Annotated in this window: 56 protein-coding genes and 1 pseudogene (2 of these 57 only partly in view); 35 read left to right on the forward strand and 22 right to left on the reverse strand. The window is 66.4% G+C overall.

Features of this window, described 5'->3' with window-relative positions; genetic code table 11:
• Both JQX08_RS13250 and JQX08_RS13255 read left to right on the forward strand, forming a co-directional pair.
• A protein-coding gene (locus JQX08_RS13250) for an acyl carrier protein phosphodiesterase (RefSeq protein ID WP_205348841.1) crosses the window boundary here: on the forward strand, positions 1–105 show its 3' portion. Its footprint begins 477 nt before the window's first position; the window shows 105 of its 582 coding nt (coding positions 478–582); the start codon falls outside the window, past its left edge; the stop codon is at positions 103–105.
• Positions 106–176: 71 nt separating this feature from the next.
• Positions 177–542: a universal stress protein gene (locus JQX08_RS13255; RefSeq protein WP_205348842.1), complete on the forward strand. Its 366-nt coding sequence runs from the start codon at positions 177–179 to the stop codon at positions 540–542.
• Positions 543–550: 8 nt separating this feature from the next.
• Here JQX08_RS13255 and JQX08_RS13260 read toward each other — a convergent pair whose 3' ends face one another.
• A complete protein-coding gene (locus tag JQX08_RS13260) occupies positions 551–1,324 on the reverse strand; it encodes a lysophospholipid acyltransferase family protein (protein WP_205348843.1) in 774 nt (257 codons plus the stop codon).
• Positions 1,321–2,079: an L-ornithine N(alpha)-acyltransferase gene (gene olsB, locus JQX08_RS13265; protein WP_205348844.1), complete on the reverse strand. Its 759-nt coding sequence runs from the start codon at positions 2,077–2,079 to the stop codon at positions 1,321–1,323. Before olsB ends, JQX08_RS13260 begins: the two co-directional genes overlap by 4 nt.
• A 139-nt stretch (positions 2,080–2,218) precedes the next feature.
• Between olsB and JQX08_RS13270 the strand changes: the two genes are divergently transcribed.
• The 9 genes from JQX08_RS13270 (at position 2,219) to JQX08_RS13310 (ending at position 8,932) form a co-directional block, all read left to right on the forward strand.
• On the forward strand, positions 2,219–3,103 hold the full coding sequence (locus JQX08_RS13270; protein WP_205348845.1) for an acyl-CoA dehydrogenase middle domain-containing protein: 885 nt from the start codon (positions 2,219–2,221) through the stop codon (positions 3,101–3,103).
• 282 nt (positions 3,104–3,385) lie between these two features.
• Entirely contained in the window at positions 3,386–4,504 is a 1,119-nt protein-coding gene (locus JQX08_RS13275; RefSeq protein WP_205348846.1) for a serine hydrolase domain-containing protein, read from the forward strand.
• Positions 4,501–4,854, forward strand: coding sequence for an amidase (locus JQX08_RS13280; RefSeq protein ID WP_205348847.1), 354 nt, complete (start codon positions 4,501–4,503; stop codon positions 4,852–4,854). Before JQX08_RS13275 ends, JQX08_RS13280 begins: the two co-directional genes overlap by 4 nt.
• A gap of 176 nt (positions 4,855–5,030) precedes the next feature.
• On the forward strand, positions 5,031–5,606 hold the full coding sequence (locus JQX08_RS13285; protein ID WP_205348848.1) for a YceI family protein: 576 nt from the start codon (positions 5,031–5,033) through the stop codon (positions 5,604–5,606).
• Complete coding sequence (locus JQX08_RS13290; protein WP_205348943.1) at positions 5,603–6,760, forward strand: phospholipase D-like domain-containing protein; 1,158 nt, start codon at positions 5,603–5,605, stop codon at positions 6,758–6,760. The genes JQX08_RS13285 and JQX08_RS13290 overlap by 4 nt, the downstream gene beginning before the upstream one ends.
• A 74-nt stretch (positions 6,761–6,834) precedes the next feature.
• Positions 6,835–7,419: a DUF2846 domain-containing protein gene (locus tag JQX08_RS13295; protein WP_205348849.1), complete on the forward strand. Its 585-nt coding sequence runs from the start codon at positions 6,835–6,837 to the stop codon at positions 7,417–7,419.
• A gap of 137 nt (positions 7,420–7,556) precedes the next feature.
• Positions 7,557–8,138, forward strand: coding sequence for a DJ-1/PfpI family protein (locus JQX08_RS13300; RefSeq protein ID WP_205348850.1), 582 nt, complete (start codon positions 7,557–7,559; stop codon positions 8,136–8,138).
• 195 nt (positions 8,139–8,333) lie between these two features.
• On the forward strand, positions 8,334–8,645 hold the full coding sequence (locus tag JQX08_RS13305) for a ribbon-helix-helix domain-containing protein (RefSeq protein WP_205348851.1): 312 nt from the start codon (positions 8,334–8,336) through the stop codon (positions 8,643–8,645).
• Between the two features lie 50 nt (positions 8,646–8,695).
• Positions 8,696–8,932 (forward strand): DUF2789 domain-containing protein, encoded by a 237-nt coding sequence (locus tag JQX08_RS13310; protein ID WP_205348852.1) that lies wholly within the window; start codon positions 8,696–8,698, stop codon positions 8,930–8,932.
• Positions 8,933–9,003: 71 nt separating this feature from the next.
• Here the strand turns inward: JQX08_RS13310 and JQX08_RS13315 are convergent, their stop codons facing one another.
• Positions 9,004–10,527 carry a fumarate hydratase gene (locus JQX08_RS13315; RefSeq protein WP_205348853.1) on the reverse strand — a complete coding sequence of 508 codons (1,524 nt, stop codon included), beginning with the start codon at positions 10,525–10,527 and terminating at the stop codon, positions 9,004–9,006.
• Between the two features lie 250 nt (positions 10,528–10,777).
• Here JQX08_RS13315 and JQX08_RS13320 point away from each other — a divergent pair, with 250 nt between their 5' ends.
• The 4 genes from JQX08_RS13320 to JQX08_RS13335 are packed head-to-tail and all read left to right on the forward strand — an operon-like array spanning position 10,778 to position 13,963.
• Positions 10,778–11,905: a GGDEF domain-containing protein gene (locus tag JQX08_RS13320; RefSeq protein WP_205348854.1), complete on the forward strand. Its 1,128-nt coding sequence runs from the start codon at positions 10,778–10,780 to the stop codon at positions 11,903–11,905.
• Positions 11,898–12,836, forward strand: coding sequence for an iron-sulfur-binding ferredoxin reductase (locus JQX08_RS13325; RefSeq protein WP_205348855.1), 939 nt, complete (start codon positions 11,898–11,900; stop codon positions 12,834–12,836). Before JQX08_RS13320 ends, JQX08_RS13325 begins: the two co-directional genes overlap by 8 nt.
• A 30-nt stretch (positions 12,837–12,866) precedes the next feature.
• Positions 12,867–13,160: a DUF1330 domain-containing protein gene (locus JQX08_RS13330; protein ID WP_205348856.1), complete on the forward strand. Its 294-nt coding sequence runs from the start codon at positions 12,867–12,869 to the stop codon at positions 13,158–13,160.
• A 29-nt stretch (positions 13,161–13,189) separates the two neighbouring features.
• Entirely contained in the window at positions 13,190–13,963 is a 774-nt protein-coding gene (locus tag JQX08_RS13335) for an enoyl-CoA hydratase (protein ID WP_205348857.1), read from the forward strand.
• A 58-nt stretch (positions 13,964–14,021) separates the two neighbouring features.
• Here JQX08_RS13335 and pyk read toward each other — a convergent pair whose 3' ends face one another.
• Complete coding sequence (gene pyk, locus JQX08_RS13340; protein WP_205348858.1) at positions 14,022–15,473, reverse strand: pyruvate kinase; 1,452 nt, start codon at positions 15,471–15,473, stop codon at positions 14,022–14,024.
• Between the two features lie 100 nt (positions 15,474–15,573).
• Positions 15,574–16,374 (reverse strand): tetratricopeptide repeat protein, encoded by an 801-nt coding sequence (locus JQX08_RS13345; protein ID WP_205348859.1) that lies wholly within the window; start codon positions 16,372–16,374, stop codon positions 15,574–15,576.
• Positions 16,375–16,653: 279 nt separating this feature from the next.
• On the opposite strand from JQX08_RS13345, the gene JQX08_RS13350 reads away from it, so the two are divergent.
• On the forward strand, positions 16,654–17,610 hold the full coding sequence (locus tag JQX08_RS13350; protein ID WP_205348860.1) for an NAD(P)H-dependent flavin oxidoreductase: 957 nt from the start codon (positions 16,654–16,656) through the stop codon (positions 17,608–17,610).
• Between the two features lie 111 nt (positions 17,611–17,721).
• Here JQX08_RS13350 and JQX08_RS13355 read toward each other — a convergent pair whose 3' ends face one another.
• Positions 17,722–19,326, reverse strand: a complete 1,605-nt coding sequence (locus JQX08_RS13355) for a response regulator (RefSeq protein WP_205348861.1) — start codon at positions 19,324–19,326, stop codon at positions 17,722–17,724.
• A 169-nt stretch (positions 19,327–19,495) separates the two neighbouring features.
• On the opposite strand from JQX08_RS13355, the pseudogene JQX08_RS13360 reads away from it, so the two are divergent.
• The 4 genes and pseudogenes from JQX08_RS13360 to JQX08_RS13375 form a co-directional block, all read left to right on the forward strand.
• Positions 19,496–19,808: pseudogene (locus JQX08_RS13360) on the forward strand (NAD(P)-dependent alcohol dehydrogenase); the annotation flags it as partial.
• 190 nt (positions 19,809–19,998) lie between these two features.
• Positions 19,999–20,373, forward strand: a complete 375-nt coding sequence (locus JQX08_RS13365) for a tetratricopeptide repeat protein (RefSeq protein ID WP_205348862.1) — start codon at positions 19,999–20,001, stop codon at positions 20,371–20,373.
• Positions 20,374–20,457: 84 nt separating this feature from the next.
• A complete protein-coding gene (locus JQX08_RS13370; protein WP_205348863.1) occupies positions 20,458–20,889 on the forward strand; it encodes a DUF4124 domain-containing protein in 432 nt (143 codons plus the stop codon).
• A 73-nt stretch (positions 20,890–20,962) separates the two neighbouring features.
• On the forward strand, positions 20,963–21,328 hold the full coding sequence (locus JQX08_RS13375; RefSeq protein ID WP_205348864.1) for a PilZ domain-containing protein: 366 nt from the start codon (positions 20,963–20,965) through the stop codon (positions 21,326–21,328).
• 45 nt (positions 21,329–21,373) lie between these two features.
• On the opposite strand, the gene JQX08_RS13380 is transcribed toward JQX08_RS13375, so the two are convergent.
• The 7 genes from JQX08_RS13380 to JQX08_RS13410 form a co-directional block, all read right to left on the reverse strand.
• Positions 21,374–22,705, reverse strand: coding sequence for a DUF58 domain-containing protein (locus JQX08_RS13380; protein ID WP_205348865.1), 1,332 nt, complete (start codon positions 22,703–22,705; stop codon positions 21,374–21,376).
• Positions 22,702–23,742, reverse strand: coding sequence for an AAA family ATPase (locus tag JQX08_RS13385; RefSeq protein WP_430472531.1), 1,041 nt, complete (start codon positions 23,740–23,742; stop codon positions 22,702–22,704). The genes JQX08_RS13380 and JQX08_RS13385 overlap by 4 nt, the downstream gene beginning before the upstream one ends.
• Positions 23,739–24,977: a DUF4350 domain-containing protein gene (locus JQX08_RS13390; protein WP_205348866.1), complete on the reverse strand. Its 1,239-nt coding sequence runs from the start codon at positions 24,975–24,977 to the stop codon at positions 23,739–23,741. Before JQX08_RS13390 ends, JQX08_RS13385 begins: the two co-directional genes overlap by 4 nt.
• On the reverse strand, positions 24,974–26,557 hold the full coding sequence (locus JQX08_RS13395) for a DUF4129 domain-containing protein (protein ID WP_205348867.1): 1,584 nt from the start codon (positions 26,555–26,557) through the stop codon (positions 24,974–24,976). The genes JQX08_RS13390 and JQX08_RS13395 overlap by 4 nt, the downstream gene beginning before the upstream one ends.
• Complete coding sequence (locus JQX08_RS13400) at positions 26,544–27,524, reverse strand: stage II sporulation protein M (RefSeq protein ID WP_205348868.1); 981 nt, start codon at positions 27,522–27,524, stop codon at positions 26,544–26,546. Before JQX08_RS13400 ends, JQX08_RS13395 begins: the two co-directional genes overlap by 14 nt.
• Complete coding sequence (locus JQX08_RS13405) at positions 27,521–28,225, reverse strand: RDD family protein (protein WP_205348869.1); 705 nt, start codon at positions 28,223–28,225, stop codon at positions 27,521–27,523. The genes JQX08_RS13400 and JQX08_RS13405 overlap by 4 nt, the downstream gene beginning before the upstream one ends.
• Positions 28,226–28,472: 247 nt before the next feature.
• Complete coding sequence (locus JQX08_RS13410; RefSeq protein ID WP_205348870.1) at positions 28,473–28,808, reverse strand: GrlR family regulatory protein; 336 nt, start codon at positions 28,806–28,808, stop codon at positions 28,473–28,475.
• Positions 28,809–29,079: 271 nt separating this feature from the next.
• On the opposite strand from JQX08_RS13410, the gene sbcB reads away from it, so the two are divergent.
• Positions 29,080–30,507, forward strand: a complete 1,428-nt coding sequence (gene sbcB / locus JQX08_RS13415; protein WP_205348871.1) for an exodeoxyribonuclease I — start codon at positions 29,080–29,082, stop codon at positions 30,505–30,507.
• 90 nt (positions 30,508–30,597) lie between these two features.
• Here the strand turns inward: sbcB and mvaT are convergent, their stop codons facing one another.
• Positions 30,598–30,972, reverse strand: a complete 375-nt coding sequence (mvaT, locus tag JQX08_RS13420) for a histone-like nucleoid-structuring protein MvaT (RefSeq protein WP_205348872.1) — start codon at positions 30,970–30,972, stop codon at positions 30,598–30,600.
• Positions 30,973–31,314: 342 nt separating this feature from the next.
• On the opposite strand from mvaT, the gene purU reads away from it, so the two are divergent.
• Positions 31,315–32,166 carry a formyltetrahydrofolate deformylase gene (purU, locus tag JQX08_RS13425; RefSeq protein ID WP_205348873.1) on the forward strand — a complete coding sequence of 284 codons (852 nt, stop codon included), beginning with the start codon at positions 31,315–31,317 and terminating at the stop codon, positions 32,164–32,166.
• A gap of 56 nt (positions 32,167–32,222) precedes the next feature.
• Here purU and JQX08_RS13430 read toward each other — a convergent pair whose 3' ends face one another.
• A complete protein-coding gene (locus JQX08_RS13430; RefSeq protein ID WP_205348874.1) occupies positions 32,223–32,900 on the reverse strand; it encodes a pirin family protein in 678 nt (225 codons plus the stop codon).
• 152 nt (positions 32,901–33,052) lie between these two features.
• Between JQX08_RS13430 and JQX08_RS13435 the strand changes: the two genes are divergently transcribed.
• On the forward strand, positions 33,053–33,250 hold the full coding sequence (locus JQX08_RS13435) for a hypothetical protein (protein ID WP_205348875.1): 198 nt from the start codon (positions 33,053–33,055) through the stop codon (positions 33,248–33,250).
• Positions 33,251–33,313: 63 nt separating this feature from the next.
• On the opposite strand, the gene JQX08_RS13440 is transcribed toward JQX08_RS13435, so the two are convergent.
• A complete protein-coding gene (locus tag JQX08_RS13440; protein ID WP_205348876.1) occupies positions 33,314–35,191 on the reverse strand; it encodes a methyl-accepting chemotaxis protein in 1,878 nt (625 codons plus the stop codon).
• Positions 35,192–35,378: 187 nt separating this feature from the next.
• On the opposite strand from JQX08_RS13440, the gene JQX08_RS13445 reads away from it, so the two are divergent.
• Entirely contained in the window at positions 35,379–36,863 is a 1,485-nt protein-coding gene (locus JQX08_RS13445; protein ID WP_205348877.1) for a helicase HerA-like domain-containing protein, read from the forward strand.
• A gap of 79 nt (positions 36,864–36,942) precedes the next feature.
• Here JQX08_RS13445 and JQX08_RS13450 read toward each other — a convergent pair whose 3' ends face one another.
• The 3 genes from JQX08_RS13450 to JQX08_RS13460 all read right to left on the reverse strand — a co-directional run bounded on the left by JQX08_RS13450 (position 36,943) and on the right by JQX08_RS13460 (position 39,590).
• Positions 36,943–37,158 (reverse strand): hypothetical protein, encoded by a 216-nt coding sequence (locus JQX08_RS13450; RefSeq protein WP_205348878.1) that lies wholly within the window; start codon positions 37,156–37,158, stop codon positions 36,943–36,945.
• 272 nt (positions 37,159–37,430) lie between these two features.
• The gene (locus tag JQX08_RS13455; RefSeq protein WP_205348879.1) at positions 37,431–37,886 is read right to left on the reverse strand and encodes a PaaI family thioesterase; all 456 of its coding nucleotides are present in this window, start codon (positions 37,884–37,886) and stop codon (positions 37,431–37,433) included.
• A 63-nt stretch (positions 37,887–37,949) separates the two neighbouring features.
• Positions 37,950–39,590, reverse strand: coding sequence for an electron transfer flavoprotein-ubiquinone oxidoreductase (locus JQX08_RS13460; protein WP_205348880.1), 1,641 nt, complete (start codon positions 39,588–39,590; stop codon positions 37,950–37,952).
• Between the two features lie 75 nt (positions 39,591–39,665).
• On the opposite strand from JQX08_RS13460, the gene JQX08_RS13465 reads away from it, so the two are divergent.
• Together JQX08_RS13465 and JQX08_RS13470 are read left to right on the forward strand one after the other, a co-directional pair.
• Positions 39,666–39,887 (forward strand): hypothetical protein, encoded by a 222-nt coding sequence (locus JQX08_RS13465; protein ID WP_205348881.1) that lies wholly within the window; start codon positions 39,666–39,668, stop codon positions 39,885–39,887.
• Between the two features lie 12 nt (positions 39,888–39,899).
• The gene (locus JQX08_RS13470) at positions 39,900–40,760 is read left to right on the forward strand and encodes a cache domain-containing protein (RefSeq protein ID WP_205348882.1); all 861 of its coding nucleotides are present in this window, start codon (positions 39,900–39,902) and stop codon (positions 40,758–40,760) included.
• A 7-nt stretch (positions 40,761–40,767) separates the two neighbouring features.
• Here the strand turns inward: JQX08_RS13470 and JQX08_RS13475 are convergent, their stop codons facing one another.
• Together JQX08_RS13475 and JQX08_RS13480 are read right to left on the reverse strand one after the other, a co-directional pair.
• On the reverse strand, positions 40,768–41,433 hold the full coding sequence (locus JQX08_RS13475) for a response regulator (RefSeq protein WP_205348883.1): 666 nt from the start codon (positions 41,431–41,433) through the stop codon (positions 40,768–40,770).
• A complete protein-coding gene (locus JQX08_RS13480) occupies positions 41,430–44,822 on the reverse strand; it encodes an ATP-binding protein (RefSeq protein ID WP_205348884.1) in 3,393 nt (1,130 codons plus the stop codon). Before JQX08_RS13480 ends, JQX08_RS13475 begins: the two co-directional genes overlap by 4 nt.
• Before the next feature lie 419 nt (positions 44,823–45,241).
• Here JQX08_RS13480 and urtA point away from each other — a divergent pair, with 419 nt between their 5' ends.
• From urtA to JQX08_RS13525, 9 genes are all read left to right on the forward strand, one after another.
• Entirely contained in the window at positions 45,242–46,483 is a 1,242-nt protein-coding gene (gene urtA / locus JQX08_RS13485; protein WP_205348885.1) for an urea ABC transporter substrate-binding protein, read from the forward strand.
• 192 nt (positions 46,484–46,675) lie between these two features.
• Positions 46,676–47,593, forward strand: coding sequence for an urea ABC transporter permease subunit UrtB (urtB, locus tag JQX08_RS13490; RefSeq protein WP_205348886.1), 918 nt, complete (start codon positions 46,676–46,678; stop codon positions 47,591–47,593).
• A gap of 82 nt (positions 47,594–47,675) precedes the next feature.
• Positions 47,676–48,851 (forward strand): urea ABC transporter permease subunit UrtC, encoded by a 1,176-nt coding sequence (urtC, locus tag JQX08_RS13495; RefSeq protein ID WP_205348887.1) that lies wholly within the window; start codon positions 47,676–47,678, stop codon positions 48,849–48,851.
• Positions 48,848–49,606 carry an urea ABC transporter ATP-binding protein UrtD gene (gene urtD, locus JQX08_RS13500; RefSeq protein WP_205348888.1) on the forward strand — a complete coding sequence of 253 codons (759 nt, stop codon included), beginning with the start codon at positions 48,848–48,850 and terminating at the stop codon, positions 49,604–49,606. The genes urtC and urtD overlap by 4 nt, the downstream gene beginning before the upstream one ends.
• A gap of 102 nt (positions 49,607–49,708) precedes the next feature.
• Positions 49,709–50,398, forward strand: coding sequence for an urea ABC transporter ATP-binding subunit UrtE (urtE, locus tag JQX08_RS13505; RefSeq protein WP_205348889.1), 690 nt, complete (start codon positions 49,709–49,711; stop codon positions 50,396–50,398).
• Positions 50,399–50,691: 293 nt separating this feature from the next.
• Positions 50,692–51,921 (forward strand): formamidase, encoded by a 1,230-nt coding sequence (gene fmdA / locus JQX08_RS13510; protein ID WP_205348890.1) that lies wholly within the window; start codon positions 50,692–50,694, stop codon positions 51,919–51,921.
• A gap of 77 nt (positions 51,922–51,998) precedes the next feature.
• On the forward strand, positions 51,999–52,346 hold the full coding sequence (locus JQX08_RS13515) for an FmdB family zinc ribbon protein (RefSeq protein ID WP_205348891.1): 348 nt from the start codon (positions 51,999–52,001) through the stop codon (positions 52,344–52,346).
• A 107-nt stretch (positions 52,347–52,453) separates the two neighbouring features.
• Complete coding sequence (locus JQX08_RS13520; RefSeq protein ID WP_205348892.1) at positions 52,454–53,497, forward strand: aliphatic amidase; 1,044 nt, start codon at positions 52,454–52,456, stop codon at positions 53,495–53,497.
• Between the two features lie 62 nt (positions 53,498–53,559).
• On the forward strand, positions 53,560–54,594 hold the full coding sequence (locus tag JQX08_RS13525; RefSeq protein ID WP_205348893.1) for an AAA family ATPase: 1,035 nt from the start codon (positions 53,560–53,562) through the stop codon (positions 54,592–54,594).
• Positions 54,595–54,696: 102 nt separating this feature from the next.
• Here JQX08_RS13525 and JQX08_RS13530 read toward each other — a convergent pair whose 3' ends face one another.
• Positions 54,697–54,755: the final stretch of an acyl-CoA dehydrogenase family protein gene (locus tag JQX08_RS13530; RefSeq protein WP_205348894.1), read on the reverse strand. 1,063 nt of this gene lie beyond the right edge of the window; 59 of the gene's 1,122 nt are visible here — the last part of the coding sequence; its start codon lies beyond the right edge, outside the window; its stop codon occupies positions 54,697–54,699.

Here is a 54,755-nt window from a genome sequence, read left to right on the forward strand (position 1 = left end):
GCCTGGGACGAGCTCGCGCAGCTGTACGAGCCGCTCAGCGAGGATTTCCGCGCCTTCTACCCCGAACTGCAGCGTTTCGCCGGCAGCCAATTGCACACGGATTGACCTGTATCAAGCGGTCGATTGGCTAAAAAGTGTGCAATTGAGGCTGGTCATCCTGAGTACGGAGGTGCGCCTTGCAATCGTTGATGCTGGCGACCGATCTTTCCCCCGCCGCCGAGCCGGCCCTGCGCCGCGCCGCCGACCTGGCGCGGCGTTACGCCTGCCCGTGGTACATCCTGCATGTGCTCGAGGGCGACGCGGCGGACGCCGAGAAGCAGGCCGCCGCGCGCCTGGAACGGCGCATGGAGCTGCTCACCCGGCTGGCCGGGCGCGCCCCGGAAGTGTGGATCGAGCGCGGCGACGTGGTCGATCAGATCACCGCATCGACGCGCTGGGCCGAAGTCGACCTGCTGGTGCTCGGCGGCGGGCCGCTGAATCGCTACCTGCGCGATCTGCCCTGCGAACTGCTGATCGTGCCGCCGGCACTGGAGCGCGCATGAAACGCGGATCAGGCCGCCAGCGCCTGCTGCGCAACTGCGCCGAACAACGCCGCGTGCACCGCGAACTGGGCCTGGCGGGCGAGCTCGGCGCGCTCCAGCCCCTGGCTGCGCAGCGGAGCGAGCAACTCGATGCGCACTTGCAGATCGTCCTCGGCAAACAGTCGCAGCAGGTGTGACACCAGGTCATCGTCGCCAATGAACGGCGCGACGCGGTGATCGACCTCGCCATCCCGTGCATAACGAATCGCCACCGGCTGCACCGGCGTGCCGGTGTCGATCGCGCTGCCCAGCAGGCGGCCGTGGAAGGTGCGCAGCGCGCGGCCATCGGTGGTGGTGCCTTCCGGAAAGATCAGCACCGCGCGGCCATGGCGCAGGCACTCGCCCATGCGCCGCTGCAGCAGCGCGCTGTCGCCGGTGCCGCGGCGGATGAACAGGGTGCCGGCCTGCTGCGCCAGCCAGCCGGCCAGCGGCCAGTGACGCACCTCGGCCTTGGACAGGAAGGTCAGCGGGGCGAGCATGCCGAGCAGCGGAATATCGGTCCACGACACGTGGTTGCTGACCCACAGCATCGGCTGGCTGGGCAGCTCGCCGTGCACGCTGACGCGGAACGGCAACGCGCCATTGAGCCGCTGCAGGTAGGCGCGACTGAGGCGCTGGCGCAGCGCGGCCAGGTCACGCCGGCTCAGGCGTTGCAGCAGCGCCACGCCGCTGGCCAGCAGCAGGCCGGCACCGAGCACCGCGGCCAGGCGCAGCAAGCGCGCGTACAGGCGCAGGCGCTTCATACCGCGGCCTTGAAGTGGCGGGCGTAGCGGGGGCACAGCTCGTCGCGCTTGAGCAGGATGAACACGTCGGCGACCTGGAAGTCCGGGTCCCAGCACGGTTCGCCGCAGATCTTCGCGCCGAGGCGCATGTAGGCCTTGAGCAGCGGCGGCAGCTCGGCGATCACATTGCCCGGCAGGTCCAGCACCGGCAGCGGATTCTTCGGCTCGGCGCGCAGGTGCTCGGTGCACAGGTAGCGTTCGCGCAGGCGCTGCATGATCGCCTGGGCCTGGATGCCGCCGTCCTGCATGGGGATGCTCGCGCAGCCCATCAGGTAGCGGTAGCCGCCCTCGTTGAGCACTTCGGCCAGCTCGCCCCACAGCACGGCGATGGTCGCGCCGTTGCGGTAGGCTGGGTCGACGCAGGTACGGCCGATTTCCAGCACCGGGCCGTGCAGCCCGGCCAGGCCGTGCAGGCTGAATTCTTCTTCGCTGTAGAAGCGCCCCAGGCCGGCGGCGGCGCGGTGGTCGAGCAGTCGCGTGGTGGCGACCAGGCGGCCGCTGCCTTCGTCGCGCACGCCGATGTGCGCGCAGTGGGCGTCGTAGTCGTCCATGTCCAGGCCGTGCTCGGCGCCGTTGAGCTTGGCGTCGAATTCCGCGCTGAACACCTGGAAGCGCAGCGCCTGGGCTTCGCGCAGGGCGGCCGGGCCGTGCAGGCGCTCGGCGACCAGACGGCGAGGTTGATTGGTGCGATCGTGGCTAGCGGGGCTCGCGGTCATCTCGTTTCTCCGTTCGCCAGCCTGTGCGGGTTGCGGCCGGTCGACTTTGTTGTGCAAGCTCAACTTAGGTAGCCCGGGTGTCACCCCCATGACGCTTTGGTGATAGCTCGATGACAGTCCCCACCGATGGAGAACGACCATGCCCTGGCAGCGCCTGCTGGACACTCACGACCGCCTGCCCGCCGACGCCAGCCTGGATGACTGGTACGCCGCGCTGCGCGAGCGCCTCGGTGGCGCGCCCGGGCCGTTCGAGCTGGCGCTGCTCGGCGGGCGCCTGGCCGCCAGCCCGGGGCTGGCGTTCCTCGCCGGGTACCAGGCGGCCCTGCGCGCGCTGTGGCCGTCGGCGCCGGCGAGCCTCGGCGCGCTGTGCGTGACCGAGAACAAGAGCGTCCGCCCCGCCGACCTGCAGACCCGCCTGGACGGCCTGACCCTGCATGGCCGCAAGGACTTCGTCACCGCCGCCGAGGCCGCCGACTGGCTGCTGGTGGCGGCCCGCGACGAACCCGCCGGCGCACCGCCGCGGGTCGCCTTGTGCGTGGTCTACAACGGCGCCGCCGGGGTGCGCATCGAGACCCTGCCGGCGCTGCCGCTGATGCCGGACATCAGCCACGGCCGCCTGCACCTCGACGGCGCGCATTGCGAACGCCTCGCCGGCGACGGCTGGGACGACTACACCAAGCCATTCCGCAGCCTCGAGGACCTGCATGTGATGACCGCGGTGACCGCCTGGCAATTCGGCGTGGCGGTCGAGCAGCCGTGGCCGCAGGCGCTGCGCCTGCAACTGCTCGGCCTGCTCAGCGGCTGCGCCGAGGTGGCGCGGCAGCCGGCGTCGGCGGCGGTCAGCCACGTACTGCTCGGCGGCCTGTTCGCTCAGCAGGCGGCGCTGCGCCCGCAGATCGACGCGGCCTTCGCCAGCGGCGCGCCGGAGCTGGCGGCGATCTGGCAACGCGACCAGCGCCTGCTCGACGTGGCCAGCGCGGCACGCGGCAAACGCCTGGAGAAGGCGCTGGCGAGTTTTGCCTAGATCGTTGGGTGCGACCTTCGGTTCCGTCCCTCTCCCTAGCCCTCTCCCGGAGGGAGAAGGGATTGTCCGGCGTTGTGGCATGGTCGCGTAGTGCCGAGGTCGGACCACGCTACACCCTCTCCCTCTGGGAGAGGGCAGGGGTGAGGGGTGGGCGGCTGGATAGCAACGGGTTACCGCTTTGCGCTGGCACGGAATGTCGGCAAAAGCGGCGCGTTGCGCGCTATTGGGCGACGTTGGCGGCGTGCTAGGGTGCGCGCTTCGTCGACAACAAGAGGCCTTTCGATGCCCATTCCCGCCTTGCGCCGCCTGAGCCTGACGCTCGCGCTGAGCGCCGCCATTCCCCTGGTTCACGCTGAAACCTGGCCCGCCGCCGATTGGGCCAGCGCGCCGGCGCCGCGCAGCGTCGCGGTCGACGCCCTGGAGGCCTACGCCTTCCCGGCGCGTGATGACGTCGGCCGCAAAGGTGTGCGCACCGACGCGCTGCTGGTGATCCGCGACGGCGAGATCGTCTACGAGCGCTATGCCGGGCCGACCAAGGCCAGCACTCCGCACCTGACCTGGTCGGTGAGCAAGAGCCTGCTCGCCGCCACTCTCGGCACCGCCTACCGCGACGGGCGCTTCAAGCTCGACGACGCGGCCGCCAAGTTCTACCCACCACTCGCCGCGCACCCCAGCCTGAAGGTCGGCCACCTGCTCAACTGGGCATCCGGCCTGGCCTGGCAAGAAGGCTACGAATACGCGCCGCTGACCTCCTCGGTGGTGGCCATGCTGTACACCCGCGGGCGCAGCGACATGGCCGGCTTCACCGCCGGCTTCAGCGAGGAAGTCGCCCCCGGTACGCGCTTCCGCTATTCCAGCGGCGACACCAACCTGCTGTCCGCGGTGCTGCGCGGCGTGGTCGGCGCGGACGCCTACCAGGACTACCCGTGGCACGCGCTGTTCGAGCCGCTGGGGATCACCAGCGCGGTGTGGGAGAGCGATGCGCAGGGCACCTACGTGGCCTCGTCCTACACCTACCTGACCGCCCGCGACCTGGCCCGCGTCGGCCTGCTGATGCAGCGCGACGGGCGCTGGGGCGAGCAGCAGCTGCTGCCGCCGGCGTGGATCGCCTTCAACCGCACGCCGTTCGCCAACTACCAGGCCAATCCGGAGAAACCGGGCGAAGCGGTGCCGGGTGGCCAGTGGTGGCTCAACGTGCCGGTCAACGGCGCGGCCAAACCCTGGCCGGACGTGCCCAACGACCTGATCGCCGCGCTCGGCCACTGGGGCCAGGGGCTCTACGTGATTCCCAGCGAACGCCTGGTGGTAGTGCGCTACGGCGACGACCGCGACGGCAGCTATTCGCACAATGAACTGCTCAAGCGGGTGCAGACCGCCTTCGCCGTGGAGAACGCGCAATGACCTACCGTCCCTTCGTCCTGCGCCGCCCGTTCACCAGCCTGCTGCTGGCCCTGCTGGTGATCGTCGCCGGCCTGGCTTGGCAGTACCGCAGCCACCTGGCCGCGTTCCCGGCGATCATCGGCGCCTACTCGGCCAAGGAGTACTGCTCCTGCCGTTACGTGATGGACAACCCGGCGGACTACTGCGTCGGCTACGTCAAACAGTACGTGCCGACCAGCGCCTTCCTCGACGACGCGGCGACCAAGCGGGTGACCGCCAAGGGCCTCGGCAGCACGCAGAGCGCCGCCTGGCTCGGCGTGCGCGAAGGCTGCCGCCTGCTGCCGCAGGCGGCGGAGCTGCCGGGCTCCTGATCGCGCGCTGCGGATGGCGGCTGCGCCGCCCCTCTCCCAGCGGGAGAGGGGCGCAGCTTGCGGTCGCACCGGGGCTGGCCGCCAATACTGGCGGCTGGTCAGCGAACCGCCCACGGGTTTCCAAGGTCTATGCGGGCAGCTATCGTTCCGCCTGAACCGTCGAGCCCAGAGTGCCCATGCCCCGACTGCTGACCTTGCTTCTCACCGCCTGCCTGGCGCTGCCGACTCAGGCCGCCTGGTACCTGGACAACGAGTCCTCGCGGATTTCCTTCGTTTCCACCCACTCCGGCAACATCGCCGAGGTGAATCGTTTCCTCACCCTGCACGGCAAGATCTCCGGCAAGGGCCAGGCCGGCCTGCGCGTCGAGCTGGACTCGGTGAGCACCGGCATCCCGCTGCGTGACGAGCGCCTGCGCGGGCTGTTCTTCGACACCGCGCGCTTCGCCGAGGCCGAGGTGAGCGCGCAGCTCGATCTCGGCCCGATCACCGACCTCGCCCCCGGCGCGCAGCTGGAACTGCGCCTGCCGCTGACCGTCAAGCTGCATGGCAGCGAGCACCAGTACCACGCCGAGCTGCTGGCCACGCGCCTGGATGAGCAGCGCTTCCAGGTGGTCACCCTGGCGCCGCTGCTGCTCAGCGTCGACGACTTCGCCCTCGCCGGTGCGCTCGGCGCGTTGGGCAAGGCCGCCGGGGTCGCCGCCATCGGTCCGGCGGTGCCGGTCAGCGCCGTGCTGATTTTCACCAGTCGCTGATGGGGCCGATCTTTCCCTGGCGCTCCGGCAACCGCTTCGCGTTGCTCATCGACGGTCCCTGCTTCTTTCCGGCGATGCTCGAGGCGATTGCCGCCGCCGAGCGCGAAGTGGTGCTCGAGCTGTACCTGATCGAGGACGGCCGCTGCAGCGAGGTGCTGGTCGACGCGCTGGTCACCGCGGCCAGTCGCGGCGCCGAGGTGCGCTGCCTGTTCGATGGCTTCGGCGCGCTGGGGCTGGGCAGGGCGCTGCGCCAGCGCCTGGAGAGTGCCGGCGTGCAGCTGCGCTACTACAACCCGCTGAGCTGGCGGCGCGGCCTGCGCAACCTGTACCGCGACCACCGCAAGCTGCTGGTGGTCGACCGTCGCCTGGCGTTCGTCGGCGGCACCGGCTCGACCGACGATTTCTGGCAGCCCGACGAGGAGCCGAGCCGCTGGCACGAGGTGATGGTCAGCATCGCCGGGCCGCTGGTCGCGCACTGGCAGCTGCTGTTCGACTACCAGTGGCTGGCCTGCGTCAGCCGCCGGCCGTGGAAGCCGGAGGAGGCGCCGGGCCTCGCTCATCTGCCGCCGCTGCCGCCGAGCGGCGAGGGTATGGGTCGCCTGGCCTACGCCGATGCGCGCCAGCACAAGGACATCGTCCAGTCGCTGGTGCGCAGCATCCGCCGCGCCAAGCACCGCGTGTGGCTGGCCACGCCGTATTTTCTGCCCAGCTGGAAAGTGCGTCGCGCGCTGCTGCACGCCGCGCGGCGCGGGGTCGACGTGCAGTTGCTGCTGACCAGCCGTAACACCGATCACAAGCCGGTGCGCTACGCCGGGCAACGCTACTACCCGCGGCTGCTGCGCGCCGGGGTGCGTATTCACGAACACGGGCCGCGCTTCCTGCACCTGAAGATGGTGCTGGTCGATGACTGGGTGAGCGTCGGCTCGTGCAACTTCGATCACTGGAACCTGCGCTTCAACCTGGAAGCCAACCTCGAGACGCTGGACGCCGAGTTCACCGCCGCGGCGGCCGCGTGCCTGCAGGCCGGCATGACCAGTGCGCAGGAGATCAGCCTCGAGGCCTGGCGCGCGCGGCCGCTGCGCAAACGCATCCGCCAGCGGCTGTGGGGCTGGCTGGACCGCATGGTGGTCAACCTGCTCGACCGGCGCCGCTGATCCCAACCTTTGACGGGCGCCGGCGGTGCCGCGCCTGGCTATGCTCGGCGGATAAGCATAAGAAAGGACCCGCCATGCGCCGTCACCTGCTGCTCGCCGTGCTGTTGTCGACCCTGCTCGGCTGCTCGACCCCCGGGGCCTTCTTCGGCGCCACCGAGGGCCCGTCGTTCCAGCCGCATCAGCTCAGCGACGGCGATCACGCGCTGGTCTACCTGTACCGGCCGCAGAGCGACTGGGCCGATCAGGAACTCGAGGCGCCGGCGCTGTTCATCAACCACGAGCTGATCGGCAGCCTGCCGAGCAACGGCTACCTGGTGCTGGAGTTCGACATCGCCAGCTACCAGTTGGAGATGCGCCGCCCGCTGCTGGGGAGCTACTGGACGCTGTTCGCCGACGGTCTGTTCGACTTCACCAAGATCACCAGCTTCGCCCTGGATGCCGGCGCGGGCGGGGTCTACTACCTGCGCTACGACGAACTCAACCCGCCGCCGCTGGCCGGCGGCGAGGCCAGCGTCAACGACGGGCCGCTGCAGCTGGTGTCGGCGCAGCTCGGCGCGCGCGAGATCGCCGCCACCCACCTGGTGCAGCCCTACGCACGGATCGACGCCAGCGGCACGCGCGAGAGCGAGCCGGGCTTCTGGCAGAGGCTGATGCCGTAGCCGGCAGGGTGCTGCGCCCGCCGCGGCATTCGCGACTAGGCTCGGAGAAGCGCGCCCCGGTAGTAATCAGCTATTACCCGCCGTGGCCGACGCGGCCGGATAATGCGGCCATCCCCCACTGAGCCAGGAGACTCCCGATGGCCGCGAAGAAAATTCTCATGCTTGTCGGCGACTACGTCGAAGACTACGAGGTCATGGTGCCGTTTCAGGCCCTGCAGATGGTTGGTCACATCGTGCATGCGGTGTGCCCGGACAAGAGCGCCGGGCAGACCGTGCGCACCGCGATCCACGATTTCGAGGGCGACCAGACCTACAGCGAGAAGCCCGGCCACAACTTCGCCCTGAACTACGACTTCGCCAAGGTCCAGGCCGAGTCCTACGACGCCCTGGTGGTGCCCGGTGGCCGTTCGCCGGAGTACCTGCGCCTGAACGCCAAGGTGCTGGAGCTGGTGCAGGCCTTCGATCGCGCCAACAAGCCGATCGCCGCGGTCTGCCACGGCGCCCAGCTGCTCGCCGCCGCCGGCGTGCTCAAGGGCCGCGAGTGCAGCGCCTATCCGGCCTGCGGCCCGGAAGTGGTGCTGGCCGGCGGCGAGTATGTCGCGCTCGATGTGACCAGCGCCCACGTCGAAGGCAACCTGGTCACCGCGCCGGCCTGGCCGGCCCACCCGACCTGGCTGGCCGCCTTCCTTGCCGTGCTCGGCACCAAGATCAACTTGTAAGAACCTGTTTACGATCTGCTGCGCGTCGGTCATACGGCGTTGAAATTGGGCTCAGAATGCTCATTTACAACACGTAAACTGCGCTTCTTCGCCCGATTTCGCCTTGTCTGACCCTAGCTCGCGAGATCGTAAACAGTTCTAAGCGCTGTACTGCTCGCCAGCCGGCGAGCGGCCGCCCGTCGCGAGGACCGTCGCATGTGCGAGCTCTACGTCAAGGCCGATCCGATTCTCTACGAGTCGCGCTCGCGCTCGCTGCGCATCAACGGCGTGGTCACCACGCTGCGCCTGGAAAACCAGTTCTGGGACATCCTGCGCGAGATCGCCGAGGTCGACGGCATGACCACCAACCAGCTGATCAGCAAGCTGTACCAGGAGGTCATGGATTACCGCGGTGAAGTAGTCAATTTCGCCTCGTTCCTGCGCGTCAGCTGCACGCGCTACCTGGCCCAGCGCCGCGAGCGGCCGGCCGAGGTCACCCGTTTGACGGTGCGAACCAGCGGCGGCTGAGGGTGGTCTAGGCTGTGGAGAGTCATCGCACGCCACTTCCGGAGGGCCCCATGGACACATCGATTCCGCACAGCCTGGCCAATCTGTTCGAACAGCTCGGCCTGCGCGCCGATCCGGCGAGCATTGACGCCTTTATCGGCAGCCATCGCCTGAAACCCGGGCAGGCCATCGCCGAGGGCGAGTTTTGGTCGCCCGCCCAGGCCACCTTCCTGCGCGAGTCGCTGCAGGACGATTCGGACTGGGCCGAGGAAGTCGACGAACTGGCGGTGCGCCTCGGCGCGAGCTGAACCGCGCGGCATCAAGCAGGCATGAAAAAGCCCGGCACTTGGCCGGGCTTTTCGTTACCGCGAGCAGCGATTTACTTCACTTCCACCGCCAGGCTTTCGGCGATCTTCTTGTTCCAGATCGCCGGGCCGGTGATGTGCACCGATTCGCCCTTGGTGTCGACGGCCACGGTGACCGGCATGTCCTTCACTTCGAACTCGTAGATCGCTTCCATGCCCAGTTCGGCGAAGGCCAGCACCTTGGACTTCTTGATCGCCTGGGCGACCAGGTAGGCGGCGCCGCCGACGGCCATCAGGTACACGGCCTTGTTGTCCTTGATCGCGTCGATGGCGATCGGGCCGCGCTCGGACTTGCCGATCATGCCGAGCAGACCGGTCTGCTCGAGGATCTGTCGGGTGAACTTGTCCATCCGCGTCGCGGTGGTCGGGCCGGCCGGGCCGACCACTTCGTCACCGACCGGATCGACCGGGCCGACGTAGTAGATGAAGCGGCCTTTCAGGTCGACCGGCAGTTCTTCGCCCTTGTTGAGCATGTCGACCATGCGCTTGTGCGCGGCGTCGCGGCCGGTGAGCATCTTGCCGTTGAGCAGCACGGTCTCGCCCGGCTTCCAGCTCTGCACGTCTTCCGGGGTCAGGGTGTCGAGGTCGACGCGACGCGCGCTCGGGCCGGCTTCCCAGACGATTTCCGGGTAGGCGTCCAGCGACGGCGCTTCCAGCTCGGCCGGGCCGCTGCCGTCGAGCACGAAGTGCGCGTGGCGGGTGGCGGCGCAGTTGGGGATCATGCACACCGGCAGCGAGGCGGCGTGGGTCGGGTAGTCCATGATCTTCACGTCGAGCACGGTGGTCAGGCCGCCCAGGCCCTGGGCGCCGATGCCCAGCTGGTTGACCTTGTCGAACAGCTCGAGGCGCATTTCCTCGATCTTGTTCTGCGGGCCACGGGCCTTCAGTTCGTGGATGTCGATGTGCTCCATGAGCACTTCCTTGGCCATCACCGCGGCCTTCTCGGCGGTACCGCCGATGCCGATGCCGAGCATGCCCGGCGGGCACCAGCCGGCGCCCATGGTCGGCACGGTCTTCAGCACCCAGTCGACGATCGAGTCGGACGGGTTGAGCATGGCCATCTTCGACTTGTTCTCCGAACCGCCTCCCTTCGCCGCGACGTCCACTTCGACCTTGTCGCCGGGGACGATCGAGTAGTGGATCACCGCCGGGGTGTTGTCCTTGGTGTTCTTCCGCGCTCCGGCCGGGTCGGCGAGGATCGAGGCACGCAGGACGTTTTCCGGCAGGTTGTAGGCGCGGCGCACGCCCTCGTTGATCATGTCGTCGACGCTCATGGTTGCACCATCCCAGCGCACATCCATGCCGACCTTGACGAACACGGTGACGATACCGGTGTCCTGGCAGATCGGCCGGTGGCCGGTGGCGCACATGCGCGAGTTGATCAGGATCTGCGCCATCGAGTCGCGCGCGGCTGGCGACTCCTCACGCAGGTATGCCTCGTGCATGGCCTGGATGAAGTCGACGGGGTGGTAATAGGAAATGAACTGCAGGGCGTCGGCGACGCTCTGAATCAGGTCATCCTGCTTGATCACGGTCATGGGGCGCGCTCCTCTCTGTAAAGCGGGAATTTCGACGCCGGAACATCTGCAGATGCTGTCGCAGCCGGAGCGCGGCGTTCTAATCGCGGGAAAAAAGGCGCGGCAGTATACCGCGCTTGGCGGAGCAGGGCACAGCGGGCGACGACCGACCTTGGTCGATGATCGACCATAACCGACCACCGGGCGAGCTAGGCATTTCGTGATCACAAAGGTACATTGGCATCAACGTGCCAGTACGGGATGGAACCCCATGAGTCCAGGCAGTCCACAGGTAAAACGGCAGGCCTTGCAGGGCTTGCTGATGAAGCGCTTCGGCATGGCGGTGGCGACCTATGGACTGGCGTTGCTGCTGTTCTGGCTGGCGGTATTCAGCGACCTCAATCGCCTCGGCCTGCAGGCCGCGCTGGTGATCACCGCGCTGGTGGTGGCCAGCCAGGCGCTGTTCTTCTTCCTCTTCGTCAGCGGGCGCAACCAGCGTTTCGCCGACTCCAGCCTGACCGAGCCGCAGGTGCTCACCGCGCTGGTCTGGCACACCTACCTGCTCGCCCAACTGGATGCCGGCCGCGGCACCATGCTGGTGATGTACGTGGTGATCCTGCTGTTCGGCGTGTTCCAGTTGCAGCCGCGGGTGTTCGTGCGCTGTGCGGCGTTGGCGTTCATCGGCTTCAGCGGGGTCAACCTGTGGGAGTGGTGGCAGGGTGAGCTGGGCAGCCCGGCGCTGGCGCTGGTGCAGGAGGCGGTGCTGTTTCTGGTGCTGACCTGGCTGAGCCTGTTCGCTTCCTATGTGCAGAGCATGCGCCAGCGCATGCGCCAGCGCCGCTTCGCCCTGCAGGCCCACCAGGACACGCTGCGCGGCATGATGCGTCAGCTCGAGGACCTGGTGGCCACCGACGAGCTGACCGGGCTGTTCAACCGCCGGCACTTCCTGCGCCTCGCCGAACGCGAGCAGAGCAGCCTGCTGCCCGGCCGGCAGCACGGCCTGGCGCTGATCGACCTCGACCACTTCAAGCGCATCAACGATCAGCACGGGCACGCCGCCGGCGACCGGGTGCTGCAGACCTTCGCCGCGGTGGCCAGCGCCTGCCTGCGCGATGGCGACATCCTCGCCCGCTACGGCGGCGAAGAGTTCGTCCTGCTGCTGCCGGACACCGACGCCGACCAGTTCACCGCCTGCTGCGAGCGTCTGCGCGAGGCCTTTGCCGGCGCCGAGCCGGTGGGCGTGGCGGTGGAGCAGCTCAGCCTGTCGGTGGGCATGACCCTGCTGGGGCTCGGCGACGACCTCGACGAGGCCCTGCAACGCGCCGACCAGGCGCTCTACCGGGCCAAGCGCAGCGGGCGCAACCGCTGCGATGCGGCGTGGGAGAACAGCAGTGCCTGAGCTGCGTGCCGGCGGCCGCTCCTGGGCCGTGGCGAGCGGCAGCAACCTGCTCGACAGCCTCAATAGTGCCGGCTGCGCGGTGCCCTACAGCTGCCGCGCCGGCAGTTGCCACGCCTGCCTGGTGCGCTGCAGCGCCGGTGCGCCGCTGGACGCCAAGCCCGAGGCGCTGGATGCCGCACGCCGCGCGGACGGCTGGCGCCTGGCCTGTCAGTGCCAGGTGGTCGACGACCTCACCGTGGAACTCTTCGATCCGCTGCGCGACGGCCTGCCGGCGCGCGTCGAGGCCTGCGACTGGCTGAGCCCCACCGTACTGCGCCTGCGTCTGCACGCCGATCGGCCGCTGCGCTACCGCGCTGGCCAGCACCTGGTGCTGTGGAGCGCCAGCGGCGTAGCGCGGCCCTATTCGCTGGCCAGCCTGCCCGGCGAAGACCCCTGGCTGGAGTTTCACCTCGACTGCCGCCTGCCGGGCACGTTCTGCGACGCGGCCCGCCAGCTGCAGGTCGGCGATGCGCTGCGTCTCGGCGAACTGCGCGGCGGGGCGCTGCACTACGACCCCGACTGGCAGCAGCGGCCGCTCTGGCTGCTCGCCGCCGGCACCGGCCTGGCGCCGCTCTGGGGCCTGCTGCGCGAGGCGCTGCGCCAGGAGCATCAGGGCCCGATCCGCCTGCTGCACCTGGCCCGCGAGCCGGCCGAGCACTACCTTGCCGAGCCGCTGCAGACGCTCGCCGCCCGCCATCCGAACCTGCACGTCGAGTTGCTGCACGGGGCCGAGCTGCCGGCGGCAATGGCCGATCTGCGACTTGTCTCGCGGCAAACGATCGCCTTACTCTGCGGTCATCCCGGTAGTGTGGAAAGCTTCGCGCGCCGGCTCTACCTGGCCGGCTTGCCGCGCAATCAGCAGCTCGCCGACGTGTTCCTGCCCCACGCCTAGGCCGGCGCCTGCCGCCGGCAGGAGAACCGCATGACCGCCTACGTTCTGGCACAACTGCGCTTCACCGATCGCGCGGCCTACAACCGCTACCAGACCGGTTTCATGGAGGTGTTCCGCCGCTTCGAGGGGCGCCTGCTGGCGGCCGACGAGCGGCCGGCGGTGCTGGAAGGGGAATGGCAGCGCGACAAGGTGGTGCTGATGGCGTTTCCCGACGAGGCAGCGGCGCGCCGTTTTGCCGAGTCACCGGAATACCAGGCAATCTCCGTGGACCGTCGGGCCGGCGCTGACACGCTGTCCCTGCTGGTGCACGGGCTCGATATCTAGAACAAGAACGCAATCGCTTTGGAGTTGGAATGAACGAACACGTACTGGTCGACCGCGCCGAGGGCATCCTGACCCTGCGCATGAACCGCCTGGACAAGAAGAACGCGCTGACCCGCGACATGTACAACCGCATGGCCGAAGTGCTGGAGCAGGCGCAGGACGATCGCGCGGTGCGCGTGGTGCTGATCCAGGGCGATGCGCAGTGCTTCTCCAGCGGCAACGACCTCGGCGATTTCATGCAGGCCGCCAGCGGCAACCTGGACAACTCGGTGCTGCGCTTCATGCATGCGCTGTTCGACTTCGAGAAGCCGGTGGTCGCTGCGGTGGCCGGTCCGGCCGTGGGCATCGGCACCACCATGCTGCTGCACTGCGACCTGGTCTACGTGGCCCGCGACGCGCGGCTGAAGATGCCCTTCGTCAACCTCGGCCTGTGCCCGGAGTACGGCTCCAGCCTGATCCTGCCGCGTCTGGTCGGTCAGGCGCGCGCCACCCAACTGCTGATGCTCGGCGAGGAGTTCAACGGCGAGCAGGCCGCCGCCTGGGGCATCGCCAACGAGGCGCTGGCGGACGGCGCGGCGACCCTGGCCAAGGCCAACGAGATGGCGCGGCGCTTCCTCGCCCTGGCGCCGTCGGCGGTCGAGCTGAGCAAGCGGCTGATGCGCGCCCCGGGGCGTGACGAGCTGCGCCGGGTGATCGCCGAAGAGGGCGAACTGTTCGGTCAGCGCCTGCGCTCGCCGGAGGCCGCCGAGGCGATGACCGCGTTCATGCAGCGCCGCGCGCCGGACTTCGCCAAGTTCGCCTGAACCCGTCGCGCATAAAAAAGGCCGCTCGAATGAGCGGCCTTTTGCATGGCACCGAGGCTTACACCAGCGGATCGCCGACGTGGAGGATCTTCATGGTGTTGGTGCCACCGGTGGTGTGGTAGCTGTCGCCCTTGGTCAGGATCACCCAGTCACCCGGCTGCACCACGCCGCGCTTGAGCAGTTCGTCGACCGCGGCCTGGCTGACCTTGTCCGCCGGTAGTGCGGCCGGATCGAACGGTACGGTCTGCACGCCACGGAACATCGCCACGCGGGCTTGGGTTTCGCGGTGCGGCGAGAAGGCGAAGATCGGCACCGACGAGCGGATGCGCGACATCACCAGCGGGCTGTAACCGCTCTCGGTGAGGCTGATGATCGCCTTGACGCCGGGGAAGTGGTTGGCGGTGTACATGGTCGCCAGCGCCACGCTCTGGTCGCAGCGCTCGAAAGCCTGACCGAGGCGGTGGCTGGATTTCTGGCTGGTCGGGTGCTTTTCCGCACCGAGGCAGATGCGCGCCATGGCCTGCACCGCTTCCACCGGGTACTCGCCGGCGGCGCTCTCGGCGGAGAGCATCACCGCGTCGGTGTAGTCGAGCACCGCGTTGGCCACGTCGGAGACTTCCGCGCGAGTCGGCATCGGGCTGTGGATCATCGATTCCATCATCTGCGTGGCGGTGATCACCGCCTTGTTGTAGCGCCGTGCGTGGAGAATGATCTTCTTCTGGATGCCGACCAGCTCGGCGTCGCCGATTTCCACACCGAGGTCGCCGCGCGCCACCATCACCGCGTCGCTGGCACGGATCAGGCCGTCGAGCGCCTCGTCATCGGCCACCGCTTCGGCGCGTTCGATCTTCGCCACCAGCCAGGCGGTGCCGCCGGCCTCGTCGCGCAGACGGCGCGCCAGTTCCATATCCGCCGCGTCACGCGGGAAGGACACCGCGAGGTAGTCCAGTTCCATCTCGGCGGCGAGCTTGATGTCGGCCTTGTCCTTGGCGGTCAGCGCCGGTGCGGTGAGCCCGCCGCCGCGGCGGTTGATGCCCTTGTGGTCGGACAGCGGGCCGCCGATCAGCACCACGCAGTGCAGTTCGTCGGCGGTGACGCGTTCGACGCGCATCACCACGCGACCGTCGTCGAGCAGCAGCTCGTCATCGACCTTGCAGTCCTTGACCAGGTCCGGGTAGTCGATGCCGACCACTTCCTGGTTGCCGGCGTCGCGCGGGTGGGTGACCGAGAAGCGGAAGCGGTCGCCGACATTCAGTTCGATGCGCTTGCCGGCGAACTTGGCGATGCGGATCTTCGGCCCCTGCAGGTCGCCGAGCAGGGCGACGTGGCGGCCGTGCTTGGCGGCCAGTTCGCGGACCAGCCGTGCGCGGGCTTTGTGCTCTTCGGGCGAGCCGTGCGAGAAGTTCAGGCGGGCGACGTCGAGGCCGGCGAGGATCAGCTGTTCGAGGACTTCGGGCGAGTTGCTGGATGGGCCGAGGGTGGCGACGATCTTGGTACGGCGGAAGGTCATGCGGGGAACTCCAGGTTAGAGCAGACCCCGAGGCTACACCCGGTTTCCCCTGTAGTCATGCGTGCGGCGAACTACCTTTGCGCGCACCCGCTCAAGGCGCTCAACGGTTCTGGTTGAGCGCCTGGTCGAGGTGCCGCGCGGCCTTGTCGGCCAGCTCGCCGTCGGGGTACTCGGCGAGCAGGCGGCGCAGGTAACCGATGGCCTTGTCGCGGTCGGCCTGCGGGTTGTTCGCCGCCAGGTACATCAGCGCCAGCTGGTACAGCGCCTTCTGCTTGATGTCGGGCTGCACACCGCGGTCGTTGACCGCCAGCAGGTAGAGTTCCTCGGCTTCTGGCACCCGGCTCTTGAGCACCGCGCGGCGCGACAGCAGGGTCATGTCCGGATCGAAGCTGGCCTGGGTCAGGTCGAGGTTCTGGTTCGGCTGCCAGTTGGCGAGCAGCTCGCGGGCGGTCTTCTGCACCGGCTCCTGGGCGCGCTGGCGGATCAGCTCGATGCGCACGGCGCTGCGCTCGGCGGCGCGGCTCTGCGGGAACTCGTTGCGCACCTGGTAGAAGTAGTTGAGCGCGCGGGTGTCGTCGCGCTGGTCGTTGTAGCGGCTCATGTAGATCAGGCCGATCTGGTACAGCGAGATGGCGCGTACCTCTTCGCTCAGCTGGCGGTCGCGGTAGCCGGTCAGGTACAGCTCCTCGGCCGGGGCGCTCTTGGCGTCGCGGATGGCCTGCGCGCTGTAGGTGAACAGGTCGCCTTCCTCCTCGATCGCCGCAGTCATGCGGTTGGTCTTCAGCACCTTGTTCTCCACCGCTTCCTGGGCGGAGATCTGCGCGACGAACAGCGGGGTGGTGGGGGAGCAGGCGGCCAGCAGCAGGCATCCGGTCAGTAACAGCGGGCGGGCGAGCGGCATGAGGTCTCCAGGCGGATGGGCTGCCGTGCCAGTCTAGTCAGGCGCTCCCGGCGCGGCCAAGGCGGCCGGCGCAGTTCCAATCGGAGGTTATGGGTGACTGGTGCGTCGAGCGTGCAGTGGTGGGCGCATACCGGTCGGGGCAGTTGCACCTGGCCTGCGCTCAGGGCTGGTGAGCTGGCCTTCCGGCGCGGTATATATGCCGTCCCTCGACCACCGGCTCGCGCCTCGGACTGGGTCCGGACCGGCCGTGCTTTCCGTGCAGAAATTATGGAGTTGTACATGTCTAGACTGCCCGCCCCGCTGGATCGCCTGCCCTTTCCGGTGATCGGTTCGCCGCTGTTCATCATCAGCAACCCGAAACTGGTCATCGAGCAATGCAAGGCCGGGGTGGTCGGCTCGATGCCGGCGCTCAACGCCCGTCCCGCCTCGCTGCTGGAAGACTGGCTGGCCGAGATCACCGAGACCCTCGACGCCTACAACCGCGCCAACCCCGACCAGCCGGCCGCGCCGTTCGCGATCAACCAGATCGTGCACAAGAGCAACGACCGCCTGGAGCACGACATGGAGCTCTGCGCGAAGTACCGGGTGCCGATCATCATCACCTCGCTGGGCGCCCGCGAAGACATCTACGCGGCGGCGCATGCCTACGGCGGCGTGGTGCTGCATGACGTGATCAACAACGCGTTCGCCCGCAAGGCCATCGAGAAAGGTGCCGATGGCCTGATCGCCGTGGCCAGCGGGGCCGGCGGGCATGCCGGGGTGAAGAGCCCGTTCGCGCTGATCCAGGAATTGCGCCAGTGGTTCGATGGCCCGCTGGCCCTGTCCGGCTCCATCGCCACCGGCGGCGCGGTGCTCGCCGCCCAGGCCATGGGCGCCGACTTCGCCTACATCGGCTCGGCGTTCATCGCCAGCGAAGAAGCCAATGCCCAGGAGGGCTACAAGCAGAGCATCGTCGACTGCACCTCCGACGACATCGTCTACAGCAACCTGTTCACCGGCGTGCACGGCAACTACCTGAAACCGTCGATCAAGGCTGCCGGCCTGGACCCGGACAACCTCGCCGAGAGCGACCCGAGCGCGATGAACTTCGGCGGCGACGCCAAGAAGGCCTGGAAGGACATCTGGGGCTGCGGCCAGGGCATCGGCTCGATCACCAAGGTGCAGAAAGCCGCCGAGTACGTGGCCCAGCTCAAGCGTGAGTACGCCGACGCCAAGGCGCGCTTGATTGCGGTCTGAGCGGACTGCGGCTGGGCAAGGGATTGCCGCACTTGCGTTTTGGTTTGAGGACGGGCTGAGTCACCTGTGCGCATGCGCCACACGGGATACAGATCAGGCAATGCCGCGCCGCTAGAGCGCCTGCAGCAGGCGCAGTCGCAAGCGCGCGGTGTTACCGTCCCAGCTCAGCTCGCCGCCCATCAGCGCGGCGAGCTGAGTGGCCAGCGCTAAGGACACCGAATGTCCGACCGGCGCGGGGCAGGGTTGCAGCTGCAGGTGCCAGTCAGCCTCACCGTGGGTGAGATGAGTTAGCTGACCTTGCAGCACTGGGACCCGCTCTCCCGTGCAGTGCTCCAGCAGCGCCGTGAGCAGCTGGCGATAACGCCGCACATCGATGCGCACCGCCGCGACGCCAGGTAACTCGTAGTGAGCAGCGCTGATGCCAGTGGCTATCTCCTCGGTGAGGCGGCTCAGATCGGCGCGCTGCGGCTCCAGTACCACATCGCCACGCTCCAGGCGCACCAGATCGAGCAAGGCCTCGAGCAGACGCTCCAATCGCCCCACCAGCTCCTGCGCAGCTGGCTCGCCCGTGCTCGGCAGCAGCTGCTGCAGTTGGCGCAGCTGGGTCAGCAGTTCCTGCCCGGCGGCCTGCAGAAATTGCTCGCGCAGGCGTCTGCGCTGCTCGCCGCGCACCTTGGCCTGGGCAAGCTCGGCGATCTCACGTTGCTGTTCGGTGATATCCACCACCGTGCAGAGCATGCCGGCCAGCGCGCCACCCTCGTTCTGCCAGGGCACCCCCGAGTGACGCAGGCACTGCTGCATGCCACCGCGCTGAATGATCACCTCGCAGCTATAGGGGCCGCCGCTCGCCACCGCCTGCCGGTAGAGCTCGCTGTAACGCTTGACGTCCTCGGGTGCCAGATTGACCAGCTCGGCTACCCGTCGGCCCAGCAGGGCCTCACGCTCGACCCCGTGCAGCGCGAGAAACTGCTGGTTGCAGGCCAGCAGTCGACCCTCCAGGTCACGCAGGCACGCCGGAATCGGCAGGGTGTCGAACAGCGTGTAGAAGCGTTCGCGCCCCTCCGCTTCCCCGGCGGTTTCCGGTAGGCGGCCGAGCAGGCCATTGCGCCAGGCCAGCTCCAGCAGCTCGGCCAGCGAGGCAACATTGAGCTTGTGCAGCAGACGCGTCTTGTAGGTGCTTACGGTGCGGTCGTTGAGCGCGAGTTCCTTGGCAATCTTCGCGTTGCTCACGCCATTGGCCAGGTAGCGCAGTACCGTCAGTTCGCGTGGCGACAGGCTGCGCAGCTGGCTGGCTTCGTCGCGCATCAGCTCGCCGGGCGCGACTGTTCCCAGTGCCTGCGCGGGGAAGTAGCTGGCGCCCTGCAGCACGCTGCGTACCGCGGCGCGCAAGGTGGCCGGGTCTTGCTGCTTGCCGACAAAACCAGTGGCGCCGGCCTGCAAACTGAGCGCGGCGTGGTGCTGGCTGACCTGGCTGCTGAACACCAGAACCGGCAGCGAATTGCCTCGCTGACGCAGGCGCTGGATCACCTCCAGGCCACCCAGGCGGGGCAGCACCAGGTCGAGTACCAGCAACTCCACGGGCAGGCGTTGGACCAGCTGCAAGGCTTCGACACCGTCGGCGCACTCGCCGACCACGCGATGGCCGTCCTCCTCGAGCAGGACCCGCAGGGCATGGCGAGTCAGCGGTTGCTCGTCGACCAGCAGCACGTGCGCCATGTGCCTGGCTCCTAAACTTCAACCAGCAACAGCTTAGCAATCGCCGCCACCCGCGCTCAGACGTTCCGGGCAGCGCGCCTTGTGGCCTTGTGCCAATCAACCGTGATTGGGCCGCACGCCCCGCGACCACTGCATCGTAGCGCCGGGAAACATTCGCCGAGCAAGGCCGATGACGCTCGCGGCTAACCGCTTCGACGTGATCCTCGACACCATCCCCAGCAAGCACAACGTCAACCGCTACCTGATGCTGCTGGGCCCGTAATGGCAAGCTGGTGCTGGTCGGTGCGCTGGAACCGCTGGAGCCGATCCACGGCGGCCTGGCGCAGACCCAGGAACTGCTGGAGTTCTGCGCCGAGCACCAGGTGCTGCCGAACTGCGAGATGATCCGCATGCAGGACATCAACGCCGCCTTCGAGCGCATGGAAAAGAACGACGTGAAGTACCGTTTCGTCATCGACATGGCGTCGTTGGCAGCGTCCTGAGCGGCGCAGGCGCGACGACCGCCTTAAAGGATTGAGGCGTCGTGCCGACATGGGGAGAGTGGCTGCCCGTGCGCCCATTGTCGCTGGTAACGCTGCAATGGCGCAGCTGGCGGCAGTTTCACTACCCTAAAGTCGTTGATCAAACATGAACCTAAACTCCAGGCTAACGGTTGGCAGAGGGCCGAAACACATGCGTAACCTGCTGATCATCGCCCTGGCCCTGAGTGCCGTGGGTTGCACCCGCTGGTCGATGGACCATCACCTGGACCAGGCCTATCGCGAATACAGTCGTGGCAACTGCGAGCGGGTGATGCTCGAGCTGTCCCAGGTTGAGCGCAAGAGCCGCTCGCGGCGCTACGTGCAGCCGGAAGTGTCGCTGCTGCGCGGGCAGTGCCTGGAACGCCAGAGTCTGTTCGTCGACGCGGCGCAGACCTACCAGTTCATCATTGCCCAGTACCCGAGCAGCGAGTACGCCTACCGGGCCAAGGCGCGCCTGGACACCTTGCGGCAGCTCGGCAAGCTGAGCAGCGCCACGCCGGCCAAGCCGCTGCCCGCGCCGCTCTGACGGCAATCTCGACCGCCGGTCGTGGCCCTGTTGAGTGGCCGGCGGCCGACGCTAAGCTGGTGCCAGACTTCAGGGAGGAGCGTCATGCATCGAGTGTGTTGCGCCGTATGGCTGTGCGTCGCGTTGTCCGGCGCACAGGCGGCGGAGATCTACCGTTGGACGGATGCCAGCGGCCAAGTGCATTTCAGTGCGAAACCGCAGGCCGGGGCCAAGCAGGTCGAGGTCAAGCCGCAGGTGGTCGAGCGCGATGCGGCGACCCGCGAGCGTGAGGCCAAGGCAGATCGCTTCTACGAGGCGCGGCGGCAGGAGCAGCAGAGCGCCTCGGCGCAACAAGCCGAGCGCCAGGAGAAACGCTCGCAGGAGTGCGGCGTCTTGCGTGAGCGCTTGAGTCAGGTGTCGCGCGGCGGCCGCTACTACCACGTCGATGACCGTGGGCAGCAGGTGTATTACAGCGACGAGCAGATCGAAACCGCCCGTCGTCAGCTGATCGAGCGTATCGAGCAGCAGTGCAGTTAGGGCTGGCCGTGGGCGGGTCACGGCGGCATACTCTTCCGTGACATAGCGATTTGCCAGCACGTGGTCGACCATCATGCAGACGCAGCGCCGAATCCGCAGTATCGAACGCCACCAGTTGCCGTATTACCTGAAGGTGTTCAACCGCATTACCGACAAGCCCATGGGCTCGATCGGCAATGTTTCCCTTGATGGGCTGATGCTGATCAGCCAGCTACCGATGTTGGTCGGCGCCCGTTTCGACCTGCGTCTGAAGATTCCCGCCCAGGACGGCATGCGCTTCATCGACTTCTCCGCGACTTGCCAATGGTGTCGCGAGGACGTCACTCCCGGTGGCTATGACTCAGGCTTCAGCCTGGTGGCGCCGCCTGCCGAGTACGTCGAGATGGTCGAGGCGCTGCGCTACTACTTCAGCTTCCACAGCTTGGCCGCGTCGGCCTAAAGCCCGCTCGCGCGCGGCGCTGCCCGGCGCCACGCCGCATCGGGGTCAGAGTACCCCGGCCTTTTTCCAGGCCAGATAGCGGCCCACCAGTTCCGGCCCCAGTTCGCCCGGCCGCGCGTCGAGCACCGGCAAATCATGAGCGGCCAGCCGTTCGTGCAGGTCGCCGCGCGCATTGAGGTAATCCACCGTGCCGCAGTAGGCCAGGGCGTCCTCGTAGCTCTGCACCGGCGTCTGGCGCAGGCGGTCGAGCACCTCCTCGCGCAGGCTGGCGATCAACACGCGATGCCGGCGGCCGAGGCGCTTCATGGCACCGAGCAGCTCTTCATCGTCGTCGTCGCGCAGGTTGGTCAGCACCACCACCAGGGCGCGGCGCTGCTGGCGAGCGAGCACGTTATCGACGGCGGCGCCGAAGTCGGCCGGCCGCTGGGTAACGGCGAGGTCGTACACACCATTGAGCAGCACGCTGAGCTGGGCATGGCCCTTGTTCGGCGGCAGGAAGCGCGGCTGGTCGCCGGCGAAGGTCGCCAGGCCGACCGCATCGCCCTGGCGCAGTGCCACATAGCTGAGCAGCAGGCAGGCGTTCAGCGCGTGGTCGAAGTGGGCGAGATCGCCATCCTGGCTGCGCATGCGCCGGCCGCAATCAACTAGAAAGAGAATCTGCTGGTCGCGCTCGTCCTGGTACTCGCGGGCAATCGGCGTGCGCTTGCGCGCGGTGGCCTTCCAGTCGATCTGCCGCAGCGAGTCGCCTTCGCGAAACTCGCGCAGCTGATGGAACTCCTGACCGAGGCCGCGGCGCTGGCGCTGGCGCACGCCGAGCTGGCTGAGCCAGTGGTCGACCGCCATCAGCTGGGCGCCGTACAGCCGAGCGAAGTCGGGGTAGACGCGGGTTTCACCGGGCAGCTCCAGCAGGCGTCGGCCCTGCCACAGGCGCAGCGGGCTGGGCAGCTGCACCTCGCAGCGCGGCACCTGGAAGTGGCCACGGCGCAGCGGGCGCAGACGATAGCGGTACTGACTGACCTGGCCGAGCTGTAGCGCGACCCGCTGCGGCAGGTGCTCGAATTCCATACCCGCCGGCACGTGATCGAACAGCTCCAGCCAGGGCGTGCGGCTCAGCTGGTGGTGGACATCCAGTTGCACCTCGCTCCAGCGGCCCAGCGACAGGTTGCCCGGCAGCTGACGCTCAAGGCGTGGCGACGGCAGCTGGCGCAGGCCGAGCGCGTCGATTGCGGCGAGCAGCATCAGGCTGAGCAGGGCGATCCACCACAGGCGAGTCAGCAACGACGGCGGGGCATGGCCGAGCGCCGTCAGCGCCCCGAGCAGCACGGCGACGGCGAGCAGGCCGGCGAGCAGCGCCAGCAGCGTGCGGGATGGCTTCATAGACGCGGCGCGGCGACCTGGTCGAGCAGTTGCAGGAGCACTTGATCGACCGACAGGCCTTCAATCTCCAGTTCCGGAGACAGGCGCACGCGGTGGCGCAACACCGCCAGGGCGCAGTGCTTGATGTCGTCCGGCAGGACGAAGTCGCCGCCGCGCAGCAGCGCGCGGGCACGCCCGCCGCGCACCAGGGCGATGGAGGCACGCGGCCCGGCGCCGAGCAACAGCCCCGGCCAGTTGCGCGTGGCGCGCGCCAGGCGCACGGCATAGTCGAGCACCTGGTCGTCGATCGGCAGATCGCTGGCGATCTTCTGCAGGGCGAGCACGTCCTTGGCCTGCAGCAGCGGGCGCAGCGGGGTGACTTCGAGCATGTCGGCACGCGCCGAGCGGGTCACCTGGCGGACCATCTGTACTTCCTCGTCGGCCTGCGGGTAGTCCATGCGCAGCTTGAGCATGAAGCGGTCCAGCTCGGCCTCGGGCAGCGGGTAGGTGCCTTCCTGCTCGATCGGGTTCTGCGTTGCCAGCACCATGAACGGTTGCGGCACGGCCAGGGCGCGACCCTCCAGGGTCACCTGGCGCTCCTGCATGACTTCCAGCAGCGCCGCCTGGGTCTTCGCCGGGGCGCGGTTGATTTCGTCGGCGAGCAGCAGGTTGGTGAACACCGGACCCTTGCGCAGCTTGAACTGTTCGCTCTGCAGGTCGTACACGGCATGGCCGGTGACGTCGCTGGGCATCAGGTCGGGGGTGAACTGGATGCGCGCGAACTCGCCGCTGAAGCAGCGCGCCAGGGCGCGCACCAGCAGGGTCTTGCCGAGGCCGGGAACGCCCTCGACCAGCACGTGGCCGCCGGCGATCAGCGCGGTGAGCACGTCGTCAATCACCGCGCTCTGGCCGATCAGCGCCTTCTGCAGGTCGCTGCGCAACGCCTGGGCCAACTGGCTGGCGCGCTGGCGCTGGGCCGCGGGGTTGGCGGGGGCCGGCGCCGGACCGCCGGCGCTGTCCGGCATTTCAGCCGGGGATTCGGGGAATTGCTCGCTCATAGGGCGTTCCTGAGGGTTTGTAGGTGGGCGACCTGGCGGGTGAAGTCGGGTGCGGAAAGGCGCTGCGCCGGCAGTGGACGCATGGCCTGGCTCACGGCACTGCTGGGCAGACGGGTGAGGCGGCCGAGCACCTGCCACTGGCTGGCCACGTCGAGGCGCTCGAAGCCGGCATGCCGGCGCCGCGCACGGCGCTGGATGTCGCGTTGCAGGGCCTGGATCAGCGACTGCTGACCGCCGTGGCGCAGCTGGAAGTCGGCGCTGCCGCGCAGGTGCTCCTCCAGTTGCCGGCGCGCGCGGCTGAGCGGCGCCAGCAGCGGCCCGCGGCGTCGCCCGACATGCCACAGCAGTAGCGCGACGAGCAGGGCCAGCGCCGCCAGCGCTTCGGGGAAGTACTGGCGCAGCAGGCTGAGCAGGCTGTCGCGGTCGGCGCGATAGAGCAGGGTCACCGCGCTGTCCTGGGTCAGGTACCAGAGCAGCCAGGCGTTGTCGTATTTGGCGATGTGGGTGTTCTGCCAGATCCACGGGTCGCTGAGCACGCTGACCAGGCCATTGCCGTAGTACAGCTGCAGCAGGTGGGTGCTGTCGCCGCTGTTGGCCCAGGCGTGCGCGAGGTTCTTCGAGTCGTACAGGTGGTAGTCGGTATCGAAGTCGATGTAGGCCGGCGCGGCGTCGTTCTCCAGGTACAGCTTGGTCAGCTGTGGATACCGGTCGGCGTCTTCGCTTGGCTCATCTTCGGCCGCCGGCGCGGCGTCGCTGTCGGCCTTGGCGGCGTCGGCGGGCGGCTGACTGGCGTGGCCCTTGTCGTCTTCGTCGAGGTCTTCGCTGAGGAACTGCTGCACGCCGAGGTGATCGAGCAGCAGGTCGCCACTCTTGCCTTCCTTCTCGTCCCACAGGCGTTCGGCGACCACCAGCAGATGGCCGCCCTTGCTGGCCCAGTCGAGCAGTTGTTCGGCCTGGCGCGGGGTCATGTTGCCGCGGTCGCCGAGCAGCAGCAGGGTCTGCCCGGCACTCGGCAGCGCCGCGACCGCCGGCAGGCCATCGGCGCGCTGCACGCGGATGCCGCGCTGGCGCAGGAACTGCTCGGCGGCCAGGTAGGGATTGCTGCGCGCTTCCGGCGAAGCGCCGTGCTTGAGCTCCTCCTGGTAGGGCGTCAGACGGCCGAGCGCGTAGATGGCGAGCAGGCCGACGGCCAGCAGCAGGCCGGCGCCGAGGTAGAACTGGGCGCGCCGGCTCATGCGCGCAGCCCCTGCGGAAATTGCCGGCGCCAGCCTTCACAGAGGCCACGCTTGAGGCTGGCCGGCGGCAGGCGATGGCCGTAGGCGAGGTTCTGCCAATGGCGGGTGAGGATCTGGCTGAAGCGGCTCAGCTCGTGTTGCTGCAGCTGATCGATCAGGGTCAGCACTTCGCCTTCGGTGTGCGAGCTCTTCAGCGCCAGGCGCTGGTCATGTAGCAGATGGCTGAGCAGCGCCCGGTAGAGCAGGCCGAGCGCCTCGCGCGGCCGCTCGTCCCACAGGCGTTCGGCAGTGCCGGCGATGTCGTCGGGCAGGCTTTCCGGCGCCACTTCCAGGCCGAACAGCACGCTTGGCGGCAGGCTGGTCCGCCGCTGCGGCAAGCCGAAGCGGCTGGCGAAGGTGCTCAGCCACTCGCGGTAGCGCCACAGCAGCAGGATCACGGCGCTGGCGAGCAGGGCCCAGAGCACCACCTCGAGGATCAGCGCCAGCGTTTTCAGGCCGTGCCAGCGCTCGAGCAGGTTGAAGAAACCCTTGAGCAGCTTCTCCAGGGCGCTGTGGTCGGCCTCGCGCGCCGGCTTGTCGGCTTCGTCGCCGAAGCGCCAGCGGGTCACGGTCTCGCGATTCTCGAAGGGCGGCTGGTCGAGCAGGCTGGTGATGGCGTCATGCGCGGCCTGGCTGGTGAGCTTTTGCTGTAGCAGGCGTTCGGCTTGCGGGCCCTGCGGATCGAAGGCCTCGGGTAGCGGGCAGCTGCCGACCGGCTCGGCTGCCCACACCGGCGCGGCCGGCGGCAAGGCGAGCAGGGCGACACCCAGCAGCAGGGCATAGGCGACACCGCCCAGGCGCTGGCGCAGGCGGCGGAACGTCAGTTCGATGTCCCAGGCTTCCAGCTGGGTGCGGCGGTTCAGGTAGAGGGTGAAGCCGCAGGCCACATACACCGGTTCCCAGACGATCAGCACCAGGGCGTACAGCAGGTTGGACAGGTGCTCCAGCCATAGCCAGTCCTCGCTGCTTTCCTGCAGCAGCTTCTGCCAGTTCCAGTCGAGTTCGAGCTGTTGCGGCAGCAGCAGGTAGAGCAGCGAGATCAGGCCGAGCCACAACGCGCCTTCCAGGTGCACGCCGACCAGGGTCAGCCAGGTCGCGCCGCCGGCATCGCGCTGGCCGAGCACCACCAGGCGTTGCTGGCGAGCGCGGCCGCTCAGGCCTTCGAGTTGCAGCACTGGCAGGTCGAAGCTGCGGGTCATGCTCAGGCGCCGCCAGGTCAGGCTGGCCAGCAGTTGCGGCTTGAGCAGACGCGGCCAAGCGCGCAGTGCTTCGCGCAGCGTCGGCACGTCGCCGAACAGCGCACGGGACAGGATATGCAGCGGCAGACGTTCGAAGGCCGGCTTGAGCAGCCAGAAGAGCAGCAGCGCCCAGCTCGGGTAGCGCCACAGCAGCAGGCTGAGCAAGGCGAACACCGGCAGGCTGACCAGCGCCCAGCTGGCCATCAACAGTCCGGCATGCCGGCGCGCCAGCAGTACGCCAAGGTCCATGGCCTCCCAGGCGCTGCGCGGGCGGATGGCCACACTGGCATCAGTCAGGCGCATGCTGACCTCGTCCGGCGAACAGCAGATAGGCCAGCACCAGCAGCCACAGCCCGGCGCCGACGACGTATTTGACCAGCGGCGTGGTGTAGGTCATCGATGACCAGTAGGCCTCGACGAATGCGGCGATCAGCAGCAGCAGGGCGGCGCCGGCGACCAGTTGCACCGCCGGTTTGGCGGCCAGGCGCAACGCTTCGCTGCGCGGCCAGCGCCCAGGGGCGAGCAGCGCGCTGCCGAGTTTCAGGCCAGCAGCACCGGCCAGGGCGATGGCGGTCAGTTCGAACGCGCCGTGGCCGATGACGAACGACCAGAAGGTTTCGCCGAAGCCGATCTGCGTCAGATGGCCAGCCACCGCGCCGATCATCAGGCCGTTGAACAGCAGGAAGAACAGGCTGCCGAGGCCAAACAGCAGGCCGCTGGCGAAGGTCTGAAAGGCGATGCCGATGTTGTTCATGATGTAGAAGCCGAACATCATCCAGTCGTCGCCGGAGTCGCGTTCGCCGAAGCGCCCCAGGCGACGCGCGTCGGGGTCGTACATCTGCTCCATCGAGCCGACCTGCTCGGGGCTGATCACGCTGTAGACCAGGTCGGGGAATAGGTAGACCAGTAGCGCTATGCCGATCAGGCTGCCGAAGAACAACAGGCTGGCGGCGACCATGCAGCGCCATTCCTGACGCACCAGGCGCGGCAGGCCGCCGAGCAGGAAGCCGATCAGCCGTGCGCCAAGGTGGTCGCGATGGCGGTAGAGCTGCTGGTGGCCACGCATTGCCAGCTGCTGCAGCTGATCGACCAGGTGACTGCTGTAACCGCGCTCGCGGGCCAGCGCCAGGTGTTGGCAAAGGTGGCGGTAGTCGCTGCTGAAGTGCGCGCTGGTATCGCGCGACGCCTTGCCGCGTTCCAGGGCGTCGAGCTGCTGGGTGAAGCGTTGCCAGGCGCTCTGGTTGCGTTGCTCGAAGAGGCTCTGCTTCATGTCGGCCCCAGCAGCCCGCGGGCGATCCGATTGAGCTGGCGTTCGGCCTGCTCGGCCGGCACGTCCAGGGTGTCGGCGAGAATCGCTGCCAGCTCGGCGCGGCGCGGCGCGGACAACTCGCCCTGGCGTTCGGCGAAGCCGAGCAGCGCGCGCTGCTCGCTGACATTGAGCGGGAAGGGCGCGCGCAGTGGTTCGGCCTCGGGCAGTTGCGGGCGGCTCGGCGGCGGATCGCGGTAGACCACCAGGGTGCCGGCGGCGAGGTCGCCGAGGCGCTTGAACGCCGGGTGCGCCAGGCAGCTGAGGATGCCCAGCAGGTAGGCGAACGGCAGCAGGTCGACGAAGCGCAACAGGTTGCGGGTCAGCGAAGCGCCCCAGCCGATTGGCGTGCCGTCATCGTTGACCACGCGCAGGCCCATCCATTGCTTGCCCGGGGTGCGGCCCTGGTTGAGCACCTCAAACAGCACCATGTACCACCAGTTGAGCAGAAACAGCAGGATCGCCCCCAGGCCCATGCCGAACTGACCGAGCAGGCTGAGCGCCACGAACAGTACCAGCAGCACCAGGCCACGAATGCCGAGGTCGATGGCGAACGCCAGTGCACGCGGCACCAGGCCAGCCGGGCGCAACAACAGATCGATGCCTTCCGGGGTTTCCACGCGAAAGCGGGTGTCCAGCGGACGGGCAGCGGCGGCGGTGTGCATGGCGGGGCTAGGCGGCCTGGCCGGAGCGCAGGACGAGGGCGGGGTGCGGCAGCACGGTGACGATCCTTGTGCGATTTTATGAGCGGCATGCTAGCGGCACAGTCGGGGCCACCACAAGCTGCAGGCACATCTGTCGGCACGCCAGGATTGACGCACTTCTGCTGACGTCAGCCGTTCTTGCAGCCCGCCGAGCGCGGGCTTTTTATTAGGGCGCGACGTTGAAGGTGGTTGACGGGGCGGCCGTGGATCAGGCGGTAGCCGCGAGCTTCTTGCCAATGGCGGTGATCAGCAAGTTGGGCCGACCGGTCACGGCACCGGCCAGAAAGATGTTGCCAGTCGAGGCGTCGAGATTTCCCGCGAAGTCGACTTCGAGTCGCTCGATATCTGCGACAGTTGCGTCAGCCGGCTTTCGTTGTTCGGCAATGATCTGCGCGTGAATCTGACCATTGTCACTTTGGAACTGGCCGCGATAGATAAGGTGCAGGTCGCCGCCATTCAGGCTGCCGTCCTTGATGACAACCAGTCCTTTTCCGAAGTCCTTGAGGGACGATTTGAAGTTGATCTCGTAGATTCCGTTTGGCATTGCGTGGCCCAGGCAACAGGTTGAGTGCCATTATTGTGACATCATTCTGGCGCCAATTTCGAGTCGAATACTGTTTCCTTATTGGACGAAGTAGTTGGGTTAGTTGCATGAGTGCCGCAAGTAGTTAGCCGAGAAGAGGGCACATTGAACGCGGAGGAGATGTGGCAGAACCCGCCTGATACTCTGGAATCTGTCCGCGTAGAATGCGGCAGTCAAAAGCAGAGCGATTGCATTGGGCGCTCTTCGTTGCAGCCATTGATCCAGGGAAGTTATGTCTTCAATTTTTTGGTACGACTACGAGACCACCGGTATCGACCCGCGCCGCGACCGCCCGCTGCAGGTCGCCGGCATCCGCACGGACGACGCGCTGAACGAGATTGCCGCGCCGATCAATCTGTACTGCCGGCCGAGCGAAGACATCCTGCCGCACCCGATGGCCTGTCTGATCACCGGTATCGATCCGCAGCGCCTGGCCGAGTGTGGCCTCGGCGAGGCGGAGTTCATGACCCGCGTGCACGCCGAGCTGGCGACACCCGGCACCTGCGGGGCGGGCTACAACACCCTGCGCTTCGACGATGAAGTGACGCGCTACAGCCTGTATCGCAATTTCTTCGACCCTTACGCCCGCGAGTGGCAGGGCGGTAACAGCCGCTGGGACCTGATCGACGTGGTGCGTACCGCTTACGCGCTACGCCCGGAAGGCATCGAGTGGCCGCAGGAAGATGGCCGGGTGACCCTTAAGCTGGAGCGCCTGACTGCCGCCAACGGCCTCGAGCACGGCCAGGCGCACGATGCGTTGTCCGACGTGCGCGCCACCATCGCCCTGGCGCGCCTGATCCGCGCGCGCCAGCCGCGCCTCTACGACTACCTCTACAAGCTGCGCAGCAAGTCCCTGGTGCTCGAGCAGATTCGTCTGCTGCAACCGCTGGTGCACATTTCCGGGCGCTTCTCCGCGGCGCGCGGCTATCTCGCCGTAGTGCTGCCGCTGGCCTGGCACCCGCGCAATCGCAATGCACTGATCGTCTGCGACCTGCAGAGCGATCCGGCGCCGTTGCTGGATTACGACGCCGAACGCTTGCGCCGCCTGCTGTACACCCGTCGCGACGACCTCGCCGAGGGCGAGCTGCCGGTGCCGCTCAAGCTTGTCCACGTTAATCGCTGCCCGGTGCTCGCCCCGCTGAACGTCTTGCGCGAAGCGGATCTGCAACGCCTGCAGGTGGATATGTCGCTCTGCCAGGCGCGCGCCGTGCAACTGCGTGAGGCCCAGCCGCTGTGGGCGGGCAAGTTGCCGGCGGTGTACGGCGAAGAATCGTTCGCCGCCAACGCCGATCCGGAACAGCAACTCTATGACGGCTTCTTCGGCGACCGCGATCGGCGTTTGTGCGAGCAGGTGCGCAGTGCCGAGCCGGCGCGGCTCGGCCAGGGCGGTTGGATGTTCGATGATCCGCGTTTGGTGGAATTGCTATTTCGCTATCGCGCGCGCAACTTCCCGGAAACTTTGCAGGCGGACGAGCAGCAACGTTGGCAAGACTTCTGCCGTCAGCGTCTAACTGCCAAAGAGTGGGGCGCGCCAAATACCTTGGCGGAGTTCCACGGCGCGTTGGCCGAGGCCTTGGTGAGTGCCACGCCAGAGCAGCGAAGTTTGTTGCTGGAGTGGCAGGCCTATGCGGAGCAGCTGGGCCGCCGGCATGGTCTTTAACTAATCCGCGCGGTGATCTGGAAGCCCAATAAAAAACGCCAGCAGTGCTGGCGTTTTTTATTGGTGTCGCAAAGCGCGTGTCGCGAGCGCTTAGCCGAGCAGGGTGGCCCAGCTTTCAACGGTGTCGGCGCCCCACTTGGCTTTCCACTCTTTCAGAGTCTTGTGGTTGCCGCCTTTGGTTTCGATCACTTCACCGGTGTTCGGGTTCTTGTATTGCTTGACCTTGCGGGCGCGCTTGCTGCCAGCAGGCTTGGCGGCACGCGGAGCTTTGCCGGCTTTAACTTCCGGATCAAGGATGGCGATGATGTCGCGCAGCGACTTGGAGTATTCGCCCATCAGCTTGCGCAGTTTGCCTTCGAATTCCAGCTCCTTCTGCAGCTTGTCATCTTGGGAGAGGTTCTTCAGGCGCTCTTGGAGTTCTTTGATTGCTTCTTCGGTAGCGCGGTATTCATTGATCAGCGACATGGGCTTTACCTTGAATTCTTCTGAGGTGGTTGGCAGAGGTAGTGGTTTGAATAATAGTCAGGCAATTTGATCAAGTAAACATATTCGAAAAGTTTTGCGTCAATTAACACTTTGCACATTCAAATTCGCCACAAGTCAGCAAGCGCCACTGAAGTTAATCATCACGAATAACCGAAAGGTATTAAGAAGAGAGCCCTTGCCATATGCAGGGTTTATTGTCCGCGATGTGGGCGCCGCGCGGGGGAGGACTAGTGCCGCAGCGCATTGGCGGACGGGCCGGTACTGCAGTTTTCCCGGGGTGTGGCTAGAATGGCGCCCTTTGCAGTTTCTGGAGTTAGTTGCATGCGCACTTTTCGACTGGTCATCGCTTGTCCGGATGGCGTCGGTATCGTCGCCAAGGTCAGCAGTTTTCTGGCGACCTATAACGGCTGGATCACGGAGGCGAGCCACCATTCGGACAATCAGAGTGGTTGGTTCTTCATGCGCCACGAGATTCGCGCCGACTCCCTGCCGTTCGACCTCGAAGGTTTCCGCCAGGCGTTCGCGCCGATCGCCCGTGAGTTCTCCATGGAGTGGCGCGTTACCGATTCCGACCAGAAGAAGCGCGTGGTGCTGATGGCCAGCCGCGAATCGCATTGCCTGGCCGACCTGCTGCACCGCTGGCACAGCGGCGAGCTGGATTGCGAGATTCCCTGCGTGATTGCCAACCATGACGACCTGCGCAGCATGGTCGAGTGGCACGGCATTCCGTACTTCCATGTACCAGTCAATCCGCAGGACAAGGAGCCGGCGTTCGCCGAAGTCTCGCGTCTGGTGCGCGAGCATCAGGCCGACGTGGTGGTGCTGGCGCGCTACATGCAAATCCTGCCGCCGCAGCTGTGCCAGGAATATGCCGGCCAGGTGATCAACATCCACCACAGCTTCCTGCCGTCGTTCGTCGGCGCCAAGCCGTACCACCAGGCCGCACGGCGTGGGGTGAAGCTGATCGGCGCGACCTGCCACTTCGTCACCGAAGAGCTGGATGCCGGTCCGATCATCGAGCAGGATGTGGCGCGGGTGACCCACCGCGACAGCATCGAAGACATGGTGCGGCTGGGCAAGGACGTGGAAAAACGCGTACTGGCCCGCGGCCTGCGCCTGCACCTGGAAGACCGGGTGATGATTCACGACAACAAGACGGTGTTGTTCGACTGAGTCGATAAAAAAGGCGAGCCGGATGGCTCGCCTTTTTTCTTGCAGCTGCCGCGCGCCTATTCGGCCGGCAGGTCGAACAGCAGTGCCTCGCCATGACCGTCGAAGCGCAACGCTTCCCCCTCGCGGACCAGCAGGCCGTCGCCCGCCTGTAGCGTCATCTCGGCGTTGGCCAGCGTACCTTCCAGTACTTGGAGATAGACCCAGCGCCCGGCGGCCGGCTGGTAGTCCAGACGGCTGCCCTGCCAGCGGTATAGCGTGGCGTCCTGGGCAATCTGCAGCGTGCCGTTGGCGCCGTCCGGGGTGATTACCGCCTGCAGGCCGTCCTGCGCCGCGAAGGCGCGTTGCTGGTAGCTCGGCGGCAGGCCACGCTGCGCCGGCTCGATCCAGATCTGCATGAAGTGCACCGGCTCGCTTGACGAGGCGTTGAACTCGCTGTGCTGGATGCCGCTACCGGCGCGCATCAGCTGGAACTCGCCCGCCTGGATGTGCTCTTCGGTGCCGAGCGAGTCGCGGTGTGCCAACGTGCCGCTGCGCACATAGCTGATGATCTCCATGTCGCGATGGCCATGCGGGGCGAAGCCGCCGCCCGGTGCGACCCGATCGTCGTTGATCACCCGCAGGTGCGAGAAGCCCTGGTGGCGCGGATCGTAATAGTGGCCGAAGGAGAAACTGTGCTGGCTGTTCAGCCAGGACAGCTGCGCGCGACCGCGTTCGGCGGAAGGACGAATGATCATGGAGCACCTCCTGGTTAATCAGTGGATGGGCGCCATATTGCAGAGCAGACAGATCAATAAAAAGTATAAATTTGCGCTGAAAGCGATCAGTTAAATCGATTAATTATTGGGGGGTGCCTGAGCATACTGACGGCTGCACAGGAGGCAGACCCATGACCGATCCCCTCGATCGCGCGACATCCAGCCCACCACCGACGCTCGGTGAAGGCTGTGTGCGGCGTTACGATCCGGAAGCGTTGAGCAGCGAGAACGGTACCGAGTTTCCCGGCGCCGCCGAGCTGTGGCAGCAATTGCAGGAAGAGCAGGAAGAGCAGGGCGCGGAGGGGGCGGGCAAGGTGCCGCCGAAGTAGCGGGAGCGGAATGAATCCGCTGCCCCTGAACGCCGTGCGCGGCGTCCAGGGGCGGGGATGGCGTCAGATGCGGAAGCTGTCGACCAGCTGCTTGAGGCGGCCGGATTGCTGCTCCAGCTCGCCGCAGGCGCGCAGAGTGGCCTGCAGGTTTTCCACGCCTTCCTGGTTGAGCACGTTGATCTCGGTGACGTCCATGTTCAGCGACTCGACCACCGAGGTCTGCTCTTCGGTGGCGGTGGCCACCGACTGGTTCATGCCGTCGATTTCGCCGATCCGGTGGGTCACGCTGCTCAGGCGTTGACCGGCCATGTTGGCGATCTCCACGCTTTCCTCGCTGTAGCGCTGGCTCTCGGTCATGGTGGTGACCGCTTCACGGGCGCCGACCTGCAGCTCCTCGATCATCTTCTGGATCTCCTGCGCCGACTCCTGGGTGCGATGCGCCAGGTTGCGCACCTCGTCGGCGACCACCGCGAAGCCGCGTCCGGCTTCACCGGCACGTGCCGCCTCGATCGCCGCGTTGAGGGCGAGCAGGTTGGTCTGTTCGGAAATCCCTTTGATCACTTCGAGGATCTGGCCGATGTTCACCGTCTTGCCGTTGAGCGCTTCGATGTTGGAACACGAGGCGCTGATCTTGCTCGACAGCTCGTTCATCGCCTGGATGGTGCGTTCCACCACCTGACGGCCGTCTTCGCTCTGCGAGCGCGCATCGGAGGCCTGGTGCGAGGCATCGGCGGCGTTGCGGGCGATCTCCTGGGCGGCGGCGCCGAGCTCGTTGATCGCCGCGGCGACGCTGTTGGTGCGGTTGGCCTGCTCGTCGGAGTTGACCATCGACGAGTTGGAGGCGTTGACCACCAGCTGCGCCACTTCGTTGAGCTGGCGGGTGGCCGACGACACTTCGCGGATCGAGCTGTGGATCCGTTCGACGAAGCGGTTGAAGGCGCTGGCCAGCTCACCGAATTCGTCGTTGTTCTGAATCACCAGACGCTTGGTCAGGTCGCCTTCGCCCTGGGCGATGTCCTGCATGGCACGACCCATGGTGTGCAGCGGCTGCATCAGCACGCGGATCAGCATGCTCAGCAGGAAGATGATGCTGACCACCGCGATCAGCGTGGCAATCACCGCCGAGGTGCGGAACTCGCTGAGCATCGCGTAGGCCTTGTCCTTGTCCACCGACAGGCCGACGTACCAGGTCACCGAGGGCAGGCCCTTGACCGGGGCGAAGGTGAGGATGCGCGTGTGGCCGTCCAGCTCACCCTCGCTGACCGAGGTGCCGATCTTCGGAGTGTTCTGCGGGTAGAGGTCCTTGAGGCTCTTCATCACCAGATCTTTGTTGGGATGCACCAGGATCTTGCCGTCGGCGCTGACCAGGAAGGCGTAGCCCATGCCACCGAAGTCCAGGGCATTGATGATCTGGGTGAGGGTCTGCAGGCTCAGGTCGCCGCCGACCACGCCTTGTCCGCCCGCCGGGGTGGCAATGGTCATGATCAAGGCGCTGGTGGCCGCGTCCACATAGGGTTCGGTGAGCGTGGTGCCGCCGGCGGCCTGGGCATCCTTGTACCAGGGGCGGGTGCGCGGATCGTAATCCGCTGGCATGGCGCTCTCCGGGCGCATGATGAAGCTGCCGTCCTGGCTGCCGACGTAGCTGAAGGTGAAGGTCGAAGCCAGCGCGCGCTGCTCGAGCAGGCCGATGGTGGCCTGCTGATCGGGCTCACGGGCGATCGACTGCGCGGTGTGTTCCACCAGCAGGATGCGGCCGGAGAGCCAGTTCTGGATATTACCCGCGGTGCTCTCGCCCATCTCGTGGAGATAGGCCTCGAGGTCGGCGCGAATCGCGTTGCGCTGCAGGTAGTCGTTGTAGAGGGTAAACAAGGCGAAAGCTGCGGTGACCACCAGCGAGGCGGCGAGCAGGATCTTGTGGCTGAATTTCAGGTTCTGAGTCATGGCTTCTTGCGTCCGTTGAGTTCCGGCACCAGTCTTAGCCTGACAACGAGTCGCGGCGCGCCGGCTTGTGGCCTGGGCGCGCCGTGATCGTGAGCAGGGGTCTTTGTCTTGGCGGTCGATGTCCGAGCATCGAGCTTGGTCTTATATCGACCATTTCGGGCAAAGCTTTAAATCAGGGAGTGGCAGCATGCCTTTATCTAGTTCGTTCACCATTGGCGCCGATCCGACCGGGCAGCCGGTGGCCCAGTTGCTGAAGCTGGCCAACCGTCACGGCCTGATTGCCGGCGCCACCGGCACCGGCAAGACCGTGACCCTGCAGCACCTCGCCGAACTGTTCAGCGATGCCGGCGTGGCGGTATTCGCCGCCGACATCAAGGGCGACCTGTGCGGCCTGGGCGCGGCGGGCAATCCGCAGGGCAAGGTGGCCGAGCGCATCGCCTCGATGTCCTGGTTGAACTACCAGGCCAAGGCCTATCCGGTGAGCCTGTGGGACGTCGCCGGCGGCACCGGCCATCCGCTGCGCACCACGCTCAGCGAAATGGGGCCACTGCTGCTCGGCAACCTGCTGGAGCTGACCGACAGCCAGCAAGCCGCGCTGTATGCGGCATTCCAGGTCGCCGACCGCGAGGGCCTGTTGCTGCTTGACCTGAAAGACCTCAAGGCGCTCCTCAACCACCTCAAGGACCATCCGGAGCTGCTCGGCGAGGACCGCGCGCTGTTTGCCGGCGCCTCCGCGCAGGCGCTGCTGCGCCGCCTGGCGACGCTCGAACAGCAGGGCGCCGAGGCGCTGTTCGGCGAGCCGGCCCTGCAACTCGAAGACATCCTGCGCCCCGAGGCGGACGGCCGCGGGCGTATCCATCTGCTCGACGCCAGCAAGCTGGTTCACGAAGCGCCGAAGGTCTACGCGACCTTCCTGCTCTGGCTGCTCGCCGAGCTGTTCGAGCAACTGCCCGAGCGCGGCGATGCTGACAAGCCGGTGCTGGCATTGTTCTTCGACGAAGCGCACCTGCTGTTCAACGGCACGCCGAAGGCCCTGCAGGACCGCCTGGAGCAAGTGGTGCGACTGATCCGCTCGAAGGGCGTCGGGGTGTATTTCGTCACCCAGTCTCCCAGCGACCTGCCGGACGACGTGCTCGCCCAGCTGGGCCTGCGCATCCAGCATGGCCTGCGCGCGTTCACCGCCAAGGAGCAGAAATCGCTGCGCGCGGTGGCCGACGGTTTCCGTCCCAATCCGGCGTTCGACACCTTGGCGGTGCTCACCGAACTGGGCATTGGCGAGGCGCTGGTCGGCACCTTGGAGGAGAAGGGTACCCCGGCTACGGTGCAGCGGGTCGCGATTGCTCCGCCGCAGTCGCGCATCGGCCCGTTGAATGCCGCCGAGCGCGAGGCACTGATCCGCCAGTCCCCACAGGCCGGGCGCTACGACAAGCCGATCGACCGCGAGTCGGCCTACGAGCGCCTCACTGCGCGCACCGAAGAGACGCGCCAGGTCGAAGCACCGGCCGGCAAGCAGGGGGCTGACAGTGGGTTGGGCGGGATGGCCGGCGAGCTGCTCGGCAGCCTGGCCAGTCAGGCGATGAAGACCGCGGTACGCCAGGCAGCCAACCAGTTGGGGCGGCAGTTGGTGCGCGGGCTGATGGGTTCGTTGCTGGGGGGCAGCAAGCGCCGCTGAAGCAGGACAACGGCAGCCTGCGCACGCCACGCCGGAGCGGCGGCTGCGCAGGTCATGCGGTGCGGGTTAGGGCCGCGATCTAGGTGCCACTCTGGTCGTCCAGTTTGGCCTGTTGATCTTTTTCAATCTTTTCCAGTTCCTTCTCGAAGGCTTGATCAAGAAGGCTGGCTTTCTTGCGCCAGGGCTTGCGCTCGGGGTCCGGTTGAGCGGCGTAGGTAATTACTTCCCCGCCATAAACATCCTTGTAACGCTGCGCCTGGCGCTCGAGTTCGGCGCGCAGTTCGTCTTTCGTCACGTGGTTTCCCGTTGGTCTCAGTGTTGGCAACTGGTGGGGCGTCAATGCCCCAAGCATCCGACCGGCAGTTATGGGTCTTGGTTTGTTTTTTTCGATGCTCGATGAAGCGGAACATCACAGTTCAGGATTGCAACGCAAGACTGTGACGGCTTCGTGGCGAAGTATAGCCAGATTGGCGCAAATACCCAGTGATATGAACTTGGCACGCCAACAATATGAGCTGGAAAGTTGAGCACCTCTCGCTGGTTAATTAAGCGAGAGGCGCTGACTGATCAGGCGTCAGTCACGGGAAACGGCTTGCTGATGTATTTGAAGGTGCCCGAGGCGCTGGCCACCGTGTCGCCCTGACTGTTGCGCAGCTCGGCCTCGCAAAAGGCCAGCGAACGCGTGTGGTGGCGCACGCTGCCGAAGGCTTCGAGCACTTCGCCGACATCGCCGCCGGGGCGCAGGAAGTTGGTTTTCATTTCAATGGTCACCACACCACGGCGTTGTTCGTCGTGATAACTGGCGGTTAATGCCATTGCCACATCCAGCAAAGTCATGATGACTCCGCCGTGTGTACTGTCCCAACCGTTCAAATGTTCGCGTTCGACGCGCAGCACCAGATGGCCGGGGGTATCGGCATTAGTTGCCGGGCGATAACGAAGTTTGATGTGGTCGAGCAGGGGAATGGCGATTCCGCGGTGCTCGGTATACAGCTTGAGTTGTTCCGCATCGATCGGTGTCATGCAAGTTGTCCAGGCTAGAAACAAAAATGCCCTCCTGTTAAGGGGAGGGCATTGCGTGGCTCATTACATATTGGGGTAGTTCGGTCCGCCGGTGCCTTCCGGGGCGACCCAGGTGATGTTCTGCGCCGGGTCCTTGATGTCGCAGGTCTTGCAGTGCACGCAGTTCTGCGCGTTGATCTGGAAGCGCTTGGAGCCGTCGTCGTTGCTCACCACCTCGTACACGCCGGCCGGGCAGTAACGTTGCGCCGGTTCGTCGTACAGCGGCAGGTTCTGGCCGATCGGGATGTTCGGGTCGGTCAGCTTCAGGTGAACCGGCTGCTCTTCCTCGTGGTTGGTGTTCGACAGGAACACCGAGGACAGCTTGTCGAAGCTCAGCTTGCCGTCCGGCTTCGGATAGTCGATGCGCTTGGACTCGGCAGCGGGCTTCAGGCAGGCGTAATCCGGCTTGTTGTCACGCAGGGTGAACGGGATCTTGCCGCCGAAGATGTTCTGGTCGACGAAGTTGAATGCACCACCGACCAGCGCGCCGAACTTGTGGATCGCTGCGCCGAAGTTGCGGCTGCGGAACAGCTCGTCGTACAGCCAGCTGGCCTTGAAGCTATCGACGTAGCCGGTCAGTTCGTCACCGCCCTGACCGTCGGCCAGCAGCACGGCGGCCACTGCGTCGGCGGCGAGCATGCCGGACTTCATCGCGGTGTGGCTGCCCTTGATCTTGGCGAAGTTCAGGGTGCCGAGGTCGCAACCGATCAGCGCGCCACCCGGGAAGACCATCTTCGGCAGCGAGTTCAGGCCGCCCTTGCAGATGGCGCGGGCACCGTAGGCCACGCGCTTGCCGCCTTCCAGGTACTGGGCCACCACCGGGTGGTGCTTGTAGCGCTGGAACTCGTCGAACGGCGAGAGGAACGGGTTGGAGTAGGACAGGTCGATGATCAGACCGACCACCACCTGGTTGTTTTCCAGGTGATAGAGGAACGAGCCGCCCGGGTTTTCGTCATTCAGCGGCCAGCCGGCGGTGTGCACCACCAGGCCGGGCTGGTGCTTGGCCGGGTCGATGTCCCAGATTTCCTTGATGCCGATGCCGTAGTGCTGGGCGTCGGCGTCGGAATCGAGGTTGTACTTCTTGATCAGCTGCTTGCCGATGTGGCCGCGGCAGCCTTCGGCGAACAGGGTGTACTTGCCGCGCAGCTCCATGCCCGGGGTGTAGTAACCCTCTTTCGGATGGCCTTCGCGGTCAACGCCGAGGTCGCCGGTGATGATCCCGCGCACCACGCCGTTCTCGTCGATCAGTGCTTCCTGAGCGGCGAAGCCCGGGTAGATCTCGACGCCCAGGGCTTCGGCCTGCTGGGCCAGCCAGCGGCACAGGTTGCCCAGCGAGATGATGTAGTTGCCCTCGTTGTGCATGGTCTTGGGCACGAACAGGTTGGGCACCTTGATCGCCGAGTCGGCGTTCTTGAGCATGTAGATGTCGTCACGCGCGACCGGGGTGTTCAGCGGCGCGCCGAGCTCTTGCCAGTTGGGGAACAGCTCGTTCAGCGCACGCGGCTCGAATACCGCGCCGGAAAGAATGTGGGCACCGACTTCGGAACCTTTCTCAACCACACAGACGCTGATTTCCTTACCGGCTTCGGCGGCCTGTTGCTTGAGTCGGCAGGCGGCGGACAGGCCCGACGGGCCGGCGCCGACGATGACGACGTCGAATTCCATAAATTCACGATCAGACACAGTTACGTTCCCCTTGGTTATTTGGTCGCACGGCAGCTCTGGGCGATGGAGTCGGCCATGGTTTCTAAGCACGGATGGAATATGGGCGGCCAATTTGACCAGATCGCCATTGCGGCGGAATCGTCCATAGGGGGTAATTTGCCGGATTTTGGCGTCCGCGTCGTGGTTTCCGGTCGCGCAGTGCTTATGCATGGCATAAATCTCGTCATTTATGGCCAGGTCAGCGGCTATGTTGTAAGAGCCGCGCCGGCGTTGCGCGGCGAAATCCCACTTCCGTGAAGGAGAGACACGATGGTCGCGGTCTATCGATTCTGTCTGTTGTTGGGGGCAATGCTCTGGGGTGGCCTGGCGCTGGCGCAGGACGATCCCGCCTATGCCGATCAGGCGGCACGGGCCAAGGCATTGTTGAACAAGGCGGTGACCGAGTACCGCGCGCAGGGCGACAAGGCCCTCGCCGCATTCAGTCGGGTCGGCGAATTCACCGATAACGAGCTGTACGTCTGGGTGACCGATGCCCAGGGGGTGATGCTCGCCAGCGGCGGTCCGTCGCATCGGCTGATCGGGCGCAACATCTCCTCGGTGCTGGCGCCGGATCTCAAGGCCAACTTCGAGCAGGCGCTCAAGCAGCCGGAAGGCCCGGTACGCGAGACCGAGTACCGCTGGATGAACTGGCAGGACGGCAAGGTCGAACTCAAGCACGTCTATTACCAGCGGGTCGGCGACCGCATGCTGGTGGTCGGCTACTACCAGCCGCGCGCCACTCCGGCGCAGGCCACCGACCTGCTGGACAAGGCGGCCAAGGCGATGGATGGCGATGCGCCGGCGACCATCAAGGCGGTCAACGAGCTGGACAACACCTACTACCAGGACGACCTGTACGTGTTCATCGTCGACCTGCAGACCAACCGCTACGTGGCCCACGGCTACAACCTGCGCCTGGTCGGCACCGACTTCAGCAAGATCAAGGACACCGCCGGCGCCGAGATCGGCCAGCAGATGCTCGACCAGGTCAACCAGAAGGGCGAAGGGCAGATCAGCTACCGCTGGCGCAACCCGGTCACCGAGCGCGATGAGCTGAAAACCACCTCGGTGCGCAAGGTTGGCCACTACCTGGTGGCGGTCGGTTACTACACCGGCGACAACGGCCAGTAGGCGCCACTCAGCGACACAGGGCGATGGCCAGCGCCGCCGCGGCGGTGCGGGTCTCCACGCCGAGTTTCACGTAGACGTGCTCGAGGTGCTTGTTCACGGTGCGCGGGCTGAGGCCGAGGATGTCGCCGATGTCGCGGTTGGTCTTGCCGCAGGCCACCCAGTGCAGCACTTCCACCTCACGGCCGGTGAGCTGATAGCGGCTGTTCAGCGCTTCCAGGTTCTGTTCGCCGGTCAGCGTCGGCTGGCTCGCCGGGGTGCGCCGCGCCGCCTGCAGCTGGCGTGCGGTGCGCAGGTGGGCGGCGACGCGGGCGAGTACCTCGTCGGTCTTCAGCGGCTTGGTCACATAGTCGATGCCACCGGCGGAGAACGCCTCGACCACGTGTTCGCTGTCGGTCAGCGCGGTCATGAACAGCACCGGGATGTCGGCGATCTCGGCCTGCGCCTTGATCCGTCGGCAGGTCTCGAAACCATCCAGACCAGGCATCACCGCATCCAGCAGGACCACGTCCGGGCGGCGCCGCTGCATGCGTTCCAGCGCGCTGGCGCCGTCCATGGCGACCAGCACCATGTAACCGGCGGCATCCAGCGCGTCGGAGAGCAGGGCGAGGTTGTCCGGGGTGTCGTCGACGATCAGCACCACGCCGGGTTCATCGAGCGGTACGAGGGCATTCATAGCGTTTCTCCTTCGGTGGGCAGCCCGCTGTGCTGCAGGGCCTCCTTGAGGCGGCGGTTGAAATCGTTGAGCTGGAAGCGCTTGACCAGCGCGCGCAGCGCCTGGGCATAGGCGGCGCTGGCCGGTTCCTCGTGCTCGACACGCTCGAGCCGCTCCAGGATGCCCTTGACGTAGCCGAGCGCACCCAGTTCCTGCAGCTCGGCCAGGCTCGCCGCGCTGGGCGCAATCAGCAGCGGTGAGGCCAGCGGCGCCTCGTCGGCGCGCTTGAGCCATTCCAGGCCGAGCTGCGCCTTGATCTTCTCTAGCAGCTGCGGGGTATGCACCGGCTTGGCCAGGTAGTCGTTGCAGGTCGCGGCGACGCTGCGCTCGCGGTCGTCGGCGAAGGCGTTGGCGGAGATGACGATGATCGGCGCCTGCGACAGCGCGTTGCGGCGGATCAGCGCACTGGTTTCCCAGCCGTCGAGCAGCGGCATCGACAGGTCCATGAGGATCAGGGCGGGGTTGAGCAGGGCGACCTGGCGCACCGCCTCCTGGCCGTTGCCCGCCTCGGCGATCTGGAAGCCCAGCGGTTCGAGCATGCCGGCCAGCACGCGGCGGTGCTCGACGTGGTCGTCGACCAGCAGCACCAGGCGACGTGGGCCCTGGTAGCCGATGATGTTGTGCTCGACGTGCACCACCGCCTGCGGCACGCGCACCTCCGGCAGGTACAGGCGGACCACGAAGCAGGTGCCTTCGCCCGGCACGCTGCGCACGTCGAGGGCGCCGCCCATCAGCGCGACCAGCATGCGGGTGATGGTCAGGCCGAGGCCCAGGCCGTTGTCCTGGCGCAGCGGATCGCCGCGCTCGAAGGGCTGGAACAGCCGTTCGAGCTGTTCAGCGGCGATGCCCACGCCGGTGTCGAGAATCTCGAAGGTCGCGGTTTCCCGCGCATAGCTGACGCGCAGGCCGATCTCGCCCTGGTCGGTGTAGCGCACCGCATTGCCCAACAGGTTGATGAGGATCTGCCGGATGCGCTTGTCGTCGCCGCGCACCACCGCCGGCATCCGTCCCTGTGCGGTGAAGCGGAAGGCCAGGCCCTTGTCCTGCGCCTGCGGGGCGAACATCTGCTTGAGCTGCTCGAGAAATTCCGGGAAGGGGATTTCCACCGGTTCGAGGTTGAGCTTGCCGGCCTCGATCTTGGCCACGTCGAGCAGCCCGTCGATCAGCGAGAGCAGGTGCGAGCCGCTGCGGAAGATGGTCGCCAGCGCCTCCTGCTGGCCGCCGCCAGTGGCCGGGTCGCGCTGCAGAATCTGCGTGTAGCCGAGGATGCTGTTCAGTGGCGTGCGCAGCTCGTGGGACAGCCCGGTGACGTAGCGGCTCTTCGCCGCGTTGGCGGCTTCCGAGGCCTCCTTGGCCTTCTGCAATTCCTGGTCGGTCTTGCGGTGCGCCTCGATCTCCTGCATCAGCAGCGCGGTCTGCCGGTTAGATTCCTCCAGTGCCACGTGGCGGCTTTCGCGGGTCAGCACCACCCACCAGGCGAGGCCGGCGGCGAACAGGGTGAGGACCATGAATGCCTTGAAGAAGCCCTGGTAGAGCAGGGTCCGCTCGGCGCCCTGGAGGCCCTGGGAAACCTGGCTGTAGATCAGCGCCAGGGCGCAGAACATCAGGCCGACCACCACCAGCAGGACGCCCAGGTAGTGCGCCAGACGGGTGTGCAGACGCGGCACCGAGGCATTCGGCAGCAGCCAGCGGATCAGCTGGTCGAACTGCGCGGCGAGGCGTGCCTTGGGTTTGCACAGGTCGCCGCAGCGCGCGTCGAGCGAGCAGCACAGCGAACAGATCGGCGCGCCGTAGGCCGGGCAGAAGGCGATGTCCTCGCGCTCGAAGGGGTTGGCGCAGAGCACGCATTCCAGGTGGGTCTGCTGCGGGTGCAGCAGCTTCAGCGTGCTGCTCCGCGCCAGGTAGTAGCGGCCGCCGGTGAACCAGGCGAGCAGCGGTGCGCAGAGCAGTGCGGTGCCGAGCGCGACGACCGGCGAGGCGGCCTGGGCCAGCGCGCCGAACAACCCGGCGTGGGCGAGCACCGAGCACAGCGAGGCGACCAGCATGGCGCCGACGCCGACCGGGTTGATGTCGTAGAGGTGCGCGCGCTTGAACTCGATGTGCTTGGGCGACAGGCCGAGCGGTTTGTTGATCACTAGGTCGGCGACCACCGCGCCGATCCAGGCGATGGCGATGTTGGCGTACAGACCGAGGACTTCCTCGATCGCCTCGAACACGCCGAGCTCCATCAGCATCAGTGCGATCGCCACGTTGAACACCAGCCACACCACGCGTCCGGGGTGGCTGTGGGTGACCCGGGCGAAGAAGTTCGACCAGGCCAGCGAGCCGGCGTAGGCGTTGGTCACGTTGATCTTCACCTGGCTGACGATGACGAACAGCACCATCGCGCCCATCGCCCAGGCCGGCGAGGCGAACACGTAGCTGAAGGCCACCAGGTACATCTGCGTCGGCTCGGCCGCGCGCTCGATGGGAATCTCGTGCTGCAGGGCGAGGAAGGCGAGGAACGCCCCAGCGAGCATCTTCAACGCCCCGGCGATGATCCAGCCAGGCCCGGCCATGAGCATCGCCGCCCACCAGCGCTTGCGGTTGGCGCGGGTCTTCTCGGGCAGGAAGCGCAGGTAGTCGACCTGCTCGCCGATCTGCGTGACCAGCGCCAGTGCCACGGTGCAGGCGGCACCGAACGACAGCAGGTTGAATGCACCGGCCTCACCCTCGCGACCGGCGAAGCTGGTCCAGTCGGCCAGCGCCGCGGGGTTCTTGGCGATCACGAAGGCGTAGGGCAGGAACAGCAGCACCAACCACACCGGCTGGGTCCACATCTGCAGGCGGTTGATCAGGGTGATGCCGTAGGTCACCAGCGGAATGATGATGATCGAACAGATCACGTAGGCCAGTGCCAGCGGGATCTTGAAATACAGCTCGAGGGCCAGCGCCATGATCGCTGCCTCGAGGGCGAAGAACAGGAAGGTGAAGCTGGCGTAGATCAGCGAGGTGATGGTCGAGCCGATATAGCCAAAGCCGGCGCCGCGGGTCAGCAGGTCCATGTCCACGCCGTAGCGCGCCGCGTAGTAGCTGATCGGCAGGCCGGTGAGGAAGATCACCAGGCTGACTGCGAGGATCGCCCACAGGGTGTTGGTGAAGCCGTAGCTGATCGCCAGCGCGCCACCGATCGCCTCCAGGGCGAGGAACGACACGGCGCCCAGCGCGGTGTTGGCGATGCGCAGCTCCGACCACTTGCGAAACGACTTCGGCGTGAAGCGCAGCGCGTAGTCCTCCAGCGTTTCGTCGGCGACCCAGCTGTTGTAGTCGCGGCGAATCTTGGCGATGCGTTGGGTTCCGGTGTGCAGCACGGCGATAGTCCTGGCGACTCGGCGATGGGTGTAAATCTGCAACCTTCGTGCCTCGACGTTTAACTGACCGTGCAGTCCCTCACCCCAGCCCTCTCCCGGAGGGAGAGGGGGGTACGCGGCTGCCGGCCAGCGCGGCGTCCAAGCGGTACTCCGCGCAAGCTCCCTCTCCCTCCGGGAGAGGGTTGGGGTGAGGGGCGGACTGTGGGCCCGGTACACATTGTGGTTCGCGCTCGTACTCGTAGGCGCCATCCTGCACCACTGCGGCGCAGCGCTCAGTACGTCAGATGACGTATGCCCTTACGTCATCCTGCGTATAGGGCCGAAACCGCCCCGCGCCGCATCCTTGCTCCCGAACCCGACGTCTCCAGTCCCAGCGATAAGGGCACCCGGCGCGGCCAACCACCGAAAGGAGCAAGACCATGGATTCACCATTGGGAGCCAAACGATTCCTTCCCCGCCGGCTGGCGCTGGGCGCCGCCGCGCTGTCGCTGATGGCGGCCAGCGTGTTCAGCCAGAGCGTGCTGGCCGACACCGCCAACACCACCGGCCTGGCGATCACCGACACCGAGGTGACGGTCGGCCAGCTGCACTCGGCCACCGGCACCATGGCCATTTCCGAAACCGGTTCGATCCAGGCTGAGCGCCTGGCCATCGAGCAGATCAACGCGTCGGGCGGCATCCTCGGCCGGCAGATCAAGGTGATCCAGGAAGACGGCGCGTCCGACTGGCCGACCTTCGCCGAGAAGGCGCGCAAGCTGCTGGTCAACGACAAGGTCGCCACCGTGTTCGGCTGCTGGACCTCGGCGTCGCGCAAGGCGGTGCTGCCGGTGTTCGAGAAGGAAAACGGGCTGCTCTACTACCCGACTTTCTATGAGGGCCTCGAGCAGTCGAAGAACGTCATCTACACCGGCCAGGAAGCCACCCAGCAGATCCTCGCCGGTCTCGACTGGATCGCCAAGGAGAAGGGCGCCAAGACCTTCTACCTGATCGGCTCCGACTACATCTGGCCGCGCACCTCGATGAAGATCGCCCGCAAGCACATCGAGAACGTGCTCGGCGGCAAGGTGGTCGGCGAGGAGTACTACCCACTCGGCAACACCCAGTTCGGTTCGCTGATCAACAAGGTCAAGCTGAAGAAGCCTGACGTGGTGTTCGCCGCCGTGGTCGGTGGCTCCAACGTGGCGTTCTACAAGCAGATGAAAGCCGCCGGCGTGACCGCCGAGAAGCAGAACCTGCTGACCCTGTCGGTGACCGAGGACGAACTGCTCGGCATCGGTGGCGAGAACATGGCCGGCTTCTACGCCTCGATGAAGTACTTCCAGAGCCTCGACAACCCGAACAACAAGGCCTTCGTCGAAGCCTTCAAGGCCAAGTACGGCAAGGATGCGGTGATCGGCGACGTAACCCAGGCCGCCTACCTCGGCCCGTGGCTGTGGAAAGCCGCAGTCGAGAAGGCCGGCAGCTTCGACGTCGACAAGGTGGTCGCCGCCTCGCCGGGCATCGAGCTGACCACTGCGCCGGAAGGCTACGTGAAGGTCCACGACAACCATCACCTGTGGAGCAAGACCCGCATCGGTCAGGTGCAGGCCGACGGCCAGTTCAAGGTGATCTACGAATCCGGGCTGATCGAGCCGAATCCGTTCCCCAAGGGTTACCAGTAAGCGCATGAGGGGAGGGGGCTGCATCGCCCTCTTCCTGCTCTCCGTTTTTTCTGACCGGCAATGGATCGCGGCCTGAAACCGCAATTCATCGGCAACTCCGTACAACCCCCTCGCTCGTTTACGGGTGAGGGCTGGGGAGAGGGGCGGAGGTTCAGCCTCCTCCCACTTCCCATCCACCAGGAGACCATCATCATGGAATGGCTATCCGATTTCGGCGCCATCGTCGTCATGCAGGGCTTCAACGGGCTATCGGTATTCTGCGTGCTGCTGCTGATGGCTCTCGGTCTGGCGATCATCTTCGGCCAGATGGGCGTGATCAACATGGCCCACGGTGAGTTCCTCACCATCGGCGCCTACACCACCTTCCTGGTGTCGACGCTGACCCACAGCTACGCGCCGGCGCTCGGCCCGTACTACTTCTTCCTCGCCATCGTCCTCTCCTTCGTCATCGCCGGCGCGATCGGCTGGCTGGTCGAGTGGGCGATGATCAGCAAGCTCTACCACCGGCCGCTGGACACCCTGCTGGCGACCTGGGGGCTGTCGCTGGTGATGCAGCAGCTGTTCCGCTCCACCTTCGGCGCCCGCGAAGTCTCGGCGACCCTGCCGGACTGGCTGATGGGCTCGTTCAACCCCACCGAGGCCATCGACATCCCGCGCAACGGCGTGTTCGTCATGGGCCTCACCGTGCTGCTCACCGCCAGCCTGTTCCTGATGCTCTACCGATCGCGCTGGGGCCTGCAGGTGCGCGCCACCATGCAGAACCGCCTGATGGCCCGCGCGGTGGGGATCAACACCAAGCGCGTCGATCGCATGACCTTCGCCCTAGGCTGCGGGGTGGCCGGGGTGGCCGGCGCGGCCTTCACCACCATCGGCTCGACCGGGCCGACTGCAGGCTCCTTGTACATCGTCGACACCTTCCTGGTGGTGGTGTTCGGCGGCGCGGCGAGCCTGGTCGGCACCATCGCCTCGGCATTCAGCATCGCCCAGGCGCAGTCGCTCACCGAGTTCTTCATGAGCGGCTCGATGGCCAAGGTGCTGACCCTGTCGGTGGTGATCCTGATCCTGATGCTGCGGCCGCAGGGGCTGTTCTCGATCAAGGTGCGCAAATGATGAGTACGCCGAAGCGGCTTTGCGTCCCTCGCCCGCAGGCGGGCGAGGGACAGAAGGGAGTTACTGGCATGAGGACCCGCACATGAACAAGACACTCGACACCCTGCTCGGTGGCAAGCAGGGCGCTATCGGCCTGCTGGTGCTCGCCGCGCTGATCCTGGTGGTGTTTCCGCTGGCCCTGGACGCCTTCCGCCTGAACATGGTCGGCAAGTACCTGACCTACGCCTTCGTCGCGGTCGGCCTGGTGCTGTGCTGGGGCTACGGCGGCATCCTCAGCCTCGGCCAGGGCATCTTCTTCGGCCTCGGCGGCTACTGCATGGCGATGTTCCTCAAGCTCGAGGCATCCGACCCGGAGAGCACCAAGATCCAGTCCACCCCCGGCATCCCGGACTTCATGGACTGGAACCAGATCACCGAACTGCCGCTGATGTGGCAACCCTTCCACAGCCTGACCTTCACCCTGATCGCGGTGATCGTGGTGCCGGTGCTGCTGGCCCTGGTGATCGGCCTGGCGATGTTCAAGCGCCGCGTCGGCGACGTGTACTTCTCCATCGTGACCCAGGCCATCGCGCTGATCCTCACCGTGCTGATCATCGGCCAGCAGGGCTACACCGGCGGGGTCAACGGCATCACTGACCTGAAGACCATGCTCGGCTGGGACATCCGCAGCGATGCGGCGAAGCTGATTCTCTACTTCGTCAACGCCGTGCTGCTGCTCGGCTGCATCCTGCTCGGCAAGTTCATCCTCGGCTCCAAGCTCGGCCGCCTGCTGGTGGCGATGCGCGACAAGGAAGAGCGGGTGCGCTTCTCCGGCTACGACGTGGCCAGCTTCAAGGTCTTCGTGTTCTGCATTGCCGCGGCGTTCTCGGCGATCGGTGGGGCGATGTTCACCCTGCAGGTCGGCTTCATGTCGCCGAGCTTCGTCGGCATCGTGCCGTCGATCGAGATGGTCATCTTCGCCGCAGTCGGTGGCCGCCTGTCGCTGCTCGGCGCAGTGTACGGCGCGCTGCTGGTCAACTTCGGCAAGACCTACTTCTCCGAGACCTTCCCCGAGCTGTGGCTGTACCTGATGGGTGGGCTATTCATCGCCGTGGTCATGTACTTCCCCAACGGCCTGGCCGGGCTGTGGGACAGCCACGGGCGCAAATGGCTGGCGCACTTCACCGCCCGCAAACCTAAGGTCGCAACCGTCCCGGCCAAGCCGGCCGACAACGCCCCGGCCCGTCAGCCGCAATCTGAACTGGAGACCACGCCATGAGCCCGACTGGCTTCGAATCGCCCAAACCGGTGCTGGCCATCGAGGGCCTGACCGTGTCGTTCGACGGCTTCAAGGCGGTCAACGACCTCAACCTGTACGTCGACCGCAACGAGGTGCGCGTGGTGATCGGCCCCAATGGCGCCGGCAAGACCACGGTGCTCGACCTGATCTGCGGCAAGACCCGCGCCACCACCGGCAGCATCCAGTTCGACGGCCGCGAGCTGACCAAGATGCGCGAATACGACATCGTTCGCGCCGGGGTCGGGCGCAAGTTCCAGAACCCGTCGATCTACGAAAACCTCTCGGTGTTCGAGAACCTCGAGATGTCCTACCCCAAGGGCCGCAAGGTGTTCGGTGCGCTGTTCTTCAAGCGCAGCGCGGCGGTGGTCGAGCGCGTCGAAGAGATAGCGGCGGAGATCGGCCTGGCCGCGCAGCTGCATCAGCAGGCCGACCTGCTCTCGCACGGCCAGAAGCAGTGGCTGGAGATCGGCATGCTGCTGATGCAGGACCCGGCGCTGCTGATGCTCGACGAGCCGGTGGCGGGCATGAGCGTGTCCGAGCGGGTACAGACCGCCGAGCTGCTCAAGCGCATCAGCCAGGGCCGTTCGGTGCTGGTCATCGAGCACGACATGGAGTTCGTCAAGAGCATCGCCCACAAGGTCACCGTGCTGCACCAGGGCAAGGTGCTGGCCGAAGGCAGCATGGAGGCGGTGCAGAGCAACCCGAAGGTGGTCGAGGTGTACCTGGGGCATTGACGCGGCCCTGATCGCCCCCTGCCACGCCTGGCAGCGGGAATACCTCCGCAGGTCGGGTGGCGCGCCGCGCAACCCGACGCATCGAGCGCAAGGAGTTCAAGCATGTTCAGCATCAGCAACCTCGTCTCCGGCTACGGCCAGAGCCAGATCCTCCACGAGCTCAACCTCGACGTAGCCAAGCGCGAGATCGTCGCGGTGATGGGCCGCAACGGCATGGGCAAGACCACCCTGTTCAAGAGCCTGATGGGCGTGTTGCCGGCCTGGGGCGGGCAGATCTGCATCGACGGCGTAGAGGTGTCCAAGCTCGACACCCACCAGCGCGTCGAGAACGGTATTGCCTACGTGCCGCAGGGACGGATGATCTTCCCCAGCATGAGCGTGCTGGAAAACATCCAGACCGGCCTGCCGGCCTCGGCCAAGGGCAAGGTGCCGGACGACCTCTACGCGCTGTTCCCGGTGCTCCACGAGATGCGCGGGCGCAAGGGCGGCAACCTGTCCGGCGGCCAGCAGCAACAGTTGGCGATCGCCCGCGCGCTGGCCACCAACCCCAAGGTGCTGCTGCTCGACGAGCCGACCGAGGGCATCCAGCCATCGATCATCAAGGACATCGCGCGCAGCCTGAAAGAGATCCGCAACCTGCGCGACCTGACCATCATCGTCTCCGAGCAGGTGCTGTCGTTCACCATGGAAATCGCCGACCGCTTCCTGGTCATCGAGAAGGGTAAGTTCGTGGTCGAGGAGAGCCGCGACAAGGTCGACGAGGCGAGCATCAGCCGCTACCTGTCGGTGTAAGCGTTGGCTGGATTCCCCGCCTGCGCGGGAATGACGAAGGGTGGTTGAGGTCGCGCTATTCGTCATCCCCGCGAAGGCGGGAACCCAATAAAGAACATCCGCTTTGCGGTCGGCGTGTACTCCATGCGCCGGCCGTTTTTTCATGTCCGCGAAAAACCCCGCAAGCCCCGCCAATCCTGGTCTGCGGCATACGTCATCCAACGTATTTGCCGATTCCGCGCTTGCCCGGAGACTGGCTCCCGTACCCGGCGCCCACAGCCCGCCGACCCTCCACATGGCACAGGAGCTTTGTCATGACCGACACGCTGATCAAGGTCGACCTCAACCAGCCCGCCACCGAGAACGAGCAGATCCACAACCGCTGGCACCCGGACATCCCGATGGCCTGCTGGGTCAATCCGGGTGATGACTTCATCCTTGAGACCTACGACTGGACCGCCGGGGCGATCCAGAACAACGACGACGCCTCCGACGTGCGCGACGTCGACCTGACCACCGTGCATTACCTGTCCGGCCCGGTCGGGGTGAAGGGCGCCGAGCCGGGCGACCTGCTGGTGGTCGACCTGCTCGACATCGGCGCCAAGGCCGATTCGCTGTGGGGCTTCAACGGCTTCTTCTCCAAGCAGAACGGCGGCGGCTTCCTCACCGACTACTTCCCGCATGCGCAGAAATCCATCTGGGACTTCCACGGCCTGTACACCAGCTCGCGGCACATCCCCGGGGTGAAGTTCGCCGGGCTGATCCACCCCGGACTGATCGGTTGCCTGCCGGACCATAAGATGCTCGCCGAGTGGAACCGCCGCGAGCAGGAACTGATCGACACCAACCCGACCCGCGTGCCACCGCTGGCCAACCCGACCTTCGCCGCCACCGCGCACATGGGCAAGCTGCAGGGCGCGATCCGCGATGCCGCCGCGGCCACCGGCGCGCGCACCGTGCCGCCGCGCGAGCACGGCGGCAACTGCGACATCAAGGACCTGTCGCGCGGCTCGAAGATCTTCTTCCCGGTGTATGTCGACGGCGCCGGCCTGTCGGTGGGTGACCTGCACTTCAGCCAGGGCGACGGCGAAATCACCTTCTGCGGCGCCATCGAGATGGCCGGCTGGGTGCACATGAAAGTCGAGCTGATCAAGGGCGGCATGGCCAAGTACGGGATCAAGAACCCGATCTTCAAACCCAGTCCGATCGTGCCGACCTACAACAACTTCCTGATCTTCGAAGGCATCTCGGTCGACGACGCCGGCAAGCAGCACTACCTGGACGTCAACCTGGCCTACCAGCAGGCGTGCCTGAACGCCATCAACTACCTGACCAAGTTCGGTTACTCCAAGGCCCAGGGCTACTCGCTGCTCGGCTCGGCGCCGGTGCAGGGACACATCAGCGGGGTGGTGGACATCCCCAACGCCTGCGCGACGTTGTGGCTGCCGACCGACATCTTCGAGTTCGACATCAACCCCAGCGCCAGCGGCCCGATCAAGCACCTCGACGGCAGCATCGACCTGCCCATCGCCTACGACAAGTAAGCGCCGCCGCCTCTCTCCCGTTTATGGGAGAGAGGCGGGGCAGAGGGCGTCTTTCACCGCTTTGCGAGGAACCTGCCATGCCGATTTACGAGTACGACTGCCCGCAGTGCGGCGACTTCACCGTGCTGCGGCCGATGGCCGAGCGCGACACGCCATGCGCCTGCCCTTACTGCGCCACCCAGAGTGCGCGGGTGATCCTCAGCGCGCCCGGCCTGGCGACCATGCCAGGTAATCAGCGCCGCGCCCGCGACGCCAACGAACGCAGCGCCCACGCGCCGCAGACGCTTGAGGAATACAAAAGCAAGCGCAAGCACGGTGCCGGCTGCAGCTGCTGCGGGCCGAGCAAGCCGAACACCCCGACCAAGGCCAACCCCCACGCGCTGAAGGCCAGCCCGTCGGCGCGGCCGTGGATGATCAGTCACTGAGCCCGCCACCCCCATTCCCGTAGGAGCGAATTCATCCGCGATCCCCGTCAGTGCGCATCGCGAATGCATTCGCTCCTTCGAAAAACGAATGCAGAAGGAGTCACCCCATGCGCCACGGCGATATTTCCAGCAGTCCCGATACCGTCGGCGTCGCGGTCGTCAACTACAAGATGCCGCGTCTGCACAGCAAGGCCGAAGTGCTCGACAACGCGCGCAAGATCGCCGAAATGATCAAGGGCATGAAGCTCGGCCTGCCGGGCATGGACCTGGTGGTGTTCCCCGAGTACAGCACCATGGGGATCATGTACGACCACCAGGAGATGATGGACACCGCCGCCAGCATCCCTGGTGAGGAGACCGCGATCTTCTCCGCCGCCTGCCGGGAGGCGAAGACCTGGGGCATCTTCTCGCTGACCGGCGAGCGCCACGAGGAGCACCCGCACAAGGCACCGTACAACACCCTGGTGCTGATTAATGACCAGGGCGAGATCGTCCAGAAGTACCGCAAGTGCATCCCCTGGTGCCCGATCGAGGGCTGGTACCCGGGCGACCGCACCTACGTCAGCGAGGGCCCCAAGGGCCTGAAGATCAGCCTGATCATATGCGACGACGGCAACTACCCGGAGATCTGGCGCGACTGTGCGATGAAGGGCGCCGAGCTGATCGTGCGCTGCCAGGGCTACATGTACCCGGCCAAGGAACAGCAGGTGCTGATGGCCAAGACCATGGCCTGGGCCAACAACTGCTACGTGGCGGTGGCCAACGCCGCCGGCTTCGACGGGGTGTACAGCTACTTCGGCCACTCGGCGATCATCGGCTTCGACGGCCGCACCCTCGGCGAATGCGGCGAGGAGGAGATGGGCATCCAGTACGCCCAGCTGTCGGTCTCGCAGATTCGCGATGCGCGCGCCAACGACCAGTCGCAGAATCACCTGTTCAAGCTGCTGCACCGTGGCTACACCGGGGTCTACAACTCCGGCGACGGCGACAAGGGCGTGGCCGACTGCCCGTTCGAGTTCTACCGCACCTGGGTGCTCGATGCGCAGAAGGCCCAGGCCGACGTGGAGCAGCTCACCCGCTCGACCATCGGCGTGGCCGATTGCCCGGTCGGCGAGTTGCCGCATGCGGGCAAGGAGCGCACGGCGGGGTAGCCCCTCCCGGAGGGAGAGGGGACTGATCCGTGCAACAAACCACCGCCCTGTCGGAGCCTGCCATGCCCTTCGTCAACGAGTTGCTCGACCACAACCGCGACCAGCTGGCGCGCGGCGGTGTCGCCGGCATGCCGTCGCGCTTCCTGTTCGACCCGCTGCCGGTGATGGCCCTGCTGCGCGGCCGCATCGTCGGCCAGGAGGCAGTGCTCGAGCAGCTCGAGGCGCTGCTCAAGGTGGTCAAGGCCGACATCGGCGACCCCGAGCGGCCGCTCGGCGTCAGCCTGTTCATCGGCCCCACCGGGGTCGGCAAGACCGAGATCGTGCGCCTGCTCGCCCAGGCCATCCACGGCCGCCCGGACGCCTTCTGCCGCATCGACATGAACACCCTGGCCCAGGAGCACTACGCCGCCGCGCTGACCGGTGCGCCGCCGGGCTACGTCGGCAGCAAGGAAGGCACCACGCTGTTCGACGTCGAAGCCATCCAGGGCAGCTACGGACGGCCCGGCATCGTGCTGTTCGACGAGCTGGAGAAGGCTGACCGCACGGTGCTGCGCAGCCTGCTCAACGTGCTCGACAGCGGCCAGTTGGTGCTCGCCGCCGGCAGCCGGCGGATCGACTTTCGCAACAGCCTGATCTTCATGACCAGCAACATCGGCGCGCGCCAGGTGTGGGACTACCGCACACGTTTCGACGCCGGCTGGCGGCGCTGGTTGAATCTGCAGCCGCGCGCCGAGGCGGCGGTGCTCGAGCAGGCGTTGCACGGCCATTTCGAGCCGGAGTTCCTCAACCGCATCGACCGCATCCTGGCGTTCGAGCGCCTCGACCACGACTGGTTGGACAGCCTGCTCGACATCGAACTGGAAAAGCTCAACCAGCGCCTGGGCCGTCGCGGCCGGCGCCTGGCGCTGGACGAGTCGGCACGCCGCTGGCTGTGTCGCGAGCACGACCCGCGCTTCGGTGCGCGCGACCTGGTGCGCCGCCTGCGTCGCGAGCTGGAGCCGGCGATCGCCGAGTGCCTGCTGCAGACGCCAGGCGCCAGTCGCTTGCTGGCCAGTGCGTCGGAGGCCGCGCTGCGCGTCAGTGGCGAAACGCGCTAAAACGCGCGCATAAAAAAACCGGGGTCGCCCCCGGTTTGCAACTCCGCACCCGCATGCGGAGAACTCAACAGGCGGCCCGCGTCGGCGGGCCGCTTACTGCGCTTACAGGCTGCGTGCGGTCAAGCCCGCCCAGAAGCCCGCGGAGCCGGCGGCGATTGCCG

Source organism: Zestomonas insulae (assembly GCF_016901015.1).
Taxonomy (GTDB): Bacteria; Pseudomonadota; Gammaproteobacteria; order Pseudomonadales; family Pseudomonadaceae; genus Aquipseudomonas; species Aquipseudomonas insulae.

Excerpts from the sequence above, each read along its gene's own strand:
- JQX08_RS13260 (WP_205348843.1), bottom strand. The coding sequence starts at position 1,324 with ATGAAGCGCCTGCGCCTGTACGCGCGCTTGCTGCGCCTGGCCGCGGTG.
- olsB (WP_205348844.1), bottom strand. The coding sequence starts at position 2,079 with ATGACCGCGAGCCCCGCTAGCCACGATCGCACCAATCAACCTCGCCGT.
- JQX08_RS13270 (WP_205348845.1), top strand. The coding sequence starts at position 2,219 with ATGCCCTGGCAGCGCCTGCTGGACACTCACGACCGCCTGCCCGCCGAC.
- JQX08_RS13275 (WP_205348846.1), top strand. The coding sequence starts at position 3,386 with ATGCCCATTCCCGCCTTGCGCCGCCTGAGCCTGACGCTCGCGCTGAGC.
- JQX08_RS13280 (WP_205348847.1), top strand. The coding sequence starts at position 4,501 with ATGACCTACCGTCCCTTCGTCCTGCGCCGCCCGTTCACCAGCCTGCTG.
- JQX08_RS13285 (WP_205348848.1), top strand. The coding sequence starts at position 5,031 with ATGCCCCGACTGCTGACCTTGCTTCTCACCGCCTGCCTGGCGCTGCCG.
- JQX08_RS13295 (WP_205348849.1), top strand. The coding sequence starts at position 6,835 with ATGCGCCGTCACCTGCTGCTCGCCGTGCTGTTGTCGACCCTGCTCGGC.
- JQX08_RS13300 (WP_205348850.1), top strand. The coding sequence starts at position 7,557 with ATGGCCGCGAAGAAAATTCTCATGCTTGTCGGCGACTACGTCGAAGAC.
- JQX08_RS13305 (WP_205348851.1), top strand. The coding sequence starts at position 8,334 with ATGTGCGAGCTCTACGTCAAGGCCGATCCGATTCTCTACGAGTCGCGC.
- JQX08_RS13310 (WP_205348852.1), top strand. The coding sequence starts at position 8,696 with ATGGACACATCGATTCCGCACAGCCTGGCCAATCTGTTCGAACAGCTC.
- JQX08_RS13315 (WP_205348853.1), bottom strand. The coding sequence starts at position 10,527 with ATGACCGTGATCAAGCAGGATGACCTGATTCAGAGCGTCGCCGACGCC.
- JQX08_RS13320 (WP_205348854.1), top strand. The coding sequence starts at position 10,778 with ATGAGTCCAGGCAGTCCACAGGTAAAACGGCAGGCCTTGCAGGGCTTG.
- JQX08_RS13330 (WP_205348856.1), top strand. The coding sequence starts at position 12,867 with ATGACCGCCTACGTTCTGGCACAACTGCGCTTCACCGATCGCGCGGCC.
- JQX08_RS13335 (WP_205348857.1), top strand. The coding sequence starts at position 13,190 with ATGAACGAACACGTACTGGTCGACCGCGCCGAGGGCATCCTGACCCTG.
- pyk (WP_205348858.1), bottom strand. The coding sequence starts at position 15,473 with ATGACCTTCCGCCGTACCAAGATCGTCGCCACCCTCGGCCCATCCAGC.
- JQX08_RS13345 (WP_205348859.1), bottom strand. The coding sequence starts at position 16,374 with ATGCCGCTCGCCCGCCCGCTGTTACTGACCGGATGCCTGCTGCTGGCC.
- JQX08_RS13350 (WP_205348860.1), top strand. The coding sequence starts at position 16,654 with ATGTCTAGACTGCCCGCCCCGCTGGATCGCCTGCCCTTTCCGGTGATC.
- JQX08_RS13355 (WP_205348861.1), bottom strand. The coding sequence starts at position 19,326 with ATGGCGCACGTGCTGCTGGTCGACGAGCAACCGCTGACTCGCCATGCC.
- JQX08_RS13365 (WP_205348862.1), top strand. The coding sequence starts at position 19,999 with ATGCGTAACCTGCTGATCATCGCCCTGGCCCTGAGTGCCGTGGGTTGC.
- JQX08_RS13370 (WP_205348863.1), top strand. The coding sequence starts at position 20,458 with ATGCATCGAGTGTGTTGCGCCGTATGGCTGTGCGTCGCGTTGTCCGGC.
- JQX08_RS13375 (WP_205348864.1), top strand. The coding sequence starts at position 20,963 with ATGCAGACGCAGCGCCGAATCCGCAGTATCGAACGCCACCAGTTGCCG.
- JQX08_RS13380 (WP_205348865.1), bottom strand. The coding sequence starts at position 22,705 with ATGAAGCCATCCCGCACGCTGCTGGCGCTGCTCGCCGGCCTGCTCGCC.
- JQX08_RS13385 (WP_430472531.1), bottom strand. The coding sequence starts at position 23,742 with ATGAGCGAGCAATTCCCCGAATCCCCGGCTGAAATGCCGGACAGCGCC.
- JQX08_RS13390 (WP_205348866.1), bottom strand. The coding sequence starts at position 24,977 with ATGAGCCGGCGCGCCCAGTTCTACCTCGGCGCCGGCCTGCTGCTGGCC.
- JQX08_RS13395 (WP_205348867.1), bottom strand. The coding sequence starts at position 26,557 with ATGCGCCTGACTGATGCCAGTGTGGCCATCCGCCCGCGCAGCGCCTGG.
- JQX08_RS13400 (WP_205348868.1), bottom strand. The coding sequence starts at position 27,524 with ATGAAGCAGAGCCTCTTCGAGCAACGCAACCAGAGCGCCTGGCAACGC.
- JQX08_RS13405 (WP_205348869.1), bottom strand. The coding sequence starts at position 28,225 with ATGCACACCGCCGCCGCTGCCCGTCCGCTGGACACCCGCTTTCGCGTG.
- JQX08_RS13410 (WP_205348870.1), bottom strand. The coding sequence starts at position 28,808 with ATGCCAAACGGAATCTACGAGATCAACTTCAAATCGTCCCTCAAGGAC.
- sbcB (WP_205348871.1), top strand. The coding sequence starts at position 29,080 with ATGTCTTCAATTTTTTGGTACGACTACGAGACCACCGGTATCGACCCG.
- mvaT (WP_205348872.1), bottom strand. The coding sequence starts at position 30,972 with ATGTCGCTGATCAATGAATACCGCGCTACCGAAGAAGCAATCAAAGAA.
- purU (WP_205348873.1), top strand. The coding sequence starts at position 31,315 with ATGCGCACTTTTCGACTGGTCATCGCTTGTCCGGATGGCGTCGGTATC.
- JQX08_RS13430 (WP_205348874.1), bottom strand. The coding sequence starts at position 32,900 with ATGATCATTCGTCCTTCCGCCGAACGCGGTCGCGCGCAGCTGTCCTGG.
- JQX08_RS13435 (WP_205348875.1), top strand. The coding sequence starts at position 33,053 with ATGACCGATCCCCTCGATCGCGCGACATCCAGCCCACCACCGACGCTC.
- JQX08_RS13440 (WP_205348876.1), bottom strand. The coding sequence starts at position 35,191 with ATGACTCAGAACCTGAAATTCAGCCACAAGATCCTGCTCGCCGCCTCG.
- JQX08_RS13445 (WP_205348877.1), top strand. The coding sequence starts at position 35,379 with ATGCCTTTATCTAGTTCGTTCACCATTGGCGCCGATCCGACCGGGCAG.
- JQX08_RS13455 (WP_205348879.1), bottom strand. The coding sequence starts at position 37,886 with ATGACACCGATCGATGCGGAACAACTCAAGCTGTATACCGAGCACCGC.
- JQX08_RS13460 (WP_205348880.1), bottom strand. The coding sequence starts at position 39,590 with ATGGAATTCGACGTCGTCATCGTCGGCGCCGGCCCGTCGGGCCTGTCC.
- JQX08_RS13465 (WP_205348881.1), top strand. The coding sequence starts at position 39,666 with ATGGTTTCTAAGCACGGATGGAATATGGGCGGCCAATTTGACCAGATC.
- JQX08_RS13470 (WP_205348882.1), top strand. The coding sequence starts at position 39,900 with ATGGTCGCGGTCTATCGATTCTGTCTGTTGTTGGGGGCAATGCTCTGG.
- JQX08_RS13475 (WP_205348883.1), bottom strand. The coding sequence starts at position 41,433 with ATGAATGCCCTCGTACCGCTCGATGAACCCGGCGTGGTGCTGATCGTC.
- urtA (WP_205348885.1), top strand. The coding sequence starts at position 45,242 with ATGGATTCACCATTGGGAGCCAAACGATTCCTTCCCCGCCGGCTGGCG.
- urtB (WP_205348886.1), top strand. The coding sequence starts at position 46,676 with ATGGAATGGCTATCCGATTTCGGCGCCATCGTCGTCATGCAGGGCTTC.
- urtC (WP_205348887.1), top strand. The coding sequence starts at position 47,676 with ATGAACAAGACACTCGACACCCTGCTCGGTGGCAAGCAGGGCGCTATC.
- urtD (WP_205348888.1), top strand. The coding sequence starts at position 48,848 with ATGAGCCCGACTGGCTTCGAATCGCCCAAACCGGTGCTGGCCATCGAG.
- urtE (WP_205348889.1), top strand. The coding sequence starts at position 49,709 with ATGTTCAGCATCAGCAACCTCGTCTCCGGCTACGGCCAGAGCCAGATC.
- fmdA (WP_205348890.1), top strand. The coding sequence starts at position 50,692 with ATGACCGACACGCTGATCAAGGTCGACCTCAACCAGCCCGCCACCGAG.
- JQX08_RS13515 (WP_205348891.1), top strand. The coding sequence starts at position 51,999 with ATGCCGATTTACGAGTACGACTGCCCGCAGTGCGGCGACTTCACCGTG.
- JQX08_RS13520 (WP_205348892.1), top strand. The coding sequence starts at position 52,454 with ATGCGCCACGGCGATATTTCCAGCAGTCCCGATACCGTCGGCGTCGCG.
- JQX08_RS13525 (WP_205348893.1), top strand. The coding sequence starts at position 53,560 with ATGCCCTTCGTCAACGAGTTGCTCGACCACAACCGCGACCAGCTGGCG.